52 protein-coding genes, 6 tRNA genes and 1 riboswitch (2 of these 59 only partly in view) are annotated in these 55452 nt (G+C 68.7%); of the genes, 30 read left to right on the forward strand and 28 right to left on the reverse strand.

The window, feature by feature from the left end:
• From ribD to FDN03_RS13415, 7 genes are all read right to left on the reverse strand, one after another.
• Positions 1-519, reverse strand: the beginning of a protein-coding gene (gene ribD / locus FDN03_RS13385; RefSeq protein WP_138177907.1) for a bifunctional diaminohydroxyphosphoribosylaminopyrimidine deaminase/5-amino-6-(5-phosphoribosylamino)uracil reductase RibD. The gene continues 531 nt to the left of window position 1, outside the view; only the first 519 of its 1050 coding nucleotides appear in the window; the start codon lies at positions 517-519; its stop codon lies off the left edge, out of view.
• Positions 516-1220 (reverse strand): nicotinamide riboside transporter PnuC, encoded by a 705-nt coding sequence (pnuC, locus tag FDN03_RS13390; RefSeq protein ID WP_054821940.1) that lies wholly within the window; start codon positions 1218-1220, stop codon positions 516-518. Before pnuC ends, ribD begins: the two co-directional genes overlap by 4 nt.
• A 111-nt stretch (positions 1221-1331) precedes the next feature.
• Positions 1332-1472, reverse strand: a riboswitch (FMN riboswitch).
• Between the two features lie 31 nt (positions 1473-1503).
• Positions 1504-2157, reverse strand: a complete 654-nt coding sequence (rpe, locus tag FDN03_RS13395; protein WP_138177909.1) for a ribulose-phosphate 3-epimerase — start codon at positions 2155-2157, stop codon at positions 1504-1506.
• A gap of 95 nt (positions 2158-2252) precedes the next feature.
• On the reverse strand, positions 2253-3764 hold the full coding sequence (locus FDN03_RS13400; RefSeq protein WP_138177911.1) for a transcription antitermination factor NusB: 1512 nt from the start codon (positions 3762-3764) through the stop codon (positions 2253-2255).
• The gene (fmt, locus tag FDN03_RS13405) at positions 3761-4693 is read right to left on the reverse strand and encodes a methionyl-tRNA formyltransferase (RefSeq protein WP_138177913.1); all 933 of its coding nucleotides are present in this window, start codon (positions 4691-4693) and stop codon (positions 3761-3763) included. The genes FDN03_RS13400 and fmt overlap by 4 nt, the downstream gene beginning before the upstream one ends.
• Before the next feature lies 1 nt (position 4694).
• A complete protein-coding gene (gene def, locus FDN03_RS13410; protein ID WP_138177915.1) occupies positions 4695-5261 on the reverse strand; it encodes a peptide deformylase in 567 nt (188 codons plus the stop codon).
• A 118-nt stretch (positions 5262-5379) separates the two neighbouring features.
• The gene (locus FDN03_RS13415) at positions 5380-6246 is read right to left on the reverse strand and encodes a cytochrome (protein WP_171021257.1); all 867 of its coding nucleotides are present in this window, start codon (positions 6244-6246) and stop codon (positions 5380-5382) included.
• Positions 6247-6441: 195 nt separating this feature from the next.
• Between FDN03_RS13415 and FDN03_RS13420 the strand changes: the two genes are divergently transcribed.
• The 8 genes from FDN03_RS13420 to FDN03_RS13455 all read left to right on the forward strand — a co-directional run bounded on the left by FDN03_RS13420 (position 6442) and on the right by FDN03_RS13455 (position 9090).
• Positions 6442-6514: transfer RNA gene (locus FDN03_RS13420), tRNA-Gly, on the forward strand.
• 57 nt (positions 6515-6571) lie between these two features.
• Positions 6572-6642, forward strand: a tRNA-Cys gene (locus FDN03_RS13425).
• Between the two features lie 35 nt (positions 6643-6677).
• A tRNA-Val gene (locus tag FDN03_RS13430) sits at positions 6678-6749 on the forward strand.
• 30 nt (positions 6750-6779) lie between these two features.
• Positions 6780-6855: transfer RNA gene (locus tag FDN03_RS13435), tRNA-Gly, on the forward strand.
• A 49-nt stretch (positions 6856-6904) separates the two neighbouring features.
• A tRNA-Val gene (locus FDN03_RS13440) sits at positions 6905-6976 on the forward strand.
• A 38-nt stretch (positions 6977-7014) separates the two neighbouring features.
• Positions 7015-7090: transfer RNA gene (locus FDN03_RS13445), tRNA-Gly, on the forward strand.
• 197 nt (positions 7091-7287) lie between these two features.
• Positions 7288-7506, forward strand: a complete 219-nt coding sequence (locus tag FDN03_RS13450) for an antitoxin (protein WP_138178097.1) — start codon at positions 7288-7290, stop codon at positions 7504-7506.
• A gap of 270 nt (positions 7507-7776) precedes the next feature.
• Positions 7777-9090 (forward strand): benzoate/H(+) symporter BenE family transporter, encoded by a 1314-nt coding sequence (locus FDN03_RS13455; RefSeq protein ID WP_138177917.1) that lies wholly within the window; start codon positions 7777-7779, stop codon positions 9088-9090.
• Between the two features lie 100 nt (positions 9091-9190).
• On the opposite strand, the gene zapE is transcribed toward FDN03_RS13455, so the two are convergent.
• Positions 9191-10231: a cell division protein ZapE gene (gene zapE, locus FDN03_RS13460; RefSeq protein ID WP_138177919.1), complete on the reverse strand. Its 1041-nt coding sequence runs from the start codon at positions 10229-10231 to the stop codon at positions 9191-9193.
• A 250-nt stretch (positions 10232-10481) separates the two neighbouring features.
• Between zapE and FDN03_RS13465 the strand changes: the two genes are divergently transcribed.
• From FDN03_RS13465 to ybaK, 3 genes are read left to right on the forward strand one after another with little or no spacing between them, the layout of a single operon-like run.
• A complete protein-coding gene (locus FDN03_RS13465) occupies positions 10482-11396 on the forward strand; it encodes a sulfurtransferase (protein ID WP_138177921.1) in 915 nt (304 codons plus the stop codon).
• Positions 11393-11833, forward strand: coding sequence for a SufE family protein (locus FDN03_RS13470; protein WP_138177923.1), 441 nt, complete (start codon positions 11393-11395; stop codon positions 11831-11833). The genes FDN03_RS13465 and FDN03_RS13470 overlap by 4 nt, the downstream gene beginning before the upstream one ends.
• 10 nt (positions 11834-11843) lie before the next feature.
• A complete protein-coding gene (gene ybaK / locus FDN03_RS13475; RefSeq protein ID WP_138177925.1) occupies positions 11844-12347 on the forward strand; it encodes a Cys-tRNA(Pro) deacylase in 504 nt (167 codons plus the stop codon).
• Between the two features lie 44 nt (positions 12348-12391).
• Here the strand turns inward: ybaK and FDN03_RS13480 are convergent, their stop codons facing one another.
• The gene (locus tag FDN03_RS13480) at positions 12392-13624 is read right to left on the reverse strand and encodes an alpha/beta fold hydrolase (protein ID WP_138177927.1); all 1233 of its coding nucleotides are present in this window, start codon (positions 13622-13624) and stop codon (positions 12392-12394) included.
• Positions 13625-13746: 122 nt separating this feature from the next.
• Between FDN03_RS13480 and msrB the strand changes: the two genes are divergently transcribed.
• From msrB to FDN03_RS13525, 9 genes are all read left to right on the forward strand, one after another.
• A complete protein-coding gene (gene msrB, locus FDN03_RS13485; protein WP_138177929.1) occupies positions 13747-14235 on the forward strand; it encodes a peptide-methionine (R)-S-oxide reductase MsrB in 489 nt (162 codons plus the stop codon).
• Between the two features lie 194 nt (positions 14236-14429).
• Positions 14430-15803, forward strand: coding sequence for a DUF6421 family protein (locus FDN03_RS13490; protein ID WP_138177931.1), 1374 nt, complete (start codon positions 14430-14432; stop codon positions 15801-15803).
• Between the two features lie 9 nt (positions 15804-15812).
• Complete coding sequence (locus tag FDN03_RS13495; protein WP_138177933.1) at positions 15813-16517, forward strand: SDR family oxidoreductase; 705 nt, start codon at positions 15813-15815, stop codon at positions 16515-16517.
• A gap of 120 nt (positions 16518-16637) precedes the next feature.
• The gene (locus FDN03_RS13500; protein ID WP_138177935.1) at positions 16638-17699 is read left to right on the forward strand and encodes a low specificity L-threonine aldolase; all 1062 of its coding nucleotides are present in this window, start codon (positions 16638-16640) and stop codon (positions 17697-17699) included.
• A gap of 57 nt (positions 17700-17756) precedes the next feature.
• On the forward strand, positions 17757-18395 hold the full coding sequence (locus FDN03_RS13505; protein ID WP_138177937.1) for a DUF3000 domain-containing protein: 639 nt from the start codon (positions 17757-17759) through the stop codon (positions 18393-18395).
• Positions 18396-18487: 92 nt separating this feature from the next.
• Entirely contained in the window at positions 18488-19774 is a 1287-nt protein-coding gene (locus tag FDN03_RS13510; RefSeq protein WP_138177939.1) for an HRDC domain-containing protein, read from the forward strand.
• A gap of 246 nt (positions 19775-20020) precedes the next feature.
• A complete protein-coding gene (locus FDN03_RS13515) occupies positions 20021-21259 on the forward strand; it encodes an acetyl-CoA C-acyltransferase (protein ID WP_249354577.1) in 1239 nt (412 codons plus the stop codon).
• A 9-nt stretch (positions 21260-21268) separates the two neighbouring features.
• On the forward strand, positions 21269-23392 hold the full coding sequence (locus FDN03_RS13520) for a 3-hydroxyacyl-CoA dehydrogenase NAD-binding domain-containing protein (protein WP_138177941.1): 2124 nt from the start codon (positions 21269-21271) through the stop codon (positions 23390-23392).
• A gap of 124 nt (positions 23393-23516) precedes the next feature.
• On the forward strand, positions 23517-23993 hold the full coding sequence (locus FDN03_RS13525; protein WP_171021258.1) for a Rieske (2Fe-2S) protein: 477 nt from the start codon (positions 23517-23519) through the stop codon (positions 23991-23993).
• A 122-nt stretch (positions 23994-24115) separates the two neighbouring features.
• On the opposite strand, the gene FDN03_RS13530 is transcribed toward FDN03_RS13525, so the two are convergent.
• Positions 24116-25090: an aldo/keto reductase gene (locus tag FDN03_RS13530; protein ID WP_138177945.1), complete on the reverse strand. Its 975-nt coding sequence runs from the start codon at positions 25088-25090 to the stop codon at positions 24116-24118.
• A gap of 235 nt (positions 25091-25325) precedes the next feature.
• On the opposite strand from FDN03_RS13530, the gene argG reads away from it, so the two are divergent.
• Entirely contained in the window at positions 25326-26753 is a 1428-nt protein-coding gene (gene argG, locus FDN03_RS13535; RefSeq protein WP_138177947.1) for an argininosuccinate synthase, read from the forward strand.
• A 149-nt stretch (positions 26754-26902) separates the two neighbouring features.
• Here argG and FDN03_RS13540 read toward each other — a convergent pair whose 3' ends face one another.
• From FDN03_RS13540 to dxs, 5 genes are read right to left on the reverse strand one after another with little or no spacing between them, the layout of a single operon-like run.
• Positions 26903-27229, reverse strand: coding sequence for a hypothetical protein (locus FDN03_RS13540; protein WP_138177949.1), 327 nt, complete (start codon positions 27227-27229; stop codon positions 26903-26905).
• Between the two features lie 29 nt (positions 27230-27258).
• Complete coding sequence (locus tag FDN03_RS13545; RefSeq protein ID WP_138177951.1) at positions 27259-27582, reverse strand: hypothetical protein; 324 nt, start codon at positions 27580-27582, stop codon at positions 27259-27261.
• Positions 27583-27641: 59 nt separating this feature from the next.
• Positions 27642-28211, reverse strand: coding sequence for a hypothetical protein (locus tag FDN03_RS13550; protein WP_138177953.1), 570 nt, complete (start codon positions 28209-28211; stop codon positions 27642-27644).
• Between the two features lie 2 nt (positions 28212-28213).
• Positions 28214-28822 (reverse strand): DUF402 domain-containing protein, encoded by a 609-nt coding sequence (locus tag FDN03_RS13555; protein WP_249354579.1) that lies wholly within the window; start codon positions 28820-28822, stop codon positions 28214-28216.
• 5 nt (positions 28823-28827) lie between these two features.
• Positions 28828-30795 (reverse strand): 1-deoxy-D-xylulose-5-phosphate synthase, encoded by a 1968-nt coding sequence (dxs, locus tag FDN03_RS13560; RefSeq protein WP_138177957.1) that lies wholly within the window; start codon positions 30793-30795, stop codon positions 28828-28830.
• Between the two features lie 178 nt (positions 30796-30973).
• Between dxs and FDN03_RS13565 the strand changes: the two genes are divergently transcribed.
• On the forward strand, positions 30974-31741 hold the full coding sequence (locus FDN03_RS13565; RefSeq protein ID WP_138177959.1) for an HAD-IIB family hydrolase: 768 nt from the start codon (positions 30974-30976) through the stop codon (positions 31739-31741).
• Positions 31742-31783: 42 nt separating this feature from the next.
• Here the strand turns inward: FDN03_RS13565 and FDN03_RS13570 are convergent, their stop codons facing one another.
• Entirely contained in the window at positions 31784-32383 is a 600-nt protein-coding gene (locus FDN03_RS13570) for a TetR/AcrR family transcriptional regulator C-terminal domain-containing protein (RefSeq protein ID WP_138177961.1), read from the reverse strand.
• A gap of 55 nt (positions 32384-32438) precedes the next feature.
• On the opposite strand from FDN03_RS13570, the gene FDN03_RS13575 reads away from it, so the two are divergent.
• Positions 32439-33662: a beta-ketoacyl-[acyl-carrier-protein] synthase family protein gene (locus FDN03_RS13575; protein WP_138177963.1), complete on the forward strand. Its 1224-nt coding sequence runs from the start codon at positions 32439-32441 to the stop codon at positions 33660-33662.
• Between the two features lie 212 nt (positions 33663-33874).
• Here FDN03_RS13575 and acnA read toward each other — a convergent pair whose 3' ends face one another.
• The 3 genes from acnA to FDN03_RS13590 all read right to left on the reverse strand — a co-directional run bounded on the left by acnA (position 33875) and on the right by FDN03_RS13590 (position 40123).
• Positions 33875-36583, reverse strand: coding sequence for an aconitate hydratase AcnA (acnA, locus tag FDN03_RS13580; protein ID WP_138177966.1), 2709 nt, complete (start codon positions 36581-36583; stop codon positions 33875-33877).
• Between the two features lie 189 nt (positions 36584-36772).
• Complete coding sequence (locus FDN03_RS13585) at positions 36773-38092, reverse strand: TRAM domain-containing protein (RefSeq protein WP_138177967.1); 1320 nt, start codon at positions 38090-38092, stop codon at positions 36773-36775.
• A 51-nt stretch (positions 38093-38143) separates the two neighbouring features.
• Positions 38144-40123: an APC family permease gene (locus FDN03_RS13590; RefSeq protein ID WP_138177969.1), complete on the reverse strand. Its 1980-nt coding sequence runs from the start codon at positions 40121-40123 to the stop codon at positions 38144-38146.
• A 159-nt stretch (positions 40124-40282) separates the two neighbouring features.
• Between FDN03_RS13590 and FDN03_RS13595 the strand changes: the two genes are divergently transcribed.
• Together FDN03_RS13595 and FDN03_RS13600 are read left to right on the forward strand one after the other, a co-directional pair.
• Positions 40283-40957, forward strand: a complete 675-nt coding sequence (locus FDN03_RS13595; RefSeq protein ID WP_054821578.1) for a TrkA family potassium uptake protein — start codon at positions 40283-40285, stop codon at positions 40955-40957.
• Positions 40958-40972: 15 nt separating this feature from the next.
• Positions 40973-41638: a TrkA family potassium uptake protein gene (locus FDN03_RS13600; RefSeq protein WP_138177971.1), complete on the forward strand. Its 666-nt coding sequence runs from the start codon at positions 40973-40975 to the stop codon at positions 41636-41638.
• A 9-nt stretch (positions 41639-41647) separates the two neighbouring features.
• Here FDN03_RS13600 and FDN03_RS13605 read toward each other — a convergent pair whose 3' ends face one another.
• Genes FDN03_RS13605 through dut form a run of 4 tightly spaced genes read right to left on the reverse strand, consistent with a single transcriptional unit; the run spans position 41648 to position 44036 of the window.
• The gene (locus FDN03_RS13605) at positions 41648-42358 is read right to left on the reverse strand and encodes a DUF3159 domain-containing protein (protein WP_138177973.1); all 711 of its coding nucleotides are present in this window, start codon (positions 42356-42358) and stop codon (positions 41648-41650) included.
• Between the two features lie 38 nt (positions 42359-42396).
• Positions 42397-42768 carry a hypothetical protein gene (locus FDN03_RS13610; RefSeq protein ID WP_138177975.1) on the reverse strand — a complete coding sequence of 124 codons (372 nt, stop codon included), beginning with the start codon at positions 42766-42768 and terminating at the stop codon, positions 42397-42399.
• 18 nt (positions 42769-42786) lie between these two features.
• Complete coding sequence (locus FDN03_RS13615; RefSeq protein ID WP_138177977.1) at positions 42787-43539, reverse strand: DUF3710 domain-containing protein; 753 nt, start codon at positions 43537-43539, stop codon at positions 42787-42789.
• A gap of 38 nt (positions 43540-43577) precedes the next feature.
• Positions 43578-44036, reverse strand: coding sequence for a dUTP diphosphatase (gene dut, locus FDN03_RS13620; RefSeq protein ID WP_138177979.1), 459 nt, complete (start codon positions 44034-44036; stop codon positions 43578-43580).
• Between the two features lie 211 nt (positions 44037-44247).
• Here dut and FDN03_RS13625 point away from each other — a divergent pair, with 211 nt between their 5' ends.
• The gene (locus tag FDN03_RS13625) at positions 44248-44817 is read left to right on the forward strand and encodes a DUF3093 domain-containing protein (protein WP_138177981.1); all 570 of its coding nucleotides are present in this window, start codon (positions 44248-44250) and stop codon (positions 44815-44817) included.
• Positions 44818-44953: 136 nt separating this feature from the next.
• Here FDN03_RS13625 and FDN03_RS13630 read toward each other — a convergent pair whose 3' ends face one another.
• Entirely contained in the window at positions 44954-45256 is a 303-nt protein-coding gene (locus FDN03_RS13630; RefSeq protein WP_138177983.1) for a DUF4193 domain-containing protein, read from the reverse strand.
• A 237-nt stretch (positions 45257-45493) separates the two neighbouring features.
• Here FDN03_RS13630 and sepH point away from each other — a divergent pair, with 237 nt between their 5' ends.
• Positions 45494-46546 (forward strand): septation protein SepH, encoded by a 1053-nt coding sequence (gene sepH / locus FDN03_RS13635; protein WP_138177984.1) that lies wholly within the window; start codon positions 45494-45496, stop codon positions 46544-46546.
• 108 nt (positions 46547-46654) lie between these two features.
• Here sepH and FDN03_RS13640 read toward each other — a convergent pair whose 3' ends face one another.
• Positions 46655-47827: a nucleotide pyrophosphatase/phosphodiesterase family protein gene (locus tag FDN03_RS13640; RefSeq protein ID WP_138177986.1), complete on the reverse strand. Its 1173-nt coding sequence runs from the start codon at positions 47825-47827 to the stop codon at positions 46655-46657.
• A 14-nt stretch (positions 47828-47841) separates the two neighbouring features.
• Positions 47842-48429: a DUF5998 family protein gene (locus FDN03_RS13645; protein ID WP_138177988.1), complete on the reverse strand. Its 588-nt coding sequence runs from the start codon at positions 48427-48429 to the stop codon at positions 47842-47844.
• Positions 48430-48583: 154 nt separating this feature from the next.
• On the opposite strand from FDN03_RS13645, the gene FDN03_RS13650 reads away from it, so the two are divergent.
• Both FDN03_RS13650 and FDN03_RS13655 read left to right on the forward strand, forming a co-directional pair.
• Entirely contained in the window at positions 48584-48955 is a 372-nt protein-coding gene (locus FDN03_RS13650) for an SMR family transporter (RefSeq protein WP_138177990.1), read from the forward strand.
• Positions 48952-49275: an SMR family transporter gene (locus FDN03_RS13655; protein WP_138177992.1), complete on the forward strand. Its 324-nt coding sequence runs from the start codon at positions 48952-48954 to the stop codon at positions 49273-49275. Before FDN03_RS13650 ends, FDN03_RS13655 begins: the two co-directional genes overlap by 4 nt.
• 56 nt (positions 49276-49331) lie before the next feature.
• Here FDN03_RS13655 and FDN03_RS13660 read toward each other — a convergent pair whose 3' ends face one another.
• On the reverse strand, positions 49332-51992 hold the full coding sequence (locus FDN03_RS13660) for a GNAT family N-acetyltransferase (RefSeq protein WP_138177994.1): 2661 nt from the start codon (positions 51990-51992) through the stop codon (positions 49332-49334).
• Between the two features lie 139 nt (positions 51993-52131).
• On the opposite strand from FDN03_RS13660, the gene FDN03_RS13665 reads away from it, so the two are divergent.
• Positions 52132-54762 (forward strand): DNA topoisomerase IV subunit A, encoded by a 2631-nt coding sequence (locus tag FDN03_RS13665; protein WP_138177996.1) that lies wholly within the window; start codon positions 52132-52134, stop codon positions 54760-54762.
• 92 nt (positions 54763-54854) lie between these two features.
• Here FDN03_RS13665 and cydC read toward each other — a convergent pair whose 3' ends face one another.
• Positions 54855-55452, reverse strand: the 3' end of a protein-coding gene (gene cydC, locus FDN03_RS13670) for a thiol reductant ABC exporter subunit CydC (protein ID WP_171021259.1). Its footprint extends 2726 nt past the window's final position; only the last 598 of its 3324 coding nucleotides appear in the window; its start codon lies beyond the right edge, outside the window — the gene reads right to left on this strand; the stop codon is at positions 54855-54857.

A 55452-nucleotide genomic window follows, 5' to 3' on the forward strand; every position in this document is an offset into this window, starting at 1 on the left:
CTGGCTGCTGCCGTCCGGTGCGTTGATACGCCCGTCCAGGGATTGGGCGGTCTTCACGGTGATGAACGGGCGGTTTTGCGCCTTGGCGCGGAACCAGCGGTGGTTCAGTTCCCAGCTGGCCCGGTCCGCGGCCTGGCTGACAGTCACCCCGTGGGCGCGCAGATACTCGGCCCCGCCGCTGGCGCCGGTGTCATCGCTCATCGCGTAGTGCACGTGCCCGATCCCGGCGGCGGCGATCGCCTGCGAGCACGGGCCGGTGCGCCCGGTGTGGTTGCAGGGTTCCAGGGTGACAACCATGGTCAGCTTCGCCGCGGCCTGGGCATCCAGCCGTCCCAGCCGGCGCAGCGCGTCGACTTCGGCGTGCGGGTGCCCGGCCCCCTGGTGGAACCCGGTGGCGATGACCCGGGCCTGCTCATCTAGGATGCACGCGCCCACCAGCGGATTCGCCCCGCGGGTGCCGCGCGCGGCGGTCTCCAGGGCGGTGCGCAGCGCCTGCTTCAGGTCCTGGCCGGTGATCATTCGGTACCGGCCTGGATGCGCGGGTCGGGCAGCTGGGTTTCCACGCTGGGCTTTTCGTGGGACTTGGCGCGCATCCACACGAAGAAGCCGACCACGGTGAACGCCCCGTAGAACAGGTACATGAAGGCGGTGGCGTAGTAGCCGGCGGAGAACAGCAGCGGCACGCCGACCGCGTCCACGGCCACCCAAATCAGCCAGAATTCGACCCAGCCCTTGGCCATCCCCCAGGTCGCCAGCAGGGATCCGACGAACGTCCACGCGTCGGCCCAGACCGGTTCGTAGGAGCCCAGCACCCGGAACAGCGGTGTCAGGGCGATGGTGCCGATGACCAGCACGGCGGCCAGGCCCATGCGTTCGCCCAGGCTCGCCCAGCGCGGGGTGACCGCCTGGCCGCCCTCGTGCTTGGCCTTCTTCCAGCGCACCCACCCGTAGATGGCCACGGTGATGAACATGATCTGGCGTCCGGCCTGCCCCAGCAGGTTCGCGGTGCTGTCATGGCCGAACAGGCTGCCCAGGAATACCGTGAGCAGCAGCAGGTTGCCGATGATGCCCACCGGCCAGGCCCAGATCTTGCGGCGCATGCCGCCAAAGGCGCTGGCCAGCCCGAAGACGTTGCCGACGACCTCGCGCACCAGCAGCGCGGAGGAGCCGATCGTGATGTAGGAATTAAAAGCTTCTGTGAGCCACCGCAGGAAATCCATCTCTACCCTTCTCGAAGCGGCGGCTCCGGGGGTACCTCATTTGACGGCCTGCAATCGAATCATCCTGCCGCGGCTTAACGCCGCTGGCCGGATGGACTCCAGCTAATCAAATTCGTGCTTCTCCCATCCAGACTTTAACTGTCGGTACCGGAATTTCACCGGTTCAGCCAAGCCGGAGCCCCTGGTGGGGTTCCTGCTCGGGTCGCGGACTATCACCGCCGGTTCGGACTTTCACCGACCCCGGAGCACGTAATTGTTGTTACTACGCTCGATTATGGCACATTTAATGCCCGCCGAGGGCAAGATTTCGTAACACATCGATTTCGACGGCCGGTTCGGCGGCGGAATATACCGCGGAGCCGGCCACGAACACGTCCGCGCCGGCTTCGGCGGCCCGAAGGATCGTGTCCCGCGAGATGCCGCCGTCCACCTGCAGGGCGATCGGCTTGCCGCTGCCCTGGATCGCGGCCCGGGCACGGCGGATCTTGGGCAGCACCAGGTCCAGGAACTTTTGTCCGCCGAACCCCGGCTCGACGGTCATCAGCAGCAGCATGTCCAGCTCGCCGAGCATGTCCAGGTACGGTTCGACCGGGGTGGCCGGGCGCAACGCCATGGAGGCCTTCGTGCCGGCCGCGCGCAGCTCGCGGGCCAGGCGCACCGGGGCGGTGGAGGCCTCCACGTGGAAGGTCACCGAGTCCACGCCCAATTGCGCATATTCCGGGGCCCAGCGGTCCGCGTCGGCGATCATCAGGTGGATGTCCAGCGGCAGTGTGGTGCTGTTGGCGATGGCCTGCACCACCGGCTTGCCGATGGTCAGGTTCGGCACGAAGTGGTTGTCCATCACGTCCACGTGCACCGCGTCGGCGGTGTGGATGCGTTCCAGCTCGCTGGCCAGGTTCGCGAAGTCCGCGGACAGGATCGAGGGGTTGATGCGCACCGTGTCTCTCCTAGGTGGTGGGGCCCGCCGCGGTGGCCGCGGCCGGCGGTGTTGGCGGATGCCGGTCCGGCCCCGGGCTTGGGCGGCCCGGCCGGTCAGGCGGTCTTGGTCAGCAGCGCCAGGAACATCGCGTCGCTGCCGTGGCGGTGCGGCCACAGCTGCACCGTGGAGCCCTCCCCCAGCGGGTGGCCACTGGCGGCGGCGCCCGGCAGCAGGACCTGCTCCACCGCGGCGGCGGTGTCTAGCAGGCGTGCGTTCCGGGTGGATTTGAGGAAGTCCTCGATCACCAGCCGGGTCTCGGCCTGGTGCGGCGAGCAGGTGACATAGCCGATCACCCCGCCCACGCGCACGGCGTTGAACGCGGCCCGCAGCAGCTGGCCCTGCAGTTCGGTCAGCTCCGGGATGTCGCGGGGGGATTTGCGCCAGCGGGCCTCGGGGCGGCGGCGCAGCGCACCGAGCCCGGAGCAGGGGGCGTCGAGCATGATCCGGTCGTAGTCCCCGGCGTACTGCTGCTGGGCGTAGTCCCGCCCGTCCTGGTTGGTGACCATCCAGTAATCCTCGGGCACCCCGGCCAGGGACTTCTCCACCAGCCGGGCACGGTGTTCGGCCAGTTCGTTGGCGGTCAGCCGCGCGTCGCGCTGCAGGGCGTGGGCGCCGAGCACGGCGGCCTTCCCGCCGGGGCCGGCGCACATGTCCAGCCAGTAGCGGTCTTCGCCGGGCACCGGCAGCGGCACCTCGGCCAGGGCGTGGGCGACCACCTGGCTGCCGGCGTCCTGCACGCGCACGCTCCCCTCGCGCACCCCGGGCACCCGGGTGACGTCCCCGTGCTGGTAGGTCGCGGACCCGGCCACCAGCGGCCCGGCCTGCGCGCCGGCCTCAAGCACCGCGTCAAGGTCCCCCAGACCGGGCAGGGCCACCAGGTTCACCACCGGTGCGGCATTGTCGGCCTGCAGCAGTTCGGTGATTTCCTCGGCCGGGCGCCCGTGGGTGACCAGGGCCTGGCGCAGGGCCCGCACAATCCACTCCGGGTGCGCGTGCTCCAGGCCCAGGCGCTGGGACTCGTTGGCGGCGGTGGCGGTGATCTCTTCCTTCCAGGCCTGGGCGTCCTTCGCGCTGACCCGGCGCAGCACCGCGTTGATCAGCCCGGAAGGCCCGGCACCGATCTGGGCGCGGGCCAGGGACACGGTTTCATCCAGCGCCGCATGGTTCGGCACCCGCATCGCCAGCAGCTGGTGCGCACCCAGACGCAGGGCGTCCAGGATCGCCGGGTCCAGTTCGCCAAGTTCACGGTCGACCAGGGTGGCCAGGACCGCGTCGTAGAATCCCTGGGCGCGCAATGCGCCGTAGGCCAGCTCGGTGGCGAACGCCGCGTCCCGCTTGTCCAGCCGGTGGTCGCGGATCAGCCGGGGCAGCACCAGGTTCGCGTAGGCGTCCGAGCCGGAGACCTCCCGCAGCGCCTTGAAGGCCACCAGCCGGGCCGGGTCCGCGCTGCGCTTGCGCTGGCTGGGGGCGGCGGCGCTGTACTGGCGCGGGCCGCGCTGCCCGCGGTTGCGGGTGCGCCCGTGTTCGTTGCGCCGTGGGGCGGAATCCTGGCTGCTGGGGCTCATGCGAAACTCACTTCCGTGCCGTTGGCCAACAGGCCGCGGGCCCAGTCGGCGGCGTCCATCATTTTCTTGCCCGGCGGCTGGATCTGGGTTGGCTCCAGCGCCCAGGTGCCGGTGCCCACCAGCACCCGGGGGCGCTTGCCCGGTTCGATCCGCACCTGGCCGGGCGCCAGGTCGGTGACCTGCGGGTGTTCACGCAGCGCGCCGAACTTGAAGCGCCCGTCGGCGACCTTGATCCAGGGGCCCGGGAACGGGCTGGTGCCGTGGGCGCGGCGGCGGATTTCGGTGGCGGGGCGGGTGAAGTCCAGCTGCGCATCGGCATCGGTGATCTTCGGCGCGTAGCTGCCCGATCCGGTCTGCGGTTCGGGGCGGGCGACCCCCGCGTCCAGGGCCTGCAGCGTGTCGACCAGCAGCCGGGAGCCGCTGTCGCTCAGCCGCTGCAGCAGGGCCCCGGCGGTGTCCATCGCCCCGATCGGCTCGGTCACCTGCCCGAACACCGGGCCGGTGTCCAGCCCGATTTCCAGTTGGAAGGTCACCGCACCGGTGATGTCATCGCCGAAGATGATGGCGTGCTGCACCGGCGCGGCCCCGCGCCACTGCGGCAACAGGGAGAAGTGCAGGTTGATCCAGCCATGGCGCGGCACCTGAAGCGCGTCCTGCGGCACCAGTCCCCCGTAGGCGACGATGGCGGCGGCGTCCAGGTCCAGCGCGGTTAGCTGTTCGGTGACCTGCGCGTCGATCTTGGCGGCCTTGATGATCTGCAGGCCCAGCTCCTCGGCCCGCTGGGCCACCGGGGAGGGGGTCAGCACGCGTTTGCGCCCCAGCGGGGCGTCGGGCCGGGTGAGCACCGCGGCCACGTCGAAACCCGCGTCCACCAGGTGGTCAAGGGAGGTGACGGCGACCTCCGGGGTGCCGGCAAAGAGGATGCGCATGCTAGTTGCCTCCCAGTCCGGCGCCGAAGCTGGAGCCCAGGGCCCCGGAGCGCTGCTGCACGGTGCTGGCGGCGGTGTTCTGGTAGTTGCTGGCCCGCAGCTTCTTCCACGCGGCTTTGCGTTCGGCGTCGGAAAGGCGCTCCAGGAACAGGATCCCGTCCAGGTGGTCGGTTTCGTGCTGGATGCAGCGCGCCAGCAGCCCCTCGCCCTCGATCGTGATCGGGTTGCCGTACTTGTCAAAACCGGTGGCCTTGGCGTGCCGGCGGCGCGGGACCGAGGCGGCGATGCCGGGGATGGACAGGCACCCCTCCACCACGTCCGGCTGGTAGTCCTGGCTTAGTTCCAGCACCGGGTTGATGATGTGCCCGCGCTGCCCGTTGATCTGGTAGGTGAACACCCGCAGCGACACCCCGACCTGGGGTGCGGCCAACCCGGCGCCCTCGACGTTCTCCATGGTCTGGTCCATGTCCTCTACGAGCTTTTGGACCTCGGGCCCGAACTCGGTGACCTCCTGTGCCCTGGTGCGTAGAACAGGATCCCCGATAATCCGAATTCCCAATACCGCCATAATCGGTGCGTCGTCCTTTCAACGTGTGACTTCTCAGCATGCGGCCCCGCCAGGATTTGAGGATCTCTGCCCGTGGCGTCAGCGCAGGGATCCGGCCAGGGCCGGATCAGCTCTTGTCCTAGTCTACGGGCCGGGCGGCGCCGGGATGTGGGGGCGGGCCGATCTCGATCAGCCCCGAGGGCTGCTGCAGCAGCTGGTACTGTGCCTGCCAGGCGCGGTGCAGTGCCCAGAACTTGGACCAGTAGGCGGGCATGGAGCTGGGCCGGGCGGTGAAGGTGCGCGCCCCGACCTCGCCCAGCGCGACTGCCAGCAACATCACATCGGTATCGAACGGCCACGGCTCCCAGGTCCCGGCAACCGGGTCGATGCTGTGCTCCTCGGCCTTCGCGGCCGCCGCCAGCTGCATGATGACCTTCGGGTCCGGGGACTTGACCTGTCCCTCACGGTCGGTGCCGCGGGTCTTGTAGTCCACCAGGCACACCTGGCCGCCGATGCGGGCGACCAGGTCGATGGTGCCGGCGTAGCCCACGCTCTGGTTCCACACGGTCACCTCCGCGGCGATCGGCTCCACCTTGAAGTCGCGCCACCAGGTCTCGAAATGCCGTACGAAGCCCAGTTCGCCGTTCTCCCGCAGCGCCGCCAGCGCCGCGTCCACCTCATGCGGCTTGCCCATTTCCCGCAGCGCGTACTGCTCCGCGTAGTTGTGCACCCGGTCCCCGCGGGCGGCGGCCAGGTCCCGGTGGCTTTCGGCGGCGGAGGCCGAATCGCGCACCAGGCGGCGCATGGTCGATGGGTCGCCGGTGGCCAGCGGCAGCCGGGCGTCCTCGGACAGCGTCTTGGCGGCCAGATAGCCGGCCCACCCCGTCAGATCGACCTTCTCCATGCCGATCACGGTGGTGATGGACGGGACGGCTGGCTGCCCGCCGACCTCGCGGGCATACATTCGTCCCAGTGCTGTCTGTACGGCCAACCGAGGGGAAGTCATAGTGCGATCATGGCATACCGCCCCGACACTTCAGCCCTAGTCCGCTCCAGATTCGGCACCGATTCGCGGGGCGCGGCGGGGAAAAAGCGGCTGTGAACCAGATCTCAGCTTTTGGATTTGGTGCTTCGGCATTTTCTCGTATAGAGTTTTTACTCGTTGGAAAGACGCCGAAACGGCAGATGAACTTCCAATTTTGCGGACATAGCTCAGCTGGTAGAGCGCAACCTTGCCAAGGTTGAGGTCGCGAGTTCGAACCTCGTTGTCCGCTCGCAAAAAGATCACCGGATCGGTTCGCCGATCCACGCCCGGTTTACCGACCGGACTTGGTGGGGTGGCCGAGAGGCGAGGCAGCGGCCTGCAAAGCCGTATACGCGGGTTCGAATCCCGTCCCCACCTCGCTGGAGGCATTTGCCTCAGGCATTATCTTTTTTGCGCGATTGGCGCAGCGGTAGCGCGCTTCCCTGACACGGAAGAGGTCACTGGTTCGATCCCAGTATCGCGCACGAAGCATTCATCCTCGGATGGCTGTTTACGCGGACATAGCTCAGCTGGTAGAGCGCAACCTTGCCAAGGTTGAGGTCGCGAGTTCGAACCTCGTTGTCCGCTCCAAAGTTCCTGGGGTATCCTAGGTGCTTGGCCGAAACTCTTCGGAAATTCGGCGCGATTGGCGCAGCGGTAGCGCGCTTCCCTGACACGGAAGAGGTCACTGGTTCGATCCCAGTATCGCGCACTGGACATTCATCGTATGATTAATGTTCAACACAACATGCGGACATAGCTCAGCTGGTAGAGCGCAACCTTGCCAAGGTTGAGGTCGCGAGTTCGAACCTCGTTGTCCGCTCCACTGTCAGAAGGCCACCCCCACGGGTGGCCTTCTGCTTTTCCCGCCAGCACCTCCAGCCCATGCACGCATGCATCTCGCTGATGGCTGAATTCTTGCCGACGGCGGTTCAAACCTTCCCCCGGCACCGCTGTTCGGTTTACCATATCCACAAGAGTGGGGACGGCAGGTGTTCCCAGCGTTGAAGGGAGGTGGCCTTTTTGTCAGGTTTTGACGAGCTGAAGGGCAAAGCCGAAGGACTGGCGCACAAGGCTGGCCAGTTTGCCGCAGAGAATTCAGAAAAGGTGGCCAACGGCATCGATAAGGCCGGAAACTTCGTCGATGAGAAGACCGGCGGCAAGTACGCCGACAAGGTCGACTCGGTTCAAGACGGAGCGCGCAACCTCCTGAACAAGCTCAAGGGCGATAACACGCCATAGCCGTTTATTGCGCGTCGAGTCGGGCATCGCCCCAAGCGCGTAGAAGGGCGTCGAACCACCGGTTCGGCGCCCTTCGCCTATCTGCAGCCGCGTGTCCACCGCTCCAGGGCGCTTCCCGCAAGGCGGACACTGCCCCGCCTCCCCCCGGGCGGACAAATGTCCGCATCGCCCATTCCTCACATGCCGGCGCCGCCCGCGCCATGGCCCGGCCAGCGCAACAGCCTGAAACAAATTTCGCCAACATCACAGGTGGCGGCTAGGAAAGGAGTCATGCCCACAGAACTGTCAGCACGCCCCAACGCCCTCTCCGACGCGGTCATGGCCGGGTTCGTCACCACCATGGTCGGGTTCACCTCCTCGTTCGCGGTGGTGCTGACCGGGCTGCTGAATGTGGGGGCCGACGAAGGCCAGGCCGCCTCCGGGCTGCTGGCCCTGACGCTGCTGACCGGGCTGAGCACCATGCTGCTCTCGCTCTGGCACCGGATTCCGATCACCATCGCCTGGTCCACCCCGGGCGCGGCGATGCTGGCCAGCCTGGGCTCGGGCTCCTACGGCTTCGCCGAGGCGGTGGGCGCGTTCATCGTCAGTGCCGCCCTCATTGTGCTTTCCGGGCTGCTCCCGGTGCTGCAGCGGCTGCTGGGACGCATTCCGGTGCCGATCGCCCAGGGCATGCTGGCCGGGGTGCTGATCCCGCTGTGCCTGAAGCCGTTCACGTCCCTGGCGGTGATCCCAATGGCCGCGCTGGTCATCCTGCTGGTCTTCCTCATCGGGCTGCGGCTGCTGCCGCGCTTTGCGGTGGCGGTGACAATGCTCGCCGCCGTGCTGCTGGGCATGTGGCACATCACCAGCACCGGAACCTGGGGTGAGGTGTCGGCGCTGCCGCAGATGCAGTGGGTGGCCCCGGAGTTCAACCCCACCGCCATCGCCGGGATCAGCGTCCCGCTGTTCATCGTCACCATGGCCTCACAAAATGTGCCGGGCGTGGCGGTGATGTCCTCCTTCGACTACCGGGTGCCCTGGCGGCCGGCGATGCTGGTCACCGGAACCGGTTCGGGGATCGGGGCGCTCTTTGGCGGCCACGCGATCAACCTGGCAGCGATCTCCGCCGCCCTGGCCGCCGGGGAACAGGCCGGGCAGGATCCGGCCCGGCGCTGGCGCGCCTCCTTCAGCTCCGGCGCGTTCTACCTGGTCTTCGCGGCCGGTTCCACCGCCATCGCCACCCTGGCGGCCGCCTCACCGGCCGGCTTGTTCGAGGCGGCTGCGGGCCTGGCCCTGCTGGCCACCCTGGGCAATGCGCTGATGGGCGCAATGCAGGAACCGGCGTGGCGGTTGAGCGCGCTGGTGACGGTGCTGATCGCTGCGGGCAATGTGACCCTGTTCGGCATTGGCGGGGCCTTCTGGGCGCTGCTGGCCGGGCTGGTGACCCACCTGGTCGTGGAGCGCCCGGCCCTGGCGCGCCGGGACAACAGGGGGCAGGACGGCACCGGCAACCCCGATGCCGGTGGGCAGCCGGAACACCGAACCCAGGAACCCGCTACGGAAGCGGAAGCGGCGCAGGACAGCGCACCGCCTGCGGGCGGGTAGCGCAAAGGCCCGCCGGCGGTCGCGTCGTTCACGCGATGCGGGCGGGCCTGCTGCGGTGTGCAAAGCCGGCTGCCGGAACACAGGGACCCGGCGTGCGGGGCTATTCGGCGTTCTCGCCGATCTGGCCCTCGCGGGCCAGCGCCGTGAGGCGGGAGACCGCGCGGAAGTACTTCTTCTGGTAGCCGCCGGACATCATCTCCGGGGTGAACAGCTCGCTGAACGGCTTGCCGGAGGCGATGATCGGCACGTCCTTGTCGTAGAGCCGGTCGGCCAGCACCACGAAGCGCAGCGCAATGGACTGGTCGGTGATCGTGTCCACGTTGTGCAGCACCAGCACGTCGGCCTCGGCCAGCAGCTGGCGGTAGCGGCTGGGGTGCACCTTGGACAGGTGCGCGACCAGCTCATCGAAGTTGTCCACCGCCAGCGTCGCGTGCGGGAAGCGCTGCTGGGCGTAGGCCTCGATGCCAGCGTCCTGCAGCGGGTCGGGAGCTTCGGGCAGGCCGCGGTGGCGGAAGTCCTCCCCGTCCACCCGGTGCACGTCGAACTGGTCGGACAGCGCCTTGATTTCGCGCTGGAAGTCCACGGCGGCGAAGCGCCCCTCCCCCAGCGCCCCGGGCAGCGTGTTGGAGGTGGCGGCCAGCTTGACCCCGGCGTCGGAGAGCTCGCGCATCAGCCGGCTCATCAGGACGGTGTCCCCCGGGTCATCGAGCTCGAACTCGTCGATGCACACCAGCTTGTACTGGCTGAGCACGTCCACGGTCTGGCGGAAGGAGAGCGCCCCGACCAGGTTCGTGTACTCCACGAACGTGCCGAACGCCTTCGGCCCCGGGGCGGCATGCCACAGCGAGGCCAACAGGTGGGTCTTGCCCACGCCGAACCCGCCATCGAGGTAGATCCCGTTCTTGGTGGTCTTGGCCTTGCCGAACAGCTTGGCGAACACCGAGCCCTTCGGGTTCTTGCCGATGGAGTCCGCGAACGCCTTGAGCTTGGTCACCGCCTCGGCCTGGGAGGGCTGGGAGGGATCCGGATGGTACGTGTCGAAGGACACCTCGCCGAAGCGGTAGGAGGGGTGGAACCCGGCCAGCAGCTCCTCGACGGAGACGTTCGGTGTCGTTTCCGTCAGGTGGGTAATCGTGGCCATGCGCTCCATAAAGTCCTTCAATCCCGTGCTCGTGTGCCCAAGCGTGCTCAAGTGTGCCCTGCTCGACCGGCGGGCTGGTCCATCGGCCAGTTTACCCCGAACCGTGGTGGGGATTGTGGCCGGATGTGACGTATGACGGCGCGAAATATTACGGCGGGGACTAACCTAGATAGGGAGTCGAGGCTGCTGCCCGCATCCGGGCGTCAGCGCTCCAACCAGCGAACCAAGCAGTTAGGAAAGTGAACGCCGCATGTCGCTCCCCATCGACACGAACCCAGCGTACGCCCAGTACGCCCACCCCGAACGGCTGGTCTCCACCCAGTGGGTCGCCGACCACCTGGGCAGCGACGGGCTGGTGGTGCTGGAATCGGACGAAGACATCCTGCTGTACAACACCGGGCACATTCCCGGGGCCCTGAAGATCGACTGGCACACCGAACTGAACGACGAGGTCACCCGCGACTACGTGGATGGCGAGGGTTTCGCCGCGCTGATGAGCGCCAAGGGCATCACCCGCCAGAGCACCGTGGTGCTCTACGGGGACAAGTCCAACTGGTGGGCCGCCTACGCGCTGTGGGTCTTCACCCTGTTCGGCCACGAGGACGTGCGCCTGATGGACGGCGGACGGGACAAGTGGATCGCCGAGGGCCGGGAGCTGAGCACCCAGACCCCCACCGTGCAGCCCACCGAATACCCGGTGGTGGAGCGCGAGGACAGCGCCATCCGCGCCTACCTGCCCGAGGTGCTCGAGCACCTGGGCAAGCCGCTGATCGACGTGCGCTCCCCGGAGGAGTACACCGGCGAGCGCACCCACATGCCCGCCTACCCGGAGGAGGGCGCGATGCGCGGCGGGCACATCCCCACCGCGGCCTCCGTGCCGTGGGGCCGGGCCGCCGCCGAGGACGGGACCTTCCGCCCGCGCGCCGAGCTGGAGGCCATCTACCTGGGCGAGGCCGGTCTGCAGCCCGGGGACGATGTGATCGCCTACTGCCGCATCGGGGAACGCTCCAGCCACACCTGGTTCGTGCTGCAGCACCTGCTGGGCTTTGAGCGGGTGCGCAACTACGACGGTTCCTGGACCGAGTGGGGCAACGCGGTGCGCGTGCCGATCGTGCGCGGCGCCGAGGCCGGGCAGCTGCCGGCAGGATTCGGGGGCCACGCATGAGCACCATGCCCGACGCGCTGAACGAAATCGTCGAGGAGTTCACCGAGGTGCCCGAGCCCGAGCGCCTGGAGCTGCTGCTGGAGTTCTCCCGCGAGCTGCCGGCCCTGCCCGAGCGCCTGGCCGACCACCCGGAACTGTTCGAACAGGTCGTGGAGTGCCAGTCCCCGCTGTTCCTGGTCGTCGAGGTGGCCCAGGATGCCCAGCACACCACCCGGCTGTTCTTCTCCGCCCCGCCCGAGGCGCCGACCACCCGCGGCTTCGCCTCGGTGCTGGCCGCCGGTCTGGACGGATCCACGGCCGCGGACATCCTGGCCGTGCCCGAGGACATGCCCCAGCAGCTGGGGCTCTCCCGGGCCCTGTCCCCGTTGCGGATGCGCGGGATGAGCGCCATGCTGGCGCGCATCAAGCGCCAGATCACCGAGCAGCTGGGGGCCTAGCAACGCGGCGATGGGAAAGAAGCCGAAACTCATCACCACCCCGGCGACGCTGGCCCTGGGCCAGTCCGGGGTGGCGTTCACCGAGCACCCCTATGAGCATGATGCGCGGGCCACGGACTACGGCGCCGAATCCAGCCGCGCCCTGGGGGCCGACCCGCGCCGGGTGTTCAAGACCCTGATGGCCACCGGCGGCAGCGGGGCCTCCACCGACTTCGTGGTGGCCCTGGTGCCGGTCAGCGCCTACCTGGATTTGAAGGCGCTGGGCAGCGCGGTGGGCCTGAAGAAGCTGGCGATGGCCGACCCGGCCGCGGCCCAACGCCGCAGCGGCTACGTGCTTGGCGGGATCTCCCCGCTGGGCCAGCGCCAGCACAGCCCCACCTTCATCGATGCCTCGGCCGAAGAGTGGCAGACCATTTTTGTTTCCGGCGGACGCCGGGGGCTGAGCCTGGAAATCGCGCCCCGCGATTTGGCGGCCGTCACCGGCGCCCGGTTCGCGCCGATCGCCGCCGCATAGCCGCCGCATCGCCGACGCCCGCCGGCAGCCTCCCCACCGGCAGGCTACCGGTGGGCGGTCACCGAGGGCGCCGCCTGCAGCCGCGCTGCCATGAACGCCTCGATCGCGGCGGCGAAACCCTGGGGGTCGACATTCGGCTCCCGGGTGTGCGCCGCCCCGGTGAAGGTGCGCAGCTGCACCAGATCAGGGCGCAGGCGCGCCAGCTGCTCGCTGGGGCCGCTGGGCACGAAGTCGTCGTCCCGGCTGTGCATGATCAGCACCGGGTGGCGCAGCTCCGCGGCGCGTTCCACCCAGTTCAGCCGCTTGAGGTTCACCGGCGCGGCCAGCCCGGTGATCCAGCGCCCGGCCCGGTTGCTCAGCAGCCACTGGGCGAAGAGCCCCACGGTCTGCGGGATGCGGTTCATCCGCGCCTGGTGGGAGAGCACGTCCACCCAGTTGATCACCGGGCCGACCAGCATCAGCGAGTCGATCTGCTCCGCCAGGTAGGAGCGGTCCGCGGTCTGCAGGCTGATCGCCCCGCCCATGGACCAGCCCAGCAGCACGATGCGCTTAGCCTGGTGTTCGATGGCGTAGCGGATCGCGCTTTCCACGTCATGCCATTCGGTGTCCCCCAGCCCGTAGCGTCCGTCGCTGGCATCGGGTGCCACCCCGTCGTTGCGGTAGCTCATCAGCAGCGCGGTGACCCCCAGCCCGCGCAGCGTGGGCAGCGCGCGGATGGATTCGGTCGGACGGGCCCCGCGCCCGTGCACGCAGATCACCCACGTGTCCGGGTGCTCGGTGCCGGGCATCAGCCAGGCCGGGCCGGGCCCGACCTCCAGCTCGAGCTGCACCTGGCGCACGTCGATGCCCACGTCGTTGGGGTGCTCGTAGACGCTGCCCGAGAGGTTGGCCCGCCGCGCCCCGGCCAGCTGGCCGTAGTAGGTGTGCAAGACCTTGCGGGCCACCAGCTTCGGCTTGCCCGGCACCGGTTCGGGCCCGGAGAGGCGCACGCAGCACGCCCCGGCGTGGGTGAACATGCTGTGCTCCCCGGCCGCGGCGGTTTCCGCATCGCGCACCAGGTGCACCCACACCTGCCCGTGCTCGTCGGTGTGGATCGAGCGGATGACGTCCCGTCCGATGCGGCTGTCCTCCGGGGTGACCACGCGGCGGGCGAAGTAGGCGGCCAGCGCGGAGACGCTGGCGGCGACCAGGGACCCGGCGGTGACGCCGATCAGGGTGCCCAGCAGCGTGGCGGGGACCGTCTTGCGCGGTTCAAGGGACTTCACGATCTGGGCCATGGGTTCATCCTCTCAAATGCCCGGCGCAGATTCATCCGGGTTTCCTGCCGTCGGGGCCGGGGTTGGGAGGCGAAGTTGGCCGGTTCGGGGAATCTTCTGCCGCTGCGGGGCGTTAAAGGGGTATGACTTCCAACGATCCTGCTGCCCGTAATTCCGCGACCCCCAACACCGCATCCCCGAACCCCACATCCCCGAACCTCGCCGGCGGCGCGGCGGGGGAAAAGACCGAACTGGACTGGCGCCAGGTGCTCAGCCCGCAGGAGTACCACGTGCTGCGCGAGGCCGGCACCGAACGTCCGTTCACCGGCGAATACTGGGACACCACCACCGAGGGGGTGTACTCCTGTCGGGCCTGCGGGGCCGAGCTGTTCGCCAGCACCACCAAATTCGACGCCGGCTGCGGCTGGCCCTCGTTCTTCACCCCGCTGGCCGAGGACCGGGTGCGCTACCTCACCGACGAGACCCTGGGCATGAAGCGCGTGGAGGTACGCTGCGCGGCCTGCGACTCGCACCTGGGCCACGTCTTCGAGGGCGAGGGCTTCAACACGCCCACCGACCTGCGCTATTGCATCAACTCGCTGTCGTTGACGCTGCGCGAGGCCAACGCCTGAGCCTCCCGGCGGAACCGGTTGCCCCGACCGCAGGTGGCCAGGGCAACCGGTGTCGATGCCAGATGAGGTGAACACCACACCAAGCATTAGACCTGCTTTGGCTCAGACCGGGCAGCATTACGAAAACCTGATTCTGGGCGTAGCGTGAGGGGTAGCAACCACTGATCCCGATCGACACGATGAGGTGAACGTACATGACCCAGAGCCCAGTACATCCACAGGTAAACGCCGACGAACTAGTGAACTCCGATGCCTGGCAGAACCTGAAGGCCGCCGCCACCGAGTTCCAGTCGCTGCAGGTGAAGGACGGCTCGCTGGCCGACGCCAAGGACCTGGGCCGGGCCCGCGAACTGCTGCAGACCGTGATCGCCTCGGTGCAGTCCCTGGCCCCCAGCTTCCCGCACGACGCCTCCTACCTGCAGAAGCTGGTGGCGGACCTGCGCCGCTGGTCCGAAGAGGGAGTGGGCGTTCCGGACTTCCTGGATTCGCTGCTGCAGTTCCAGCCCCAGGGCCAGCGCCAGGACGGACTGCTGCACCTGGTCGTCTTCCCCATGTACACCCAGAACGGCTCGACCAACCGCCACCTGGAGGCCGTGCTGGTCCAGGTGATGTGGCCGGACTTCATCGCCGAGCTGGAGGCGTCGAACTACTCCAACGCGCTGTTCGTGCCGCTGCGCTTCCTGGACTTCACCCCGGGCTACGACACCAACTCCGCGGTGCTCTTCCCCGAGTCGGTGGCCATCCGCGAGACCCCGTCCTTCACCTGGGGCGCGATCTTCCAGGACCGCGAGGCCGTGCGCTTCCGCAAGGTGCTGAAGGAGGCGGCCGCGGTGACCAACCTTGAGCTGCCGGCGGACGCCGCAGAACTGCTGGAGGACCAGCAGCTGGCCGAGGACACGTTCATCATGTGGGACCTGATCCACGACCGCACCCACATGCGCGGGGACCTGCCCTTCGACCCGTTCATGATCAAGCAGCGCATGCCCTACTTCCTGTACTCGCTGGAGGAGCTGCGCTGCGATTTGACCGCGTTCCGCGAGTGCGTGAAGATCGCCAACGACGCCAAGGCCGATGAGCGCACCGCCAAGACCGCCAAGCTGGTGCAGTACGCGGTGATCTTCGACCGGATCTTCCGCTTCGCCATCACCGGCAGCCGGGTGCGCAACTACGACGGGCTGGGCGGGCAGCTGCTGTTCGCCTGGATGCACCAGAACCACGTGCTGCACTGGACCGACACCAAGCTGTCCATCGACTGGGACGAGGTCCCGGCCGTGGTCTCCGCCCTGGGAGACGCCATCGACGAGCTGTACTGGAAGTCCATCGACCGCCCGAAGCTGGCGCACTGGCTGGCCGCCTACGAGCTGGTCTCCACCACCGTCACCCCGCACCCGGCCTCCACCTGGGCCAAGGGCCCGGACGCGCTGCCGCTGACCGCGCCGCTGCGGGAGATCACCGATCAGGTGATGGACGACGAGTTCCCGCTGTCGATGTTCTACGAGGCGCTGAGCAAGAAGATGAAGCAGACCATCGAGTCCACCCGTGGCATGTATGGCGCTAGCCTCATCTAGGCTCGGGGTATGGATTACACAACTATCGCCGATCGCACGATCCTGATCGCCGGGGCCACCTCCGCCAGCGGGGTGGCCACCGCCCGCGCCCTGTCCGATGCCGGGGCGCGGGTGCTGGTGGTCGGCTCCAACCAGCAGCGCCTGGAGCAACGCCTTGATTTCGCCACGGCCCGCTACCAGGCCGATTTGGGGGACGAAACCGAAGTTCAGTCCCTGGACAAGCAGGTGCACGACGAGCATGGGCGGATCGACGCGCTGATCCACCTGGTCGGCGGCTGGCGCGGCGGCAAGGGCATCGTCGGGCAGTCCAGCCAGGACTACGACTTCCTGCACCGCTCGGTGATGACCACGCTGCGCAACACCACCCGCGCCTTCTACCAGGACCTGGTGGACTCCCCCGCCGGGCGCCTGGCGATCATCAGCTCGCAGGCGGTGGCCACCCCCACCCCCTCGAATGCGAACTACGGGTCGGTGAAGGCGGCCGCCGAGTTCTGGGTCCAGGCCATCGCGCGCGCCTTTGCCAAGCAGGCCCCGCAGGCCGCGGCCGTGATCTGGGTGGTCAAGGCGCTGACCGAGCAGCGCCCGGAGGCCCCGGGCTCGAAGCTGGCCGGGTTCACCCATGTGGATGCGGTCGCCCAGGCGGCCCTGGGGCTGCTGGGCACCAGTGCCGGGCAGCTGAACGGCCGGCGGCTGGACCTGCCGGCAATCGACTAGCACTGCCCGCGCCCACACAACCATCCACCGTGCTGTAGCGTGTCCTTGGAACGAGAATTGGGACACGCTACAGCCGTCTTTTTGAGAGAACCGACTCAAACGCAAAGGATTGCACCGCTAATGAGCATCAGCCACGACACCACCCTGCGCGGATTCGCCTCCGATAACTACTCCGGAGTGCATCCCGAAATCCTTGAGGCGATCGCCCGCGCCAACGGCGGGCACCAGGGTGCCTACGGCGATGACCACTACACCGCCAAGCTCGATGAACTGGCCCGCGAAACCTTCGGCTCCCAGGCCGCGATCTTCCCGGTGTTCAACGGCACCGGGGCGAACGTGACCGCCCTGCAGTCGCTGCTGCCGCGCTGGGGTGCGGTGATCTGTGCCAGCACCGCGCACATCAACGTCGACGAAAACGGCGCCCCCGAGCGCATCGGCGGCATGAAGCTGCTGCCGGTGGAGGCCGAGGACGGCAAGCTGACCCCGGAGCTGATCGACCGCGAGGCCTGGGGCTGGGGCGATGAGCACCGCGCCCAGCCGCTGGCCGTGTCGATCACCCAGGCCACCGAACTGGGCACCGTCTACACCCCGCAGGAGATCGAGGCGATCACCTCCCACGCCCACTCCAAGGGCATGCGGGTGCACCTGGACGGCTCGCGGCTGGGCAACGCCGCGGCCAGCCTGGGGGTGCCGCTGCGCGCGCTGACCACCGACGTGGGGGTGGACATCGTGTCCCTGGGCGGCACCAAGAACGGGATGCTGCTGGGCGAGGGCGTGCTGACCCTGCACACCGAACTGGCCGCCGACATGAAGTACCTGCGCAAGATGAACATGCAGCTGGGCAGCAAGATGCGCTTCATTTCCGCCCAGCTGCTGGAGCTGTACGGCACCGATTTGTGGCACCGTTCGGCCTCCCACTCCAACGCCATGGCCGCGCTGCTGGCCCAGGCCGTGCAGGGCTCGCAGGGCGCCGAACTGGTCTACCCGGTGCAGGCCAACGGCGTCTTCGCCCAGCTGCCCAACGCCGTGGCCGACAAGCTGCGCGAGACGTTCCGCTTCTACGACTGGGACCGCGCGGCCGGGCACGTGCGCTGGATGTGCTCCTTTGACACCACCGAGGATGACGTGCGGGCGTTCATCGCGGCGCTGAACAGCGAACTGGCGGCCCACCACGCCAAATAGGTCTTCCCGGCGTGCCGTAACCCAACCCCGGTTACGGTGCGCCTTAGACTCTGAAATGTGAACCGCGAGCAACAGCAAAAGCCCGTTCCCCAGGCCTTCCGCCGGGCCCTGGAGGAACTCTCGCGCGCCAAAGTCCGCCAGGAGCTGCGTATCGCCGAAATCCCGGCGCCGCTGCGCCTGGCGCCCTACGCCCTGGCCCTGAGCGGCGAGGTGGAACAGCATTCACGCTCACTGCACGGCCAATACGGCCAGGAATTCGCCAAGACCCCGCTGCTGGAAGAACACCATTCCCTGGCCACCGGCCGCTTCGTGCTGCTCTACGACCCGACCAGCCAGGACCTGTGGAACGGCACCTTCCGGGTGGTCACCTACATCCGGGCCCGCATGGAAGAGGACATGGGCCAGGACACGATGCTCTCCTCCGTGGCCTGGAGCTGGTTTGAGGACGCGCTGCGCGGCCGGCAGGCCGGCTACCACTCGGCCGGCGGTACCGCCACCCGGGTGATTTCCGAATCCTTCGGGCAAATGGCCACCGACGAGACCAGCGTGGACATCGAACTGCGGGTCTCCTGGTCCCCCGCCACTGAGGACCTGGGGGCGCACCTGAGCGCCTGGGCGGACATGGTCTGCACTTTTGCCGGGCTTCCCCCGCTGCCCGAGGGCGTCGAGCAGCTGCCGCTGCGCCGCCTGAGCTAGCCTGCCGCGCCGCAGCACGCACCGGGCGCGCCGTGCCCGCTTGGTCACCTTTGCCCCTCCACCGCCGGGCCCGGTCGTAGAATGGGGCTATCATGAGCAGTCCTGAACCCACCTCCAGCACACACCCCACCCCCGTCTCCGCCGCCAACGGCGCGCCCGCCGACCCCGTGAAGGGGCCGCAGCCAGCCGAACCGGTGCTGGTGCCGCTCAGCGCCCCGAGCGAGGGCATCCCGGAAGTCATCAACACCGCCCCGGGCCTGAACCGGGCGATTCGCGCACTGCGCGGCGGGCAGGGGGCGCTGGCCGTGGACACCGAGCGGGCCAGCGGGTTCCGCTACGGGCAGCGCGCCTTCCTGATCCAGCTGCGCCGCGAGGGGGCCGGGACCTGGCTGATCGACCCGGAGGAGCTGGACACGCTGCAGCCGCTGGCGGACTTCGTGAACAGCGAGGCCTGGGTGCTGCACGCCGCCACCCAGGATCTGCCCTGCCTGCACGCCGAGGGACTTTACCCCGATGAACTCTTTGACACCGAACTGGCCGGGCGGCTGGCCGGATTCCCGCGCGTGGCGCTGGGCACCATGGTCGCGCAGCTGCTGAACCTGAAGCTGGCCAAGGAGCATTCGGCGGTGGACTGGTCCACCCGCCCGCTGCCCGAATCCTGGCTGAACTATGCGGCGCTGGACGTGGAGGTGCTGCTGGATCTGCGCGAGCGCATGGAGGCGGTGCTGGCCGAGCAGCACAAGCTGGAGTTCGCGCGCCAGGAGTTCGAATACGTGCGCACCATGCCCGAGGCCGAACCGTCGGCCGAACCGTGGCGCCGGCTTTCGGGGATCCACAAGCTGAAGAACCGCCGGGCGCTGGCGATCGCCCGCGAGCTGTGGCTGGCCCGTGATGCCCTGGCCCGCAGCCGCGACGTCGCCCCCGGGCGGCTGTTGTCGGACTCGGCGATCATGGTGGCCGTGCAGCACCGTCCCAGCTCGGTGCCGCAGCTGCTGCAGATCCCCGGCTTCCATGGGCGCAGCGCCAAGCGCGACGCCCCGCGCTGGCTGGATGCGATCTCCCGCGGCAAGCGCACCCAAGACGTGCCGGATCTGCGCCAGGCCGGCAATGGGCTGCCCAACCCGCGGGCCTGGACCGAGAAGAACCCGGCCGCCGCCGACCGGCTGGGGGCCGCCAAGGCGGCGGTCAGCGAGGTGTCCGAGGCCTGGAACATTCCGGCCGAGAACCTGATCACCCCCAAGTACCTGCGCCAGCTGGCGTGGGAGCCGCCGACCCCGGCCTCCGCCCCGGCCGTCGAGGAGGCCCTGGAGCAGCTTGGCGCGCGCCCCTGGCAACGCGAACTGCTGCGCGCACCGCTGGCCACCGCACTGGCCAAGTAGCCCCGGGGCCGGCGTCTTGGCGCCGATGGTCCATGCGGCCGCACCCCTTGCTCCCGGCGCCCCGGGAGCAAGGGGTGCGGCCGTTAGTTGTATCCGTCCCGCCGGGGCGGCTGCCTCGCGCGCGCGGCGCGTGATGCAGCGCACTTGCACTTCAAGTTACCGCTAAGTAACATATGTTGTGGGTCACAGAACCCCTCCGATCTTCCGAGACCTCGGATTCGACCGACCACAACAAGGAGCCACACGGTGAGTGCTAACGATCCGACAGTGCACGCAGCCCTCGACGACCGCGACGTCGTCTTCATCGACGGAGTGCGCACACCCTTCGGCAAAGCCGGCGAAAAGGGCATCTACCATGGCATGCGCGCCGATGACCTGGCCGTGAAGACGGTGCGCGAACTGCTGCGCCGCAACCCCAACGTCCCGGCCGAGAAGGTCGACGAGGTGGCCATGGCCGCCACCACCCAGACCGGCGACCAGGGCCTGACGATCGGACGCACCGTCGCACTGCTCTCCGGGCTGCCCAAGTCCGTGCCCGGCTACGCCATCGACCGCATGTGCGCCGGGGCGATGACCGCGGTGACCAGCACCGCCGGGGGCATCGCCTTCGGCGCCTACGACGTGGTGATCGCCGGCGGCGTGGAACACATGGGCAACCACCCGATGGGGGCCGGGGCCGACCCGAACCCGCGCTTCCTGGCCGAGAAGATCGTGGACCCGCAGGCGCTGAACATGGGCAACACCGCAGAGAACCTGCACGACCGCTTCCCGGCCATCACCAAGGAACGCGCCGACCGCTACGCCGTGGCCAGCCAGTCCAAGCTGGCCGCCGCCTATGAGTCCGGCCAGATCCAGCCGGACCTGGTGCCGGTGGCCTCCCGCCGCCCCGGGGAAGGCTGGCAGCTGAACACCGCCGATGAGCCGCCGCGGCCGGGCACCACGATCGAGGACCTGGAACAGCTGCGCACCCCGTTCCGCGCGCACGGCCGGGTCACCGCCGGCAACGCGGCCGGGCTGAACGACGGGGCCACCGCCGCACTGCTCAGCAGCGCCGCGGCCGCCCGCGAACTGGGCCTGGCCCCCAAGATGCGCATGGTCTCCTTCGCCTTCGCCGGGGTGGAGCCGGACGTGATGGGCTACGGCCCGGTGCCGGCCACCGAAAAGGCGCTGGCCAAGGCGGGACTGGGCATCGAGGACATCGGCCTGTTTGAAATCAACGAGGCCTTCGCCGTGCAGGTGCTCTCCTTCCTGGACTACTACGGCATCGACCAGGACGATGAGCGGGTCAACCGCTACGGCGGGGCGATCGCGGTGGGCCACCCGCTGGCCTCCTCCGGGGTGCGGCTGATGACCCAGCTGGCCCGCCAGTTCCAGGAGGACCCCTCGGTACGCTACGGCATCACCACCATGTGCATCGGCCTGGGCATGGGCGGCACGGTGATCTGGGAGAACCCGCACCACCAGGACTTCGGGACCAAGGCTTAGGAGAAGAGCATGACACAGGATACGCAGGACTTTTCGGCCGTCGCCGAACTGAAGAAGGACGAGATCGTCACCCATTCGCTCAGCCAGGAGCTGACCCTGCCCAGCGGCAAGAAGCTGGTGCTGATCACCCTGGACAACGGGCTGGACCACAAGCGCCCCACCACCCTGGGCCCGAATTCGCTGCTGGAGCTGCGCGCACTGCTCACCGAGCTGAAGCAGCGCGCCGCCGAGGGGCAGATCGATGCGGTGGCCGTGACCGGCAAGCCGTACTTCCTGATCGCCGGCGCGGATCTGTCCTCGGTCACCGAGCTGCAGCGTGCCGAGGACGCCCGGGCGATGGCGAGCCTGGGCCACGCCACCTACGACCTGCTGGCCGATCTGGGGGTGCCGACCTTCTGCTTCATCAACGGCCTGGCGCTGGGCGGCGGCATGGAGATCGCGCTGGCTTGCACCTACCGCACCGTGTCCACCACGGCCGGGGCGCTGGGGCTGCCCGAGTCCTTCCTGGGCCTGATCCCGGGCTGGGCCGGCATCTACCGCCTGCCGCGGCTGATCGGGCCCGAGGAGGGCCTGAAGGTGATCATCCAGAACCCCTGGAACAACAACCGCACCCTCTCCGGCCCACAGGCCTACAAGCTGGGAGCCGCCGATGCGCTGTACGAGCCGGCCGACTTCCTGGAGCAGTCCCTGGGCTTCGCCGATGAGGTGCTCACCGGCCAGCGCACCGTGCAACGCCCGAATGCGGTGGATGACGCGGACCCGCAGGTCGCCGCCCGCTTCCACGCCGCCGCCGATGAGGCCGAAAAGTTCGTCGACGCCAAGGTCCACGGCGCCGCCCCGGCCCCGTACAAGGCGCTGGAGGTCTTCCGCGCCGGGATCGGCAAGAGCCAGAAGCACTCCGCGCAGCTGGAAATCGAGGCACTGACCGAACTGATGGCCACCCACCAGTTCCACAACACCATCTACGCGTTCCTGGACCTGGTCCAGCGCCGCTCCAAGCGTCCGGCCGGGGCGCCGGACAGGAAGCTGGCCAAGCCGGTGACCAAGGTCGGCGTGGTCGGGGCCGGGCTGATGGCCAGCCAGCTGGCGCTGCTGTTCGTGCGCCGGCTGAACGTGCCGGTGGTGCTCACCGACCTGGACCAGTCCCGCATCGACAAGGGCCTTGGCTACATCCACGGGGAGATCGACAAGCTGGGCGCCAAGGGCCGGATGGGCGCCGACGCGGTCAACCGTGCCAAGGCCCTGGTCTCCGGCTCGGTGACCAAGGACGCGTTCGCCGACGCCGACTTCGTCATCGAGGCGGTGTTCGAGGAGCTGAGCGTGAAGAAGCAGGTGTTCGCCGAGGTGGAGGCCGTGGTCTCCCCCGAGTGCATCCTGGCCACCAACACCTCCTCGCTCTCGGTCACCGAGATGGGCCGGGACCTGAAGCACCCCGAACGCCTGGTCGGGTTCCACTTCTTCAATCCCGTGGCCGTCATGCCGCTGCTGGAGATCGCGGCCACCGAGTGGACCGACGAGGCGACCTTGTCCACCGCGTTCGTGCTGGGCAAGTCGCTGCGCAAGACCTGCGTGCGCACCACCGACTCGGCCGCGTTCGTGGTCAACCGGGTGCTGCTGCGGCTGATGAGCGAGGTGCAGGCCGCGTACGATGAGGGCACCGACGCGCAGACCGCGGACAGCGCGCTGCAGCCGATGGGCCTGCCGATGAGTCCGTTCACGCTGCTGGCGATGGTCGGGCTGCCGGTGGCGCAGCATGTGAACGAATCGCTGCACGCGGCGTTCGGGGAGCGTTTCAAGGTCTCGGGCAACCTGCAGGCGCTGATCGACGCGAAGATCACCGCGCTGTGGGTGAAGGACGAGCAGGGCAACCAGGTCATCGACCCGAAGGCGCTGCAGGTCATGAGCTTCGGGGACCAGCCCTCCACCGCCGAGCAGCTGCTCACCCGGGTTCAGGACGCCCTGGCCGAGGAGATCGGCCTGCTGCTGGAGGAAGGGGTCGTCGCCGCGCCGCAGGACGTGGACCTGTGCATGATCACCGGCGCCGGCTGGCCGATGCACCTGGGCGGGATCACCCCGTACCTTGACCAGATCGGCGCCTCGCAGCGGGTGAACGGCAAGAAGTTCCACGCCTAACCCGTCCCTGCGCCAGCAGGCGCACCGCCCCGGTACACCCGCAGCGCGCGGGGGTGCCGGGGCTGTGCGCGTTGGGCGCCCGGCGCTTTTCCCGGGCGGGGTTTTCTCTGGAAGAATGGAAGGCATGACTGACGCCGTTCGCCCAGATCGCCGCACCATCATGTGCGCCACCGCCCTGTTCGGAGCCACCGCCACGCTGAGCGCCTGCGGGGATGGACGCTCCGAGGCCCCGGTCAACGCCCCCGGGCCGGTCCCCGAGCCCAGCGGCGAGGGACAGGTGGTCCTGCCCGCCAAGGACCTGCCGGTCAAGTCCCGTGCCCAGGTCGCCGCGAAGGACCCCTCCGGCGCGGACGTCGGGGTGCTGCTCTACCGCCAGGACGAGCAGACCGTGCTGGCGTACTCGAACATCTGCACCCACCAGGGCTGCGCGGTGGGCGTGAAGTCCCCGGCCAAGACGGACTTCTACTGCGCCTGCCACGGCTCGCACTTTGACCCGCTGGACGGCACCGCCACCGAGGGCCCGGCCAAGGGCGCGCTGACCCGCTTCGCCTGCACCATCGAGCAGGGCAACATCCTGGTCTACGTCCCGGCCGAAGACTAGGCCCCACACCGCGAGATGCAACGGCCAGGGGCCGGGGCCGGCCCAAAAAGCCGGTCCCGGCCCCTGGCCGTCCCCTTGTCCCCCCACGCGTCCCACCCGCGGCGCCGGGCCGTGCCGCGGGGCTAGAACAGTGCGACGCGCTGCGGGCTGGGGAAGATCTCGTCCAGCTGCTCACGCTCGGCAGCGGTGGGCACCCAGCGCACGGCCTGGGCGTTCGCGGTGACCTGTTCCGGGCGGGTCGCCCCGGCGATGACCGAGGCCACCGGGGACTGGGCGGCCAGCCAGGAGAAGGCCAGCTGCACCGGGCTCAGCTCCCGTTCGGCGGCGAAATCGGCGAAGCGCTGCAGCTGTTCGAAGTCGCTGGTTTCCAGCAGGTGCTGGCGGGCGTGGGTCAGCCGGCTGCCCTTCGGTGCACTGCCCTTGGAGTATTTTCCGGTCAGCAGGCCGTTGGCCAGCGGGAAGTAGGGCAGCACCCCGAGCCCGAATTGGCGCGCCGCCGGCAGCACCTCCAGCTCGGCCCGCCGGTCGAGCAGGTTGTAGTGGTTTTGGGCGCAGATGAAGCGGTGGGATCCGAGCTGCCGGGCCACGTACTCGGCCTGGGCGATCTGCCAGCCGGCATGGTTCGAGTGCCCGATGTAGCGCACCTTGCCGGAGGTGACCAGATCATCCAGCGCGCGCAGCGTCTCATCGATCGGCGTATTGGGATCCGGCGTGTGGAACTGGTAGAGGTCGATGTACTCTGTTCCCAGCCGGCGCAGGGAGGCCTCCACCGCGCGCATGATGTAGCGCCGCGAGCCCCGGGCCCCGAAGTCCGGTCCGTTCACCCCCTGCATGTCCAGGCCGAACTTGGTGGCCAGCACCACCTCGTCGCGGCGCTTTCCCAGCGCCTTGCCCAGCCGCTGCTCGGACAGGCCGGGCTGCTTGCCGTACATGTCCGCGACGTCGAACAGCGTGATCCCGGCATCCAGTGCCGCGTGGACCACCCCATCGGTTCCTGCCTGGTCCTCGGTGGCGGTCCCGGCCCGGCCGAGGTTGTTGCACCCCAGGCCGACCACTGACACGCTCAACCCGCTGTGTCCCAGCTGACGGAATTCCATGTTCCCTCCTTGGCGGGCGCGCTGCTGCTGCCCGCGGTCACCCACCACCGCGCCCGGATCCCGTCGGCGGCCGGCGGGCGGCCCGAGGTGCTGCAGCGGTGGTCTGCCTCTGATTTCTTCTCCAGCGCGCCGCGGCGCGCCGGACCCTGCTTCCAACCTATCGGTTCGGATGAGGTCACGGAGATATTTCGGTCAAAATTCACTACATTGCATATTTATCCACTATGCTGGATACATGTCTAAAGTCCTCACTAACCTTCCAGTCGGAGAACGCGTCGGAATCGCCTTCTCCGGCGGCCTTGACACCTCCGTTGCCGTCGCCTGGATGCGCCACAACGGCGCCATCCCCTACACCTACACCGGGGATCTGGGCCAGTACGACGAGCCGAACATCGACGCCGTTCCGGGCCGCGCCCTGGAATACGGGGCCGAGGCCCCACGCCTGGTCGACTGCAAGCCGGCCCTGGTCGAGGAGGGCTTCGCGGCCCTGGCCTGCGGCGCCTTCCACATCCGTTCCGGCGGCAAGTCCTACTTCAACACCACTCCCCTGGGCCGCGTGGTCACCGGCACCCTGCTGGTGCGCGCCATGCGTGAAGACGGCGTGGACATCTGGGGCGACGGCTCAACCTACAAGGGCAACGACATTGAGCGCTTCTACCGCTATGGGCTGATGGCCAACCCGCGGCTGCAGATCTACAAGCCGTGGCTGGACCCGAACTTCGTGCACGAACTGGGCGGACGCCAGGAAATGAGCGAGTGGATGGTCGCCCACGGCTTCCCGTACCGCGATTCCGCCGAGAAGGCCTACTCGACCGATGCGAACATCTGGGGCGCCACCCACGAGGCGAAGACCCTGGAGCTGCTGGACACCTCGCTGGAATCGGTCGAACCGATCATGGGCGTGAAGTTCTGGGACGAGTCGGTGCAGATCAAGTCCGAGGACGTGTCGATCACCTTCGAGGCCGGACGCCCGGTGGCCATCAACGGCCAGGAGTTCAGCAGCCCGGTCGCCCTGGTCAACGAGGCGAACCTGATCGGTGGACGCCACGGCCTGGGCATGAGCGACCAGATCGAGAACCGCATCATCGAGGCCAAGTCGCGCGGCATCTACGAGGCCCCGGGCATGGCGCTGCTGTTCATCGCCTACGAGCGCCTGGTCAACGCGATCCACAACGAGGACACCGTGGCCAGCTACCACAACGAGGGCCGCCGCCTGGGCCGCCTGATGTACGAGGGCCGCTGGCTGGACCCGCAGTCGCTGATGCTGCGCGAATCGATCCAGCGCTGGATCGGCTCGGCGATCACCGGCACCGTCACCCTGCGTTTGCGCCGCGGGGACGACTACACGATCCTGGACACCGCCGGGGAGAACCTGAGCTACCACCCGGACAAGCTCTCGATGGAGCGCGTGGGCGACGCCGCGTTCGGCCCGCTGGACCGCATCGGCCAGCTGACCATGCGCAACCTGGACATCGCCGACTCGCGTGGACGCCTGGAGCAGTACGCCACCATGGGCCTGGTCGGTGGGCACACCGCCGATCTGGTCGGCGCCCTGGAGACCGGCGGCGCCGAGGCCATCGCCGAGGTTTCCCCGGTGGAAAGCGAGGAGCTGGCCCAGGACCGGATCATCGAAAGTGCCGCGTTCGACGCCGGCACCGACTAGGAACCCTGCCCCGGCACCATGCTGAACGGCCCCGGCCGGCTACCCGTTGTGGGAGCCGGCCGGGGCCTTAGCATGTGCGCCGTCCGCCTGGTTTCCGTGTTGCGCCCAGTCTGGGGCTGCGTGCCCGCCGGGGCACCGTGGTGGGGCCTCTAGCCGTTCCACCCGTTCAGGACGGCCAGGGACTGCAGGGCCAGGATGAAGCCGACCAGCGCGATCATCCGCAGGCTGGCGTGAATGATACTTCCGCTGCGGGTGTCCTTGCCCGGCAGGGTGAACGCCTCGTCGGCCAGCCAGGTCACCAGCGTGGTCAGCGTGCCGATCAGCGCCTTTTGCTCCTCGGGCATCCGCATCAGCCTGGCCAGGGCGATGCCCAGCGCCAGTCCGAACAGCAGTTGGCCGGCCACCAGCGCGGCGGCGCGCCAGCCCGGCCAGCCCCAGCGGTTCCGGCGCGGGCTCGCCGCCGGTGGGCGCTCCATGGTTGCGTCCCGTGCGGTCCGTGGCGCCATTAGCCGAGCAGGCTCACCAGCGCGCTGACGCAGATGGTGAAGCCGATCAGCGAGACGAGCTTGAGCACCAGCATGATCCGTGCGGTGGTGCGCAGGTTGGCGGTGGACCACTGCACGCCGTGCTCCACGGCCCAGGCCACGATGCTGATGATCACGCCGGTCAGCGCCAGTTCCGCCGGCGGCAGGGCGATGACCTGCACCAGCCCGAGTCCCAGGATCACCCCGATGCTGGCCTGGAACACCAGGTGCATCGGTGCCCGGCTCTCGCCCATGCGGGAGGTGCGCCGCCCGGTGGCGTCGGGCCCGCTCTTGCTTTGCTCCATGTCTCCTCTTCGGGGGTGTTTCGCGCCAGGTGGTACTCCCGGCGGTGCCGGTTGGCGGGCTAGGTCAGCGAGAACGGCTTGGGCGGCAGCGGGTGGACCGCCTTGGCGGCCTGCAGCCCGTCGTAGCCGGCGGTGGCGATCGTCATCTTGGTGAAGTCCAGCTTGGCCTCGCGGATGCACACCTTCACGGCGGCCACGGCCTTTTTCGGGGCCGGGGTCAGGATCCGGATGTTCAGCTTGTGCGGGGCAAAGTCGCTGGATTCCACGGTGCCCAGCCCACGCCAGGCCAGATGGGAGGTCAGCGCGTCGCTGGCCTTGTGTTCCAGGTAGCGGTCGCGTTCGGTGCCGGCCGCGCTCTTCAGTGCGTACTGCACGATCACCCAGGACTGCTCCTGCTCCGGGATCGGGGCGTAGCCGTCGGCCTGGCACTGTTCCAGGAAGCCGGCGAACAGTTCATCGGCCCGTTCCATGTCCACATCCTGCACCGAACTGGTCTTGGACTGGTGGCCGACCGCCCCGTGGTTGATGACGAACTGTCCCAGGTCCTCGTTTTCGAACTGCTGGTACCAGGCTTCCCGGAAGTGCAGCTGGTTCTTCTCGTCCAGATGGTAGGTGCGGATGATTGCCATAGTCAGTGGTCCTTGGTTTCGCTCAGGTTCGGATTCGGTGCGCGCAGCTCGGTGGCCCTCTCCAGCCAGGTCGCGCGGTACTGCCGGTTGAAGGGCGGCTGGTCGGCGCGGACCGCGGCCATTAGCTCCGCGGCGCTGTTGCGCATCTGTTCGATGAGCGGCCCGGGGTAGCCCATGGTGCGCGCGTGTTCCTCGAACTCGTCCTCGTCATCCAGGAACAGGCCGCGGGAGTTGGAGCGGATCACATCCAGGTCCATGTCGATCGAGTTCACTTCCCAGCCCCCGGTGGGCAGCGTCTGCCAGCCGATGCGGGTGGAGATGTCCAGGTAGACGTCCACGTCTTCGCCCGGGTTGTCGTAGAAGGTGCCAACCCAGGAGCCGGTGTGCGGGATCAGGCACAGGGCGTCGCAGGCGGCCAGGTGGGCGCGTCCGGGCCGGGAGACCAGGGAGCCTTCGGACTGGAAAATCCAGTAGCCGTACTCGTCCGAGCCCAGCAGGTAGCCGGGCACCACCCAGTGCGGGGTGCCGTCGTATTTCCAGGCGCGCGCCACCACCAGCTGGCCCAGGCGGGGTTGGCCGGGGGTGCGGGAGAGTCCGATCGGGCAGGACACGGCGTTCACAGTTTGGGGATCTGGCCGGTGGGCAGGTCCTGGCCGGGCAGCGGGCGGGCGAAGGGCACCTTGGTGCCCAGCACCTGGGCGAGCGTGTCCTGGGCGACCTGCTGGGCGGTGAGCCCCACCCGTTCAAGCACCTCGGCGCGTGAGCCGTGGGCCAGGAACTCGGTGGGCAGGCCGACCTCGTTCAGCGCGGTGTCCACCCCGGCGGCCCGCATCTCGGTGCGCAGCCGTGAGCCGATGCCGCCGGCGCGCACCCCGTCCTCGATGCACACCACGATCCGGTGGCGGGCGGCCAGGGACACCACCGACTGCGGGACCGGCAGCACCCAGCGCGGGTCCACCACGGTCACCGACACGCCCTGGCTGTTCAGCCGCTGCGCCACATCCAGGGACAGTTCGCTCATCGCGCCAACGGAGACGATCAGCACGTCCGGGGCCGAACGGTCCCCGAGCCGGGCGAGCACGTCCACCCCGCCGGGCAGCTGGTCGATGGCCTCGATCTCCGGGCCCACCGATCCCTTGGAGAAGCGCACCACGCTGGGCGCGTCCTCGATGGCCAGCGCCTCACGCAGCTCCTGGCGCAGCCGGGTGGCGTCGCGCGGCGCGGCCAGGTGCAGGTTCGGGACGATCTGGGTCAGCGCCATATCCCACATGCCGTGGTGGCTGGGCCCGTCGGGCCCGGTGACGCCGGCCCGGTCCAGCACGATGGTCACCCCGGCCTTGTGCAGCGCCACGTCCATCAGCAGCTGGTCGAACGCCCGGTTCAGGAAGGTGGCGTACACGCACACCACCGGGTGCAGGCCCCCGAAGGCCAGTCCGGCCGCCGTGGTCATGGCGTGCTGTTCGGCGATGCCCACGTCGATCACGCGTTCCGGGTAGGCCTGGGCCATCTTCTTCAGTCCCACCGGCTGCAGCATGGCCCCGGTGATGGCCACCACGTCGGAGCGCTCCTGGGCGACCTTGGCGATCTCCTCGCCAAAGACGCTGGTCCAGCTCTGCGAGCCGGGGGCGGCGACCGGGACGCCGGTCTGCGGGTCGATCACCCCCACCGCGTGGAACTGGTCGGCCTCGTCGCGCACGGCCGGGGCGTAGCCGTGCCCCTTCTCGGTCATTGCGTGCACCAGCACCGGCCCGGCATACTGGCGGGCCTGCAACAGCGCCTCTTCGACCGCGGCCTGGTTGTGCCCGTCGATCGGGCCAATGTACTTGATGCCCAGGTCCTCGAACAGGCCCTGGGGTGCCCACCAGTCCTTGATGCCCTTCTTGGTGGCGTGCAGCGACTTGTAGGTGAACTTGCCCACCGCGCCGGAGTCCTTGAGCTTGTCCTTGAGCTTGTCCATCGCGGTCTCATAGGCCGGGTGGGTGCGCACCTTGTCCAGCTGCTGGCGCAGCCCGGAGAGCTGGTTGGCCAGGCCCCCGATGGTCGGGGCGTAGGAGCGGCCGTTGTCGTTGACCACGATGACCGCCTTGCGGTCCTTGTCCGCGGCGATGTTGTTCACCGCTTCCCAGGCCATCCCGCCGGTCAGCGCGCCATCCCCGACCAGCGCCACGGCGTAGCGTTCGGTTTCCCCACCGAGCTTGTAGGCCCGGGAAATGCCATCGACCCAGGACAGGGACGAGGAGGCGTGCGAGGATTCGACGATGTCGTGTTCGGATTCCCCGCGGTCCGGGTATCCGGACAACCCGCCCTGCTGGCGCAGGGTGGCGAAGTTCTGGCGCCCGGTGAGCAGCTTGTGCACATAGGACTGGTGGCCGGTGTCGAAGACGATGGAGTCGGTCGGCGAGTCGAAGATCCGGTGGATGCCCAGGGTCAGTTCCACCACGCCCAGGTTCGGTCCCAGGTGTCCGCCGGTGCGCGCGACGTTGTCGATCAAAAAGGCCCGGATTTCCGCGGCCAGTTCCTCCATTTGCGCCAGGGACAGGGCCCGCAGATCGCCAGGCTTCTTAATGGTCTTCAATAAAGACACGGTCATCCCCTTTACATTCTCGCCCATAACGGACACTACCAGTCCGTGCGGCAGCAATTCCGCGCGAAAGCAAAAGTATAGCCGCGCACCGACCTGTTCCATTATCCGCCACGGCGCGGCCGCACGCGAATCAGCGGGCCATGAAGTTGGCTACCCTCGGCTCTTTTAGAATGGGTGGATGAGCAGCGTTGCCCCCAGCATGGTTTTCGATTTGGACGGCACCCTGTGCTTTGACGGCGTCAGTGTTGCCGCGCCGATCATCCGCGCCATTGACAGGGTCATCGCCGCGGGACGGCCGGTGGCATTTGCCTCGGCCCGTCCCATCCGGGACATGCTGCCCCTGTTGCCGGCGGCCTGGCATGGGCACCTGTTGATCGGGGCCAATGGGGCCCTGGTGCGACACGGACGGCAGGGCGCGGCCCGGAGCTTTGGCGAAGTGGACCGCCGCGAACTAGATGCGATCATTGAGCGGCACCAGCTGGCCTACCTGATCGACTCCCCATGGGACTACAGCTATACCGGCCCGACCGGACACCGGTTGCGCCGACAGGTGGATCCGGGCGGGCTGGCGCACAACCTGCCGCGACGGCACCTGAAGCGGTACTGCAAGGTCCTGCTGTTCAGCGACGCACCGCAAGTGCTTGACTGCCTCTCGCGCCTGCAGCTGGTGGCGCACCGGCACACTGGGCAGGGGCTGATCGACCTCTCCCCCGGGCGCACGACGAAGGCCGAGGCCGCCGCGCAGTGGCTTGCCGGGCCGTTCGTGGCCTTCGGAAATGACGCGAACGATGCCCAGCTGTTCACGGCCGCCCGGTTCTCGGTGTGCGTCGGCTCGCACCCGGTAGCGGGGCTGGCAGACCTGGTGATCGCCGAGCAGCAGGTCTCCTCCACCATCACGGCCGTGCATGAACGCCTGCTCGCCGAGGCCAGCACCCCCCTGCGCTAGGACCAGCACCGGTTCCCCGCGGCAGGGGCCGTGGCCGCGGCGCTAGTTGCGGTCGATGCTCACCATGGCCGCCACGTCCAGGTCCGAGGGCACCCCCTGGAAGCCGGCCTGGCTGAGCAGCACGGCGCCGAACACGGTGCTCCAGAAGGTGCGTACTTCCTTTTCCACGGACTTGGGCATGTGCCAGGCCTTGTCCTCCAGCACCGTCTCCACATAGCGGGTGGACTGGCGGAAGAGGACCTTCATGCCGGCCACCAGGCTCGGCTGCACGGACGTGTTCGCCCGCCCCATGCCCAGCGCGGTGACCACCATCGGGGTGGAGGGCACGGCCAGTGCGGTGCGGGCCAGGGCGCTCACAAATGACTGCGGGCTGGAGGCCCGGCGGGAGAGGGAACGCAGGCGCGCCGAATCCCGCAGCAGCAGCGAGAACGCGGCGTCCACGTAGAGCCCGTCCTTGGACCCGAAATGGTGGGTGATCTGGTTCGGGTAGACCCCGGCGTGGGTGGCGATGCGCGAGACGGTGACGTCCTCGGGGGCGAAGCGGGCGAAGAGCTCTACGGCGCTGGCCCGGATCCGGGAGCGGGTCACCGAACCGCGCACCTGCTTGCCCGTATGACTGCTGACTCGCTGCGGCTGACTCATGGGTATAGTCTAGACAAACCAATAAGACTTGTTTCCCATACAAGAAGGATGATTCATGGCCAATGTTGTGGTTTCCGGATACGGCGCGATCACCCCGCTGGGCCGCGGAGCCCAGCAGTTGTGGGAGGGGCTGAACGCCCTGGAGTCGGGGATCGGCACCCTGGAGGATGAACGCTTCCGCGCCGCCGGACCGGGCACTGCGGTGGCCGCGGCGGTCACCGTGGACATGGAACAGCTGCTGGGCCGGCCAAAGTCACGCCGACTGGACCGGTCCCAGCAGTTCGCCCTGCTCGCCGCGCAGGAGGCCTGGGAAGACGCCGGCCTGGATGAGGTCGACCCCGAACGCCTGGCGGTGGTCATCGGCACCGGTATCGGCGGGCTGACCACGCTGCTGGCCCAGGAAGAGGTGCTGCACAATTCCGGGCCGCGGCGGGTCTCCCCGCGCACCGTGCCGATGCTGATGGCCAATGCCGCCAGCGCGCAGGTGGCCATGGCCTACGGTGCCAAGGCCGGGACCTATACCCCGGTCAGCGCCTGCGCCGCCGGGGCGGAGGCCGTGGCGAGCGCTGCCCGGCTGATCGCCTCCGGGGAAGCGGACGTGGTGATCGCCGGGGGCGCGGAGGCAGCGGTCGCCCCGCTCACCGTCGCCGCCTTCGGCCAGGCCCAGGCACTGGCCAAGCCCGATGAGCGTCCGGCCGCCGAGCTTTCCCGGCCGTTCTCCGCGGACCGGGCCGGCTTTGTGCTCGGCGAGGGCGCCGGGGTGGTGATCCTGGAATCCGAGCAGCACGCCGCCGCCCGCCAGGCCCGCGTGCGGGCCCGGCTGACCGGGTGGGGCATCACCTCGGACGCGTACCACATCACGGCCTCGGACCCCACCGGGGCCGGCCAGGTGCGCGCCATGCGCCGGGCCATTGCGCACGCCGGGATCCAGCCCGCCCAGGTGGGACACGTCAACGCGCACGCCACGGCCACCAGCGTGGGGGATTTGAGCGAGTCCGGGGCCATCAATGAGGTCTTCGGCCACGCTCCGGTGGTGACCGCGCCGAAGGGCGCCATCGGCCACCTGGTCGGCGCCGCCGGCGCGGTGGAGGCCATCATCACCATCCAGGCCCTGGAGGAGCAGCAGGTGCCGCCGACCCGCAACGTGGGCAGAATGGATGAGCAGATCCAGCTGGACGTGGTCACCTGCGCCCCGCGGGCGGTGCACCTGGAGCATGCGATCACCAATTCCTTCGGCTTCGGCGGGCAGAACGTGAGCCTCTTGTTCTCCGCGAACTAGCCGGTTCCCCGAGGACACTGAGAGCCCAGGGGCCGGCACCGTGAAGGTGCCGGCCACGGGGCCCTGGCCTTTCTCCCCCGCCCGGTCCGGCAGCGCCAGCAGGCTCAAAGGAGGCCGGTGGCCAGGCTTAAAGGCCCGCAGGGGCCCGAAGCCATGCGGCTTCGGGCCCCTGCGGGGTGTTCCGGTGACGGTGTGACCGTACCGCGTCCGCCTTAGTTGGCGGCAGCGATCTGGCGCAGCACGTACTGCAGGATGCCGCCGTTGCGGTAGTAGTCGGCTTCACCGGGGGTGTCGATGCGCACTACGGCGTCGAACTCGGTGACCTTGCCGTCTTCGGCGGTGGCGGTGACCTTCACGGTCTTCGGGGTCGAGCCGTTGTTCAGCTCGGTCACGCCGGAGATCGAGAAGACCTCGGTGCCGCTCAGGCCCAGCGAGTCCGCGGACTCGCCCTCGGGGAACTGCAGCGGCAGCACGCCCATGCCGATCAGGTTCGAGCGGTGGATGCGCTCGAAGGACTCGGTGATCACGGCCTTGACACCCAGCAGCGCGGTGCCCTTGGCGGCCCAGTCACGCGAGGAGCCCGAACCGTATTCCTTGCCGCCCAGGACCACCAGCGGGGTGCCGGCGGCCTTGTAGTTCTCCGCCGCATCGTAGACGAAGGACTGCGGGGCGCCGTCCTGGGTGAAGTCGCGGGTGAAGCCACCCTCAACGCCGTCCAGCAGCTGGTTCTTGATGCGGATGTTGGCGAAGGTGCCGCGGATCATGACCTCGTGGTTGCCACGGCGCGAGCCGTAGGAGTTGAAGTCCTTGCGGTCCACACCGTTCTCGATCAGGTAGCGGCCAGCCGGGGTGTCCGACTTGAACGAACCTGCCGGGGAGATGTGGTCGGTGGTGACCGAGTCGCCCAGCTTCAGCAGCACGCGGGCGCCCTCGATGTCCGAGACCGGTTCCGGGGTCTTGGTCATGCCCTCGAAGTATGGGGGCTTGCGCACGTAGGTGGAGTCCTCGGCCCATTCGAAGGTCGAACCCTCCGGGGTCTCCAGGGCGCGCCAGCGGTCGTCTCCGTCGAAGACGCCCTCGTAGCCCTTGGCGAACATGCCCTCGTCGATCGACGAGTCGATGATCTGCTGGACCTCGGTCGGCGAAGGCCAGATGTCCTTCAGGAACACCTCGTTGCCGTCCGCGTCCACGCCCAGGGCATCGGTTTCGAAGTCGAAGTCCATGGTGCCAGCCAGGGCGTAGGCGATGACCAGTGGCGGGGAGGCCAGGTAGTTCATCTTCACGTCCGGGTTGATGCGGCCTTCGAAGTTGCGGTTGCCGGAGAGCACCGCGGTGGCGGCCAGGTCGTTGGCGTTGATGGCCTCGGAGATCTCGGCGTCCAGCGGACCGGAGTTGCCGATGCAGGTGGTGCAGCCGTAGCCGACGACGAAGAAGCCCAGCTTCTCCAGGTACGGCAGCAGGCCGGACTTCTCGTAGTACTCGGTGACGACCTTGGAGCCCGGGGCGACGGAGGTCTTGACCCACGGCTTGGACTTCAGGCCCTTGTTGGCGGCGTTGCGCGCCAGCACGGCGGCGGCCAGCATCACCGAGGGGTTCGAGGTGTTGGTGCACGAGGTGATGGAGGCGATCGAGACCAGGCCGTGGTCGATGGTGAACTTCTCACCGTTCTCGCGGGTGACCTCCACGGCGGTGGACGGACGTCCCACACCCTGGCCGTCGGTGGCATCCGAAACGTAGTTGTGGATGTCCTTGCGGAACTGTTCCTTGGCGCTGGAGAGTTCGATGCGGTCCTGCGGACGCTTCGGGCCGGCGATGGAGGGAACCACGGTGGACAGGTCCAGCTCCAGGTATTCGCTGAAGCGGATCTCGCGGCTCGGATCGTGCCACATGCCCTGTTCCTTGGCATAGGCCTCGACCAGGTCGATGTTCTCCTGGCTGCGCCCGGTCAGGCGCAGGTAGTCCAGGGTGACGTCGTCGATCGGGAACATGGCGGCGGTGGAGCCGAACTCCGGGGACATGTTGCCGATGGTGGCACGGTTGGCCAGCGGCACCTCGGCCACGCCCTCACCGTAGAATTCGACGAACTTGCCCACCACGCCGTGCTTGCGCAGCATCTCGGTGATGGTCAGCACCACGTCGGTGGCGGTGGCGCCGGCCGGGATCGAGCCGGCGAGCTTGAAGCCGACCACGCGCGGGATCAGCATGGAGACCGGCTGGCCGAGCATCGCTGCCTCGGCCTCGATGCCGCCCACGCCCCAGCCCAGCACGCCCATGCCGTTGACCATGGTGGTGTGCGAGTCGGTGCCCACACAGCTGTCCGGGTAGGCGCGCAGCACGCCGTTGACCTCACGGGTCATCACGGTGCGGGCCAGGTACTCGATGTTGACCTGGTGCACGATGCCGGTGCCCGGGGGCACGACCTTGAAGTCGTCAAACGCGGTCTGGCCCCAGCGCAGGAACTGGTAGCGCTCACCGTTGCGCTGGTATTCGATCTCCATGTTGCGCTCGATGGCGCCCTCGAAGCCGAAGGTGTCGATCTGCACGGAGTGGTCGATGACCATCTCGGCCGGAGCCAGCGGGTTCACGCGGGTGGCGTCGCCGCCCAGGTCCTCGACGGCCTCGCGCATGGTGGCCAGGTCGACGACGCAGGGCACACCGGTGAAGTCCTGCATCAGCACGCGGGCCGGGGTGAACTGGATCTCGACGTTCGGCTGGGCCGAGGGATCCCACTGGCCCAGCGCGTTGACGTGGTCCTTGGTGATGTTCGCGCCGTCTTCGGTGCGAAGCAGGTTCTCCAGCAGAACCTTCAAGCTGTAGGGAAGGCTGTCCGAGCCTTCGACCTTGTTCAGTCGGTAAATTTCGTATTCGGTTCCATTGACGTCAAGTACGCCCTTGGCACCGAAGCTGTCCACATTGCTCACTGGGACTCCTCTCGCCAGACTTCATCTTGATGCACGCGCACACTGTCATTCCAGTTAGGCGCTCCTAACTGAGATGGTCATGCTAGTTCCGCGGCAGAGCTAGTCCCAGTCTAGCCGCTTTGGCCCGTTTTTCCCCGCCGAGCACCACAAATCACGTTAATTTCACGCCCAAGCACCCGAAAGTGACGTTCAGCGGCGTTCGAAGAGCCCGATCGTTTCCATATGGTGGGTGTGCGGGTACAAATCGTGCACCTCGACGTGCCCTAATTCGTAGCCGCGGGCGGCCAGCCGGGCCGTGTCGCGGACAAAGGACGCCGGGTCGCAGGAGACGTAGCAGATCCGCGGCACGCCGCTGTTGCCCAGCTCCGCGGCGACCTTCTTGTCCACCCCGGCGCGCGGCGGATCAAGCACCACCGCATCCAGGCGTTCTGCGGCCAGCTGGCGCAGCATCCGCTCCACCCGCCCGCGGATCACCCGCGCCTGGTCCAGGGCGCGCAGGTTGCGCTTGGCGTCGCGATGGGTGCCCGGGGCGCCCTCGATGCTGAACAGCGCCCCGGCCGCGCCCACCCGCTGGGCCAGCGGCAGCGAGAACAGCCCGGCCCCGGCATACAGGTCCGCGATGCGCTGTCCCGGGCGCGGGTCGACCAGCTCCAGCACGCGTTCGGTGAGCACGGTGGCCGCCTGCCGGTGGATCTGCCAAAACCCCTCCCCGGTCACCCGATAGCGGTGGCCCAGCACGGTCTCGGGCAGCCAGGAGTGTCCGCGCAGCTGGTGCAGGGCACCCTGCCCGTCCGCCGCCGCCCCGGTGCCCTGGCTGAACGCCGCGACGTTCAGCGCCTCGGGCAGCTGGCGGGCCACCCGCACCGCCGCCTCCGGTTCGGCCTCTGCCAGCAGCACCAGCACGGTGGCGTCATCCGCGCTGGACACGGCCACCTCCACCCGGCTGATCCCGGAGTAGTCCACCTGGTAGATCCCGCTGTTCTCGATGCCCGGGTGGGCCAGCGGCATCTGCTCCAGCGCGGTGAGCCGGTGGCTGCGGTGCGCGCTCATCGCCAACGCGCCCTGCCCGTTCACCGCGTAGGCCATCCGGGTGCGCCAGCCCAGCCCGTCGCGCTCCCCCGGCACCGGCTGCACGCCGGTGAAGCCGATCTGCTTTGCGTCCACGCCGGCCAGGCGCTGCAGCTGTTCGGCGAGGATCCGCCCCTTCAGCTCCCGCTGGTGGCCAAGGCTGATGTGCCCGAACTCGGCCCCGCCCACCGGGTCATGGTGGGCCAGCGCGTCGGCCGGGTCCCAGAAGTGCGCCACCCGGTGCTCGCTGGGCTCGAGCACCTCGGTCACATCGGCCCTCCAGAACTTCGCCTCCGGTTCGGCCTCGGTCAGCCGGGCCCGCACCAGTTCGCCGGGTATCGCGTGGCGCACGAAGATCACCCGGCCCTCATGGCGGGCCACGCAGTGCCCGCCGTGGGCGATGGGCCCGATGCGCAGTTCAAGGGTTGGGGTGCTGGGCATGGTTGTCCTTTGCGGTTGCTCGTGCGGGATTCGGCCGGTGGCCGGCGGGGCTTAGCGGTGGGCGCTGGATTCCTCGGTGGTGCCGCTGGCGGAGCTGAGCAGGCGCCAGGGCACCGAGGCGACCACCACGCCCGGTTCGTGGTGCAGCCGGTTCTTCACCCGCACCGCGGTCTGGTTGTGCACCAGCTGCTCCCACCAGTGGCCGACCACGTATTCGGGGATGTACACCACGATCAGATCGCGCGGGGATTCGCGGCGGATGGAACGGATGTGGTCGATCAGCGGGTCCACGATGGTGCGGTACGGGGAGGCCAGCACGGTGATCGGCACCGGGATCTGCAGCCGCTGCCAGTCGCTGAGCGTGCGCTCGGTCTTCTCGCTTTCCACATCCACCATGATCGCCTCCAGCTTGGAGGGACGCGAGGCGCGGGCGAAGGCGATGGCCCGCAGCACCGGCTTGCGCACGGTGGAGACCATCACCAGGGCGTGCACCCGGGCCGGCAGCGCGGCCGCCTGGTGGTCCTGGCTGACCGCCAGCTCCGCATCCACCGCCCGGTAGTGGCGGTTCAGCGACTCCATGACCGCCATCAGCAGCAGGATGCCGATCACCGCCAGCCAGGCGCCGTGGGTGAAGCGGGTCACCAGCACGACCGCCAGCACCAGGGCGGAGAGCACCAGGCCCACCAGGTTCAGCAGCCGCTTGCGGTGGATCGCGGCGCGGGCGTTGCGGGAGGGGACCTGCACCAGGCGCCGGGACCAGTGCCGCAGCATCGCGGCCTGGCTGAGCGTGAAGGAGACGAACACGCCCAGCACGTAGAGCTGGATCAGGATCGTGACATCCCCGTCGAACGCGAAGATCAGCACGATCGCGGCCACCCCCAGGGAGAGGATGCCGTTGGAGAAGCCCAGCCGGTCCCCGCGGGTGCGCAGCTGGCGGGGCAGGTAGCCGTCGGTGGCCAGGTGGCTGGCCAGGTTCGGGAAGGAGTTGAACGCGTGGTTCCCGGCCATCAGCAGCACCCCGACGGTCAGCACCGCCACGCTGCCCACCCCGATCACCGAACCGAACACCGCGTCGGCCAGCTGGGTGAGCACCGGGGCCTGACTGTACCCGGCCCCCACCGGCACCCCGTCGGCCAGCAGGTTCGCCTGCGGGTCGGCGACCACCTTCACCCCGGTGGCCCGGGCCAGCAACAGGGTGCCGAAGGTCAGCACCCCGGAGAGCAGCCCGATCACCAGCAGGATCCGCCCGGCGTTGCGGGCCCGCGGCTTGGTCAGCGTGTGCACGTTGGAGATCGGCACCTCGATGCCGGTCAGCGCCGCCGAACCGGTGGAGAACGCGCGCAGGATCAGCAGCGCGCCGGTCAGCCCCTGCAGCCCGGTGGCGAACTGGGCCTCCGGGCGGATTTCGTAGCCGGCGCTGGGCGCGTCGCCCAGGTTGCCGCTCAGGGCCAGCACCGCGCCGACCGCGATCATCAGCAGCATCCCGCCGACGAACAGGTAGACCGGGATCGCCAGCGCCCAGCGTCCCTTGCCGCGCCCGCGCAGGTTGCCGAACACCAGCACCGCCACGATCGCCGCGGCCACCAGCGCCCGATGTTCCTCCAGCGCCGGGAACACCGCGCCGACGTACTGGGCGGCGGAGGTGCTGGAGACCGCCACGGTCAGCACGAAGTCCACCAGCAGCGCCGCGGCGACCGCGGTGCCCGGGCGCGGCCCCAGGTTCGCGCGCACGATCTCATAGTCCCCGCCGCCGGAGGGGTAGGCGGCCACCGACTGGCGGTAGGACAGCACCAGCACCAGCAGCACCGCCAGCACCGCCAGGCCCACGGCCGGGGAGAGCAGGGTGGCGGCCACCCCGGCGGTGGCCAGGGTCAGCAGGATCTCATCGGGGGCATAGGCCAGCGAGGACAGGGCGCTGGAGGAGAAGATCGGCAGCGCGATTTTTGGCGGCAGCGGTTTGCGTTTCAACCGCTCGGTGCGAAACGGCTTGCCCACCAGCAAGCGTTTGACACCATCAAAGAATGCAGGCACGCATCAACGGTATAACAGCACGCGCGGCATGCTGAAGTCTCTGCCGCCCACACCCAGGCGGCAGGGGCAAAACGTGGCAGACTAATGCAGTGCCGGTTTTGCCCGGCACGCCCCGGGCCGGCGCCCGGGAAGGATGGCAGCGAACCTAAGGAGTATGCGATGGCCCACTTCGTGATCATGGGCTGCGGCCGGGTCGGGGCGACACTGGCCCTGACCCTGGACGCGGCCGGGCATTCGGTCACGGTCATCGACCAGAACGAGCGGGCCTTCGGCGCGTTGGGCGAGGACTTCTCCGGGGACACCGTCACCGGGGTCGGCTTTGACCGCGACACCCTGGAAGCGGCGCGCATCCGTGAGGCCTACGCCTTCGCCGCGGTCTCCAGCGGGGACAACTCCAACATCCTGGCCACCCGGGTGGCGCGCGAAACCTACAACGTGCAGCACGTGGTGGCGCGCATCTATGACCCGGGCCGCGCCGAAATCTACCAGCGCCTGGGCATCCCCACCGTCGCGGCGGTGCGCTGGAGCGCGGACCAGGTGCTGCGCCGGATCCTGCCCGAACATTCGATGCGCGGGGACTTTCGGGAATCCTCCGGCCGGCTGATGCTCACCGAGGTGGCGCTGCATGCAGACTGGTACGGCCACCAGGTCAAGTCCCTGGAGCGGGCCGCCGGGGTGCGCATCGCCTACCTGACCCGGTTCGGGGAGGGCATCATCCCGCAGAGCAACACCCGGCTGCAGGGCGGGGACCTGGTGCACGTGATGATGCGCGTGGACGAAAGCAGCGACGTGGAAAAGATCCTGGCCACCGCCCCGCGCCAGGCACAGGACTAGAACGGAGAGCCACATATGAAGGTGATGATTGCCGGTGCCGGCTCGGTGGGTTCCTCCATCGCGCGCGAACTGCTGAACAACGGGCACCAGGTGCTGATCATTGACCGTGACCCGGATCCGGCCGAGCAGCAGGAGCTGCCCGAGGCCCGCTGGCTGCGCGGGGACGCCTGCGAGCTGGTCGTGCTGCAGCGCGCCGGGCTGGACGATTTTGACGTGGTGGTTTCGGCCACCGGTGATGACAAGGCCAACCTGGTGATCTCGCTGCTGGCCAAGAGCGAGTTCGGGGTGCGGCGCACCGTGGGGCGGGTGAACAACCCGAAGAACGAGTGGATGTTCGACGACGCGTGGGGTGTGGACGTGGCGGTCAGTACCCCGCGGCTGATGACCGCGCTGGTCGAGGAGGCCGTGGAGGTCGGAGACCTGGTGGAGCTGCTGAGCCTGAAAAGCGGGGCGGTGCACCTGGTGGAATTCACCGTGCCCCACGATTCGGCGCTGATCGGGCGCACCATGGGACGGGTCCCGTGGCCCGAGGACACCACCATGGTCTCGGTGGTGCGCGACAAGTCGCCCTTCCCGCCCACCCGTGACGACGTCATCGAGGGCGGGGACGCGCTGTTCTTCTTGACCACCGAAGAAGCGCGCGAGCAGCTGCGCAAGGTGCTGCGCGAAACCCGGCGCTGAGCGCGCCGGCTAGTCCTGCTGTGCCGTGATCTGGCTGGCGGGGCGGGAAATCATCCATGCGAACCACAGACCCGCCGCGTACAGCGGCACCCCCATCACCAGGCGGCTGATGCCCAGGGCCACCACCTGGTCGGTGAAGTACAGCGGAAGCTGCACGGCCAGCCGGGCGGCGAACACCGCGGCCATGATCCAGGTGGCGATCGCATAGCGGCGCAGCCGTGCGGGCTGCTGGCGCCAGTCGGTGCCCTCCTGGCGCAGGAACCCGTAGAGCACCCCCAGCAGCGGCCACTTGATCGCGATCGAGATCACCATTGCCAGCAGGTAGGCTCCGACAATGAAGAATCCGGGAACGTAGTAGTCCTTGGCCTCCCCGCTGCTGCGCGCGGCCAGCGCGCAGATCAGGATGCCCACCAGCCCACTGACCGACTGGGTGAGCGAGGAACGCTTGACCAGCCGGGCAATCATGAACACTGCGCCCACCGCGATCGCGGCGATCAGCGCCACGTCCAGCTGCCGGGTGAGGGCGAAGAGCAGCACAAACAGGAATCCGGGGACCACGGTTTCCAGCACCCCGCGCACTCCCCCGATGCTGGCCATCACATCGATGTGCCCGGCCGCGTTCTTGCTCAGGTGAGCCGAGGATCCCAGGCGCTGTGCCAGCGACGGGTCCGGTTCACCACGGGTGCCGGGCTGCTCGGGGGAATCTGGCGTTTGGGTCATCTCACTCGCATTCAGTGTCAAAGGGGCCGCCGGGGCGGCTAGGCCTGCGGGCGTTCCTGCGGCAGGATCAGGTAGCGCGGGTTGTGCACCGTGGGAACCTGGTCCACCAGGCTCAGCATCCCCGAGTAGCGGATCTTCACCCCGGGCTTGATCCCCGGCACCCGCTTCTGGCCCATGAACAGCAGCCGCACGTGCGGGGCGGTGCGCCGACGCACCCCTGGGCTGGCCAACTGGTCCACCACGGTCGCGGTCAGCCGCGGCGCCTCCCCCGGCGGCACATGGGTCACCGACTGGATATAGCCGGTGTGTTCGATGCGACCGCGTTCGGGCATCTGTTCCAGGTTCTGCAGGTGGCGGACCGTGGCGCTCTGCGGCAGCGCACTGACCGAAACCTGTGTCTTGCCAACCATGTCAGCGTTCCGTTCCAGCTAGCCGATCTGCGTGATTTCCGGCCCGCGTTCCGGGCGCTGCACCTCGGGCTGCCCGGCCGGGGCCTCGGCGCGGGTGGTGGCATTGCTTGGCACGTTCAACGGCAGCAGCTCACGCGGCGGCAGCGGCCGGTCCCCGCGGTCCACCACGACCTGGCGCACCAGTTCCTCCACGGCCTTGGAGGCCTGCTCGTCGGAGATGGCCGCGCCGCCGATCACGACCCGCAGGAACCAGCGCGGCCCGTCGATGCCGATGAAGCGCAGCGCCACGTGTCCGGCCCGGCCGTCGGGCAGCTGCTGCGGCACCTTGGCCAGCAGCTCCTTGCCGTAGTCGCCATCGCGGGTGAAGATCTCCCCGTTCTGGCCGGTGATGTCCTCGGCGATCTTGCTGGAGATGCCCGGCCAGAGTTCCTCGGACTTCGAACGGGCGAACGCCTGCAGCTGCACGCGCGATTCGGCCAGTTCCAGGGACAGCGAAATCACCCGTTTGGTCTGGTCCTCGATGTCCATGCGAACCTTCAGGCCGGTCATCGGCTTGATCAGCAGGGAACCGAAGTTCAGGTAGTCGTCCGGGTTGTCAATGTCCTTGATGTCGAACGGTCCGGTCACCGGCTGCGGGGTGCCGGGGGCAGCGTCCTGCGCGTCGGTGCCGGAGGCAGCGTCCTGCGCGTCGGTGCCGGAGGCCGCCTGCTGGGTCGCACCGTCTTCAACCGGCTGCTGTTCCTGCTGCCGCTTCTTGCGCTTGAAAAACATCTCGTCCTTAAAACTCTTGTGGTTTACCTCTAGGGTACTTAGTTCGAGCTGAACCCGCCCGTTGAACCGAATCCGGCGGCGCCGCGCACCGTCTCATCCAGGGAATCCACGACGGTGAACTGGGCCTGCTCCACCTTCTGGATCACCAGCTGGGCGATCCGGTCCCCACGCTGCACCTCGAAGGTCGCGTGCGGGTCGGTGTTCAGCAGGGTCACCATGATTTCCCCGCGGTAGCCGGCGTCCACGGTGCCCGGCGCGTTCAGCACGGTGATCCCGTGCTTGGCGGCCAGGCCGCTGCGCGGGTGCACCAGGCCAACGTAGCCGTTCGGGATGGCCAGGGCGATGCCGGTGGGGACCAGCGCGCGCTGCCCGGGGGCCAGCTGCACCGCTTCACGGGCGCGCAGGTCGGCCCCGGCGTCCCCGTGGTGGGCGTAGCCGGGGGTGGGCAGCCCATCGTCAAGCAGTTTGATGGCGATCTGCAGGCTTGGTTCACTCATGGGTGGTGTTTCGTCTTCCGTTGCATCCGGCAGTGGCTTCACTGTGCCGCGGGGCGGGCAGGAGCACTGCCTGCGGCACCTGAACAACTCTAGCGCCTCGGGCTTCGCCTGTGGTGGGCCGGGGACGGATTGCCCATAGTTCTTTACCGGTGGGTCGGCGCTGCGGGCGGGCTGGGCGGCACGCACAGGTTCAGCGCCTAAAATGGACGGCATGAGTATTGCGAGCTCCGGTGAGTCGACCGTGCTGTTCAACGAAAAACTGTGGCCTTCGGCCGGAACCTGGATTTGGCCGCTGCTGCTGGCCTTGACCGCGGGGGTGGCCCTGGCGCCGATCGGAGTGGCCTGGGGAATCCTGGCCGGGGTGATCGCCTTTGTGGTGATGACGGTAATCCTGATGCTGAACACCCCGCAAATCACGGTGACCGAGGATTCGGTGCGGGTGGGCCGGGCGAACATTGAACGCCAATACGTTGGCGAGGTCATCGGCTACCGCGGCCAGGAGGCCTTCGAGCAGCGCGGCCAGAAGCTGCACGGGCTGGCCTACATGAACCTGCGCGGCTGGGTGGATGCCGTGGTGAAGCTTGAGATCACCGACCCGCGCGACCAGACCCCGTACTGGCTGACCTCCACCCGCCGCCCCGAGGAGCTCACCCGCGCCCTGGGTGGTGTGATGAACGCCTACCGGCAGCCCGACGAGGTGCCCGCGGCCGAGGACGTCACCGCCGAGGATCAGGCCCAGCCGGAATCGCGCTCCAACCACGGGGACTCCCAGGGCCAGTAGCCTACCGACGGCGATCGCCACCAGATACAGCAAGCCGCCCAGCACTTGCCCTCCCCCTGACGGGGATGCAGTGCTGGGCGGCTTCGGTGGTTAATGGGTCGGGCCCGGATCGGGCGCGCTCACGCGGGGACTCGGGTTAGTCTTCACACTCGGTGCAGAACATCTGCGCGCCGTCCTGGCGGGCCAGCTGGGAGCGATGGCGGACCATGAAGCAGGAGGCACAGGTGAACTCGTCGGACTGCTCGGGCATGATTTCGACGCTGAGTTCCTCCTGGGTGACCTCGCCGCCGGGAAGCACGAACCCTTCGGCCAGGTCCGTTTCATCCTCGTCGATCAGGGTCGCCTGCTTCGCCGTCCGCCCGGCGTTCAGATCCGACAGCTGCCTGGCCGTCTCGGATTCCTCCTGCTTTTCGCGCGGTGCGTCGTAGTCGGTAGCCATTGAAGTATCGTTCTCTTTTCCTTGACGGATGTGCAACAACTCGTGGCGGTACACTACACCACCACTGGCACGCGTGTATAACGTCCTAGACGGCAAAAAATTCCCCGGATCCGGCCTGGAAGGGCGTTCTTCGCCCGCCAGGCCAAGGAAATCGCGCCACACCCTTGGCGGTAATAGGAATTCCGGGCGTTGAGTGGCAAAGTTTTACTCAGGAAATAAACCGTGTGGAGGGTAGTAATGCGTCAGCTGAGACTGGTAGGAATACATGAAAATGGTTCCAGCCTGCAGGTCAGCAGTGACGACGGGATGAGCTTTGAGCTGCCCGTCGACGATGCACTGCGCAGCGCCATGGCCGAAATCGCCCGCGCCCGTGCACCGCGCAACCGTGAACAGTCCTCCGACCACTCGCCGCGGGAAATCCAGGCCCGGGTACGCGCCGGCGCCTCGGCGTATGACCTGTCGGTGGAGTGGGATGTGCCGATCGAGCAGATCCTGAAGTACGAGGGCCCGGTGCTGGCCGAACGCGCCCACATTGCCGAACTGGCGCGCCGCGTGGAGGTTTCCGGTCCGCAGACCGATGCCGAGTACCGTGAGGCGTTTGGCGAGGAGCCGGCCGACCTGGGTGCCATGGTCACCCACCGGCTGGGCCAGCTGGGCATTGATGCGGAGTCGGTGCAGTGGGATTCCTGGAAGGACCCGGAGGGCCAGTGGCTGGTGACCGCCATCTTCAACTCCCCGCTGCACGAGGGCAACGTTGAGTCGCTCTCCGAGGAGAACCAGGACGACTCCCCCAACGTGGCCAAGTGGTCCTACCATCCGCAGCGGCGCACGCTGCGCAACCTGAACCGCTGGGCCCAGACCCTCAGCGAGCAGGCGGCCCCCGAATACTTCTCCACCATCACCCCGGTGGCGGTGGAGTCCCCGGCCGCCGAGACCCCCGGGGAGGCGGCGCCCACCCAGCCTGGCGACAGCGAGGAACTGGTGGAGCTGCTCAACGCCCGCCGCGGCCAGCGTTCGGGCAAGGACGAGGACTCCGACGAGCGGCTGAATGAGATCATCGACCGGAACCTGAACAACTATGGGCAGGACGATGAGGACGAGGGCCTGCCGCACCTGCCGCAGACCATTTCCACCCGCACCTCGCAGCTGACCGTGCTCACCCACGACTCGTCCAAGGACAAGCCGAAGCCCGAGCCGACGTCCGAAGAGGATGCCAACGCCCGCAAGTCCAAGCGTTCCTCCGTGCCCAGCTGGGATGACATCATGTTCGGACGGCGCAAGAAGGACTAGGGACCTGGTCCGTACACCACCCCGGAACGCTGAAGGACGATTCCCCGGCAGCCAGTTGGCTGCCGGGGAATCGTCCTTTGCTGGCCCCCGTGGTGGGGTGGCCCGGGGTTATTCGGTGTACAGCTGCAGCAGCGGCACCAGGCGTTCAGCGGTGGTCAGCGATCCGTGCTGCCCCACCATCTCAAAGGCCTTCGGGTTCACCCGCCGCCCGTCGTAGAAGGCGATGGACTCGGCGGCCAGGATCATCAAGTCCCCCAGCCGTTCGGCCACCGCGTCGCGCATCGGCCCGAACAGGCCGTGCTGGATCGCTTCCTGGCGGGTCAGCACCCAGGCCTTGGTGCCGTAGCGGCGCTGCCAGGCCTCCCGCACCCGGGCGCGCACCGCATCGCTGGTGGCGGCGGCGAAGCTCAGCTGCACCCCGCGCGGCTCCCCGCTGGTCAGCTCCACCCCTTCAATCAGTTCCGGTTCCCGGCTGTAGTCGATGCGCTGGCTGGCCGGCACGTCCACCATGCCGTGGTCCCCGGTGATCAGCACGCTGGTTTGCGCCGGCAGCCGGGACACCATGGTCTTGAGCGTATAGTCCAGCTCCTCCAGGGTCTGGCGCCACTGGTCCGAATCCACCCCGTACTTGTGTCCGGCCTTGTCCAGCTCGTTGAAGTAGGTGTAGACCAGCGCGTGGCGGTGCGCGTCGAAGACCTCGGTGGTGGCCCGGCTGCGCGCGGCCAGGGAGGTGGCGGCGACGAACTGGGGCCCGCGCAGGGCCGCCCGGGTCAGTGCCGAATTCTCGAACAACGCCAGCGAGACGCTGGCGGTGTGCACCCCGGCGTCGGCGACCTGTTCGAACACGGTGCGGTTCGGCTGCCAGGCCAGCGGGTCCAGGTCCGCGGGCCAGCCGCCCAGCTGGTTCACCGTCCGGCGCCGCTCCGGGTCGATCACGTCGTAGCCGAGCATGCCGTGTGCGCCGGGGGCCAGCCCGGTGCCCAGGCTGCTCAGCGAGGTGGCGGTGGTCGAGGGGAAGCCGACGCTCAGGCGCTGGGCCTTGTCGAACAGGCGGCGCAGGAAGGGGGCGTGGGCGATGTTCGACTTCAGCTGGTTCCAGCCCAGCCCGTCGATCATCACCACATTGACCCGGCGGGTGGACTTCAGCCCCAGCGGGTTCTGGAATCCCGGCACACCCAGCGCGTGCGCGGCCGAGGGCAGCACCTCGGCCAGGGTCTGGGTGCCGTAGGGGGCGGGGGCCGGCAGCGCGGTGGCGGGCACGGGCAGGGTCGGGTCAGGCACGATGAATCCCGGCCCTAGAAGTCGGTGGCCTGGCGCAGGCGGACCGCGAAGCTGCGGGCCTTGTTGACCGCGTCCTGCCCGTCGGCTTCGGCGCTGACCCGGATCACCAGGTCCTCGGGCTGCGCGGTGCCGGTCACCCCGTGGTCGGCGTCGCATTCCGGGTCCGCGCAGGCGGCGGGGGTCAGGTCCAGGCGGGTGGTGCCGTTCCAGGACAGCCCGAAGGTCAATTCGCGCACCGCGTCCCCGCTGCGGTAGTGCTGGGGCTGGTGGAAGACGTAGCTGGTGGCCACCGAGGCGATGCGCTTCAGGGAGATCATTTCGGTGGAGACCTGGGCGACGACCTGCTGGCCGTGGTCATCGAGCTGCTGGTCATCCACGTGGATGATGAACAGCGAATTGTCGCTGAGCACCAGCACGGTGATGTGGCGGTGCACCTCGGTGCGGTCGAAATGGGTTTCCAGGTGGACATAGTGGTCCAGGATCGGCCGGGTGTACATCGCTTCGGACAGCACGTCCTGGATCATCTGCGGATAGAAGCCGGCCCGGACCAGATCCTGCTGCAGTTCAGCGGCTGCAGTGGTCGAATACGATGGAGAACTCATGCCTTAAGTTTACCCAGTGCACCCGACTCTTACCTATGAGCCGCCCGCCCGGTGCGCCCCGCCCACCGGTTTGGTAGGTTCGAAGGATGAAGCAAATCGGTGGGGCGCACATCGCGCGGGCCATGGCACGCGCACGTCACAAGGCGGGACTGGGATGAAGCGCTGGCTGCTGCTGGCGCTGGCGGTGATCGCCGAGGTCAGCGGGTCGCTGTCCATGAAGCTGGCCCTGGACGCCCCGGCGTTGTACCTGGTGACCGCCGCCGGGTACATTGTGGCCTTCGCCGCGCTGGCCGCCACGCTGCGCGCGGGCATGGCCCTGGGCGCGGCCTACGGCATCTGGGGTGCGTGCGGGGTGGCGCTGACCGCGCTGCTCTCCCACCTGCTCTTCGCCGAGCCGCTGACCCCGGTGATGCTGCTGGGGATGGGGTTGATCATTGCCGGGGTGCTGCTGGTCGAGTTCGGCTCGCAGCTGGCCGCCGCCCGCCAGGGCACTGCCCCGGCCCCGCGCGGAAGGTCCGGGGCATGAGCGCCTGGCTGCTGCTGATCCTGGCGGTCATCGCCGAGGTGAGCGGCACGCTCTCGCTGCGCATGGCCACCCACGGTTCGCGGCGTTGGCTGCTCCCGATGGTGTTCAGCTACCTGGTGGCCTTCAGTTCGCTGGCCACCAGCCTGGCGCTGGATATGCCGCTGGGCCTGGCCTACGGGGTGTGGGCCGCCTGCGGGGTGGCGCTGACCGCGCTGCTGAGCTGGCTACTGTTCAAGGAGCCGACGAGATGGGTGATGTCGCTGGGGATCGTGCTGATCGCCGGCGGGGTGGTGCTGATCAACACCGGCGCCCCGGCCTGAGCCGGGGCACCGCGGCCTGCCATGCTGCTCCCTCCCGGTTCGCGGTCGCGCGCCGCTTAGCCGCGCAGTGCCCGGCGCACGGTGTCGGTGCGCTGTTCCGGGTTGCCGACCTGCACCTCGGCAGCCAGCACGCTCAGCCCGTGTTCGGAGACTGTGACCGGGGAAATCTTCAGGATCGCCACCTCCGGGTGGTTGTCCTTCAGCAGCGCCACCCGGTTCAGCAGGTCCTTCAGCGCCGCCAGGTCCACCTGCGGCAGCCCCTGGTAGCCGAAGAGCCGGGCGCTGCTGCGTGGACGGTGGATCAGGTCCTCCAGGTCCTGCACGGACAGCGGAGCCACCCCGTGCGCCCAGTCATCGAGCAGGTTCACCGGGTCCCCGGAGAGTCCGAAGGAGATCACCGGCCCCAGCAGCGGGTCCTCCACCGCCCGGATCACGCAGGCCTGCCCGGCCTCGGCCATGGACTGCACCTCCAGGGCCTGCACCCCCCACTGCCCCATGGCCTGGAACATGTGGGCGTAGTTGGCCCGCAGCGTGGGTTCGTCGGTGATGTTCAGCCGCACCCCGCCCAGATCCAGGCGCTGGCGCAGGTAGGGGTCATCGGCCTTCAACGCCACCGGCCAGCCCAGCCGGTGTGCGGCGGCGACCGCCTCATCGGCGCTGTTCACCGCCTGGGATTCCAGCACCGGGATCCCGTAGTGGGCCAACAGCGTGCTGGCCTGGTCGTAGTCCAGTTCGCGCAGCGTGGTGCCCGGGATCTGGGCGGTGAGGGTTTTCAGGTAGTCCTCTGCCCCGTCGGCGTCGATGCCCTCCGGTTCGGGCAGCGCGTCGTGTTCGACGTTCAGCCACTGCCGGTAGCCGTGAGCCTTGTCCAGGGCCCGCACCGCCGCGGCCGGGGAGGTGAACACCGGCAGCTCGTGGTGCACCCCGGTGCCGATGCTGCGGTCCGAACGCCCGGAGAGCACCACCAGCACCGGTTTGCCGCAGCCGGCGAAGCGGCCCAGCTCCCCCAGCAGCGCGTTGTCGCTGATGCCGGGCACCGGCAGCAGGGCGATGATCACCGAATGCACGGTGGCATCCTGCACCAGCTGCTGCACCCGTTCGCGCAGCAGCGGCAGGGCCCGGGACTGGCCCAGGCTGAAGTCCAGTTCGCGCTCGTCCGCGGCGGCGCTGAGGGTGCGGCTGACGGCCACATCGCAGGTGACTTCCGCCAGGGTGAGCGAATTGGAGAGCACCGTCAGGTTCGGCCCGGCCGGGGCCGGTGAGGTGCACAGCACGCTGGCCACGTCCATCAGCTGCTCCACCGAGCCGACACGGATCACCCCGGCCTGGGCCAGCACCGCGTTCAGCGCCGCCGGCGGGGCCTGGGAGGTGCGCACCGAGTGCCCCGGCGGCAGGCGCAGGCCCATGACATCGCTCTTGGCCACGATCACCGGTTTGCTGCCGGACAGGCGCCGGGCGATGCGGGAGAACTTGCGCGGGTTGCCGAAGGACTCCAGGTGCATGGCCACCACCGCGGTGTGCTCATCGTCTTCAAAGTACTGCATGGCATCATTGCCGGACACGTCCGCGCGCAGGCCCGCGGAGATCGCGGAACTCAGCCCCAGCCCGCGCTGGGCCTGCACCCCGTGCAGCAGCACCCCCATGGCGGCGGACTGGCTGAAGAAGCCGATGTTGCCCGGGGCCGGCAGCTGCTGGGCGACCGAGGCGTTCAGCTGCACATCCGGGTCGGTGTTCTGCAGCCCCAGGGAGGCCGGGCCGATGACCCGCATCCCGTTGATCCGCGCCCGGGTGATCAGTTCGCGCTGTTCGCGCAGGCCCTGGTCGGATTCGTAGCCGGCGGTCATCACCAGCAGACCCTTGACCCCGTGGGCGGCGCAGTCGTCCACGACCCCCAGCACCCGTTCCTTGGGCACGCAGATGATGGCCAGGTCCACCGGCCCGGGCACCTCGGTGATCCGCCCGTAGCTGGGCAGCCCGCCGATCTCAAAGGCCTGCTCGTTCACCGCGTACAGCGCCCCGGTGAACCCGGATTCCACCAGCCGGTTCAGCACGTCGTAGCCCAGGGTGCCCCAGGAGCGGCTGGCGCCGATGACGGCCACGGAGGCCGGGGCCAGCAGCCCGGCCACCGACTTCGCTTCGGCGCGGTGCTCGCGGGCCTCCATCACCGAACGGGACTTGTCGGTCGGGTCGATCGGGAAGACCAGCATCACCACCCCGTCCTCGAAGTGCCGGGCCACCGCGTAGCCGGCCTCGGAGAAGACGGTGAGCATCTTGCGGTTCTCCGGCAGCACCTCTGCGGTGAACTTCTCGATCCCGTTTTCGCGTCCGGCCGCGGCCAGGTGCTCCAGCAGGATGGAGGCGATCCCGCTGCCGTGGTACTCGTCCGAGACGTTGAACGCGACCTCCGCCTCGGTGGGGTCATCGAGCCGGTCATAGCCGCCGACCCCGATGACCTTCGCCCCGCGCAGCACCACGAACGCCACCCGGGAGGTGTGATCGACGTTGGTGAAGCGTTCCAGCTCCTTGGGGGTCAGCTGGGACTTGTAGGTAAAATAGCGCAGGTAGACCGACGCCTCGGACTGCTGGCGGTGCATCTCCTGCAGCGCCTGGGCATCCTTGGGGGTGATGGGCCGCAGGTGCGCGGTTGAACCGTCGCGCAGCACAACATCTGCTTCCCAATGTGCCGGATATGCCGCAGAAACTTTACGATCCACCATAAGCTAAACAATAGTGCGCGGTACCGGCCACGGCCAGATGCCACGCACCACGGCCTGCACCACGCCCGCGGCGCGCAGTCCGCCTGTTTGCATTCGAACAGTTTCTTATCGACCAGAAGGTAGGGGCACGAACAGCTCAATGGCTCGCAAGAACACTCCGGCCCTTGACGAGGATTTCGTCGAGAACATCATCGACATCGACGTCACCAGCGAGATGGAGAACTCCTTCCTGGAGTACGCCTACTCGGTGATCTACTCCCGGGCCCTGCCCGATGCCCGTGATGGGCTCAAGCCCGTGCAGCGGCGCATCCTGTTCCAGATGGCGCAGATGGGTCTGCGCCCGGAGAAGGGGCACGTAAAGAGCGCGCGCGTGGTCGGTGAGGTGATGGGCAAGCTGCACCCGCACGGGGACGCGGCGATCTATGACGCGATGGTGCGCCTGGCCCAGGACTTCTCGATGCGCCTGGCGCTGGTGGACGGGCACGGCAACTTCGGCTCCCTGGATGACGGGCCGGCCGCCCCGCGCTACACCGAGGCCCGGCTGGCCGCGGCCGCGGTGGCGATGACCGCGAACCTGGACGAAGACGTGGTCAACTTCGTGCCGAACTACGACAACCAGTTCACCCAGCCCGAGGTGCTGCCCGCCGCCTTCCCGAACCTGCTGGTCAACGGCGCCACCGGCATCGCGGTGGGCATGGCCACCAACATGGCCCCGCACAACCTGGGCGAGGTGATCGCCGCGGCCCGCCACCTGATCGAGCACCCCGAGGCCACGGTCGAGGACCTGATGAAGTTCGTCCCCGGCCCGGACCTGCCCTCCGGGGGCACCATTGTGGGCCTGGACGGGATCCGCGACGCCTACCGCACAGGGCGCGGGGCGTTCCGCACCCGGGCGAAGGTGGCGCTGGAGAAGATCTCGGCGCGCAAGTCCGCCCTGGTGGTCACCGAGCTGCCCTACACGGTCGGCCCGGAGAAGGTCATCCAGAAAATCAAGGACGGGGTGGGCAACAAGAAGATTGCCGGCATCTCCGACGTGGTGGATCTGACCGACCGGCAGCACGGGCTGAAACTGGTCATCGAGCTGAAGAACGGCTTCAACCCGAACGCGGTGCTGGCCAGCCTGTACAAGTACACCCCGATGGAGGACTCCTTCGGCATCAACAACGTCACCCTGGTCGAGGGCCAGCCGCGCATCCTGGGGCTGCGCGAGCTGCTGCAGGTGTACGTCGAACACCGCCTGGAGGTGGTGCGCCGGCGCACCACGCACCGGCTGGCCAAGCGGGAGGAACGCCTGCACCTTGTCGAGGGCCTGCTGATCGCCATCGTGGACATTGACGATGTCATCGCGATCATCCGCTCCTCCGAGGCCACCAATGAGGCCCGCGAACGGCTGATGACGGTCTTTGACCTCTCCGAGGCGCAGGCCAACCACATCCTGGAGCTGCGCCTGCGCCAGCTGACCAAGTATTCGCGCATCGAGCTGGAGGCCGAGGCCGAGCAGCTGCGCAAGGAGATCGAGGAGCTGCGAGCCATCCTGGGCTCCGACGCCCGGCTGCGTGAGGTGGTCTCCGGGGAGCTGGAGCAGACCGCCGAAACCTTCGCCTCCCCGCGGCGCACCGTGCTGGCCAAGGATGCGGAGACCAAGCCGCTGAAGGGCACCGTGCTGCCCGAGGCGGTGGGCAGCGGCAAGAAGGCCACCCTGGCCATGGAGGTCGCCGACCGGCCCTGCCGGGCGCTGCTCTCGGCCTCCGGGCAGATCGCGCGCACCCACGACCGCACGCCGCTGGATTTTGCCGGCTCCCGGGTGAAGCACGATGTGCTGCTCTCCGAGGTGCCCACCAGCGCCCGCGGCGAAATCGGCGCACTGACCAGCACCGGGCGGATCATCCGGGTGTCAATGATCGACGTCCCGGCGCTGGGCGAGGGCCATGGCTTCCCGCAGCTGGCCGGCGGGGTGTCGGTCAGCGAGTTCCTGAAGCTGCCCAAGGGCGAGAAGGCGGTGGCGCTGGTCCCGCTGAACCGCGTCTTCGCGCTGGGTACCCGCAACGGCGTGGTCAAGCGCGTGAACCCGGACTACCCGCTGAACCGTGACGAGTTCGAGGCGATTACCCTCAAGGGCAAGGACGAGGTGATCGGGGCCGCGGTGGCCGAGGATGAGGACGAGCTGGTCTTCATCACCGCGCAGGCCCAGCTGCTGCGCTTCACCGCCTCCACGGTGCGCGCCCAGGGCCGCACCGCCGGGGGCATGTCCGGCATCAAGCTGGGCGCGCAGGACTTCGTGATCTACTTCGGCGCGGTGCCGGCCAATGACGCCTCCGCGGTGGTGGCCACCGTGGCGGTCGGCTCCCAGACGCTGCCGGGCACCTCCGGGCAGTCGGTCAAGCTCACCGAGCTGGACCAGTTCCCGCTCAAGGGGCGGGCCACCGCCGGGGTGCGCGCCCACCGCTTCACCAAGGGCGAGGACAAGCTGAGCCTGGCCTATGCCGGGCCGGGTCCGGCCCGGGCCAGCTCCGCGGCCGGGGTGGTGCGCGCCCTGCCCACCGAGTTCGGCAAGCGGGACGGCTCTGGGGTGCCGCTGGCGCAGTCCATCGCGCTGCTTGGCGGCGTGCTGCCGGCCGACACGCAAAGCGCGGACCCGGTCTCGGCGCGGGAACTGGATCAGACGCTGCCCAGCCCCGAGCACGCGGCGCAGACCACCAAGATCGGGCACGAACTGGTGGAGGACACCTTGCCGTTCTCCGATGGCGGGGTCATTCTCGGCGACGACTAGCAGCACCATGCATGAGGGGCGGGGAACCAGTGGCGAACTGGTGCCCCGCCCCTTTGGCCTCCCCACGCCCCGCACGCGCTGCGCGGGCGTGCCTACACCGTCAGGCCGTGCCGGGCCCGTTGGCCCAGATCTATCCGGTGGTCGCACTCGCCGGCCAGCTGGGCGTCATGGGTAATGAGCACCACGGTGCGACCGGCGAGCGCGGCCCGCAGCTGATCGATCAGCGCCTGTCCCTCGTCCTGGCCCAGGTGGGCGGTCGGCTCATCGAGCAGCACCACCTGCTTGTCCGCCAACAGGGCCCGGGCCACGGCCAGGCGGCAGCGCTGTCCGCCGGAGAGGCTGTGGCCGCCGCTGCCGATGCGGGTCTCCAGGCCCTGGGGGTGCTGGGCGTACCAGGATCCCAGGCCCACCGCCTGCAGCACCTGGAGCATCTGCGACTCCGGCGGCATCGGCCCCTCCACGCCCAGCGCCAGGTTGCGCGCCAGGGTTGAGTCGAACAGGTGCGCCTCCTGCGGGCACCAGGCCACCGAATCCAGGGCCTGGGCCGTCAGCGGTGAGAGCTGCCCGGCGGTGTCGATGGCGTGGATTTGCCCGGACAACGGGGGCAGCACCCCCAGCAGGGCGGTGAGCAGGGTCGATTTGCCCGAGCCGGAGGGGCCGGTCAGTGCCGTCCAGTCCCCGGGGGCGATG

The sequence above is a fragment of the Glutamicibacter sp. V16R2B1 genome, assembly GCF_005774635.1.
GTDB lineage: Bacteria > Actinomycetota > Actinomycetes > Actinomycetales > Micrococcaceae > Glutamicibacter > Glutamicibacter creatinolyticus.

Bases quoted from the DNA above. Each gene is read 5' to 3' on its own strand.
- FDN03_RS13480 (WP_138177927.1), bottom strand. From the start codon at position 13,624: ATGGCCCAGATCGTGAAGTCCCTTGAACCGCGCAAGACGGTCCCCGCC.
- FDN03_RS13570 (WP_138177961.1), bottom strand. From the start codon at position 32,383: ATGAGTCAGCCGCAGCGAGTCAGCAGTCATACGGGCAAGCAGGTGCGC.
- msrB (WP_138177929.1), top strand. From the start codon at position 13,747: ATGACTTCCAACGATCCTGCTGCCCGTAATTCCGCGACCCCCAACACC.
- FDN03_RS13530 (WP_138177945.1), bottom strand. From the start codon at position 25,090: ATGGAATTCCGTCAGCTGGGACACAGCGGGTTGAGCGTGTCAGTGGTC.
- FDN03_RS13610 (WP_138177975.1), bottom strand. From the start codon at position 42,768: ATGGTTGGCAAGACACAGGTTTCGGTCAGTGCGCTGCCGCAGAGCGCC.
- FDN03_RS13665 (WP_138177996.1), top strand. From the start codon at position 52,132: ATGGCTCGCAAGAACACTCCGGCCCTTGACGAGGATTTCGTCGAGAAC.
- ybaK (WP_138177925.1), top strand. From the start codon at position 11,844: ATGGGAAAGAAGCCGAAACTCATCACCACCCCGGCGACGCTGGCCCTG.
- FDN03_RS13655 (WP_138177992.1), top strand. From the start codon at position 48,952: ATGAGCGCCTGGCTGCTGCTGATCCTGGCGGTCATCGCCGAGGTGAGC.
- FDN03_RS13600 (WP_138177971.1), top strand. From the start codon at position 40,973: ATGAAGGTGATGATTGCCGGTGCCGGCTCGGTGGGTTCCTCCATCGCG.
- FDN03_RS13465 (WP_138177921.1), top strand. From the start codon at position 10,482: ATGTCGCTCCCCATCGACACGAACCCAGCGTACGCCCAGTACGCCCAC.
- FDN03_RS13510 (WP_138177939.1), top strand. From the start codon at position 18,488: ATGAGCAGTCCTGAACCCACCTCCAGCACACACCCCACCCCCGTCTCC.
- FDN03_RS13500 (WP_138177935.1), top strand. From the start codon at position 16,638: ATGAGCATCAGCCACGACACCACCCTGCGCGGATTCGCCTCCGATAAC.
- zapE (WP_138177919.1), bottom strand. From the start codon at position 10,231: ATGGCCACGATTACCCACCTGACGGAAACGACACCGAACGTCTCCGTC.
- FDN03_RS13520 (WP_138177941.1), top strand. From the start codon at position 21,269: ATGACACAGGATACGCAGGACTTTTCGGCCGTCGCCGAACTGAAGAAG.
- FDN03_RS13585 (WP_138177967.1), bottom strand. From the start codon at position 38,092: ATGCCCAGCACCCCAACCCTTGAACTGCGCATCGGGCCCATCGCCCAC.
- FDN03_RS13645 (WP_138177988.1), bottom strand. From the start codon at position 48,429: ATGAGTTCTCCATCGTATTCGACCACTGCAGCCGCTGAACTGCAGCAG.
- FDN03_RS13455 (WP_138177917.1), top strand. From the start codon at position 7,777: ATGCCCACAGAACTGTCAGCACGCCCCAACGCCCTCTCCGACGCGGTC.
- FDN03_RS13415 (WP_171021257.1), bottom strand. From the start codon at position 6,246: ATGACTTCCCCTCGGTTGGCCGTACAGACAGCACTGGGACGAATGTAT.
- FDN03_RS13540 (WP_138177949.1), bottom strand. From the start codon at position 27,229: ATGGAGCGCCCACCGGCGGCGAGCCCGCGCCGGAACCGCTGGGGCTGG.
- def (WP_138177915.1), bottom strand. From the start codon at position 5,261: ATGGCGGTATTGGGAATTCGGATTATCGGGGATCCTGTTCTACGCACC.
- FDN03_RS13400 (WP_138177911.1), bottom strand. From the start codon at position 3,764: ATGAGCCCCAGCAGCCAGGATTCCGCCCCACGGCGCAACGAACACGGG.
- FDN03_RS13605 (WP_138177973.1), bottom strand. From the start codon at position 42,358: ATGACCCAAACGCCAGATTCCCCCGAGCAGCCCGGCACCCGTGGTGAA.
- FDN03_RS13625 (WP_138177981.1), top strand. From the start codon at position 44,248: ATGAGTATTGCGAGCTCCGGTGAGTCGACCGTGCTGTTCAACGAAAAA.
- FDN03_RS13615 (WP_138177977.1), bottom strand. From the start codon at position 43,539: ATGTTTTTCAAGCGCAAGAAGCGGCAGCAGGAACAGCAGCCGGTTGAA.
- FDN03_RS13550 (WP_138177953.1), bottom strand. From the start codon at position 28,211: ATGGCAATCATCCGCACCTACCATCTGGACGAGAAGAACCAGCTGCAC.
- pnuC (WP_054821940.1), bottom strand. From the start codon at position 1,220: ATGGATTTCCTGCGGTGGCTCACAGAAGCTTTTAATTCCTACATCACG.
- FDN03_RS13660 (WP_138177994.1), bottom strand. From the start codon at position 51,992: ATGGTGGATCGTAAAGTTTCTGCGGCATATCCGGCACATTGGGAAGCA.
- FDN03_RS13490 (WP_138177931.1), top strand. From the start codon at position 14,430: ATGACCCAGAGCCCAGTACATCCACAGGTAAACGCCGACGAACTAGTG.
- FDN03_RS13545 (WP_138177951.1), bottom strand. From the start codon at position 27,582: ATGGAGCAAAGCAAGAGCGGGCCCGACGCCACCGGGCGGCGCACCTCC.
- fmt (WP_138177913.1), bottom strand. From the start codon at position 4,693: ATGCGCATCCTCTTTGCCGGCACCCCGGAGGTCGCCGTCACCTCCCTT.
- FDN03_RS13470 (WP_138177923.1), top strand. From the start codon at position 11,393: ATGAGCACCATGCCCGACGCGCTGAACGAAATCGTCGAGGAGTTCACC.
- argG (WP_138177947.1), top strand. From the start codon at position 25,326: ATGTCTAAAGTCCTCACTAACCTTCCAGTCGGAGAACGCGTCGGAATC.
- dut (WP_138177979.1), bottom strand. From the start codon at position 44,036: ATGAGTGAACCAAGCCTGCAGATCGCCATCAAACTGCTTGACGATGGG.
- FDN03_RS13595 (WP_054821578.1), top strand. From the start codon at position 40,283: ATGGCCCACTTCGTGATCATGGGCTGCGGCCGGGTCGGGGCGACACTG.
- FDN03_RS13525 (WP_171021258.1), top strand. From the start codon at position 23,517: ATGACTGACGCCGTTCGCCCAGATCGCCGCACCATCATGTGCGCCACC.
- FDN03_RS13575 (WP_138177963.1), top strand. From the start codon at position 32,439: ATGGCCAATGTTGTGGTTTCCGGATACGGCGCGATCACCCCGCTGGGC.
- FDN03_RS13650 (WP_138177990.1), top strand. From the start codon at position 48,584: ATGAAGCGCTGGCTGCTGCTGGCGCTGGCGGTGATCGCCGAGGTCAGC.
- FDN03_RS13565 (WP_138177959.1), top strand. From the start codon at position 30,974: ATGAGCAGCGTTGCCCCCAGCATGGTTTTCGATTTGGACGGCACCCTG.
- sepH (WP_138177984.1), top strand. From the start codon at position 45,494: ATGCGTCAGCTGAGACTGGTAGGAATACATGAAAATGGTTCCAGCCTG.
- FDN03_RS13495 (WP_138177933.1), top strand. From the start codon at position 15,813: ATGGATTACACAACTATCGCCGATCGCACGATCCTGATCGCCGGGGCC.
- FDN03_RS13630 (WP_138177983.1), bottom strand. From the start codon at position 45,256: ATGGCTACCGACTACGACGCACCGCGCGAAAAGCAGGAGGAATCCGAG.